The 57,671-nt window shown below is 47.9% G+C and carries 54 protein-coding genes (2 of these 54 running past the window's edge); 23 read left to right on the top strand and 31 right to left on the bottom strand.

The features are described 5' to 3' along the window. Positions 1 to 898, top strand: partial view of a lysophospholipid acyltransferase family protein gene (locus BCT27_RS04050; protein ID WP_102395103.1) — the 3' portion only. Its footprint begins 890 nt before the window's first position; 898 of the gene's 1,788 nt are visible here — the last part of the coding sequence; its start codon lies off the left edge, out of view; it ends in the stop codon at positions 896 to 898. Between the two features lie 142 nt (positions 899 to 1,040). On the opposite strand, the gene BCT27_RS04055 is transcribed toward BCT27_RS04050, so the two are convergent. Further along, positions 1,041 to 1,556, bottom strand: coding sequence for a hypothetical protein (locus BCT27_RS04055; RefSeq protein ID WP_102395104.1), 516 nt, complete (start codon positions 1,554 to 1,556; stop codon positions 1,041 to 1,043). Positions 1,557 to 1,876: 320 nt separating this feature from the next. Next, positions 1,877 to 2,584 carry a DUF445 domain-containing protein gene (locus tag BCT27_RS04060; protein WP_102395105.1) on the bottom strand — a complete coding sequence of 236 codons (708 nt, stop codon included), beginning with the start codon at positions 2,582 to 2,584 and terminating at the stop codon, positions 1,877 to 1,879. A 279-nt stretch (positions 2,585 to 2,863) separates the two neighbouring features. Here BCT27_RS04060 and BCT27_RS04065 point away from each other — a divergent pair, with 279 nt between their 5' ends. The 4 genes from BCT27_RS04065 (at position 2,864) to BCT27_RS04080 (ending at position 6,460) form a co-directional block, all read left to right on the top strand. Continuing rightward, entirely contained in the window at positions 2,864 to 3,553 is a 690-nt protein-coding gene (locus BCT27_RS04065) for a hypothetical protein (RefSeq protein WP_102395106.1), read from the top strand. A gap of 958 nt (positions 3,554 to 4,511) precedes the next feature. Next, entirely contained in the window at positions 4,512 to 5,231 is a 720-nt protein-coding gene (locus BCT27_RS04070) for a hypothetical protein (RefSeq protein WP_102319225.1), read from the top strand. Between the two features lie 267 nt (positions 5,232 to 5,498). Further along, a complete protein-coding gene (gene msrB / locus BCT27_RS04075) occupies positions 5,499 to 5,939 on the top strand; it encodes a peptide-methionine (R)-S-oxide reductase MsrB (protein WP_102395107.1) in 441 nt (146 codons plus the stop codon). 41 nt (positions 5,940 to 5,980) lie between these two features. Beyond that, entirely contained in the window at positions 5,981 to 6,460 is a 480-nt protein-coding gene (locus BCT27_RS04080) for a carboxymuconolactone decarboxylase family protein (RefSeq protein ID WP_102319224.1), read from the top strand. 256 nt (positions 6,461 to 6,716) lie between these two features. On the opposite strand, the gene BCT27_RS04085 is transcribed toward BCT27_RS04080, so the two are convergent. Continuing rightward, the gene (locus BCT27_RS04085) at positions 6,717 to 7,658 is read right to left on the bottom strand and encodes a DMT family transporter (protein ID WP_198597511.1); all 942 of its coding nucleotides are present in this window, start codon (positions 7,656 to 7,658) and stop codon (positions 6,717 to 6,719) included. A gap of 236 nt (positions 7,659 to 7,894) precedes the next feature. Between BCT27_RS04085 and BCT27_RS04090 the strand changes: the two genes are divergently transcribed. Then, complete coding sequence (locus BCT27_RS04090; RefSeq protein ID WP_102319222.1) at positions 7,895 to 8,350, top strand: Lrp/AsnC family transcriptional regulator; 456 nt, start codon at positions 7,895 to 7,897, stop codon at positions 8,348 to 8,350. A gap of 282 nt (positions 8,351 to 8,632) precedes the next feature. On the opposite strand, the gene ykgO is transcribed toward BCT27_RS04090, so the two are convergent. The 5 genes from ykgO to rluF form a co-directional block, all read right to left on the bottom strand. Then, on the bottom strand, positions 8,633 to 8,776 hold the full coding sequence (gene ykgO / locus BCT27_RS04095; RefSeq protein WP_017012003.1) for a type B 50S ribosomal protein L36: 144 nt from the start codon (positions 8,774 to 8,776) through the stop codon (positions 8,633 to 8,635). After that, positions 8,776 to 9,036, bottom strand: a complete 261-nt coding sequence (locus BCT27_RS04100; protein ID WP_017012004.1) for a type B 50S ribosomal protein L31 — start codon at positions 9,034 to 9,036, stop codon at positions 8,776 to 8,778. The genes ykgO and BCT27_RS04100 overlap by 1 nt, the downstream gene beginning before the upstream one ends. Before the next feature lie 123 nt (positions 9,037 to 9,159). Next, positions 9,160 to 9,927: an isocitrate lyase/PEP mutase family protein gene (locus BCT27_RS04105; protein ID WP_102395109.1), complete on the bottom strand. Its 768-nt coding sequence runs from the start codon at positions 9,925 to 9,927 to the stop codon at positions 9,160 to 9,162. A 151-nt stretch (positions 9,928 to 10,078) separates the two neighbouring features. Then, positions 10,079 to 10,480, bottom strand: a complete 402-nt coding sequence (locus tag BCT27_RS04110) for a phosphate-starvation-inducible protein PsiE (protein WP_102395110.1) — start codon at positions 10,478 to 10,480, stop codon at positions 10,079 to 10,081. Between the two features lie 260 nt (positions 10,481 to 10,740). Next, positions 10,741 to 12,126 (bottom strand): 23S rRNA pseudouridine(2604) synthase RluF, encoded by a 1,386-nt coding sequence (rluF, locus tag BCT27_RS04115; RefSeq protein WP_102395111.1) that lies wholly within the window; start codon positions 12,124 to 12,126, stop codon positions 10,741 to 10,743. A 239-nt stretch (positions 12,127 to 12,365) separates the two neighbouring features. Between rluF and BCT27_RS04120 the strand changes: the two genes are divergently transcribed. Continuing rightward, positions 12,366 to 12,995: a hypothetical protein gene (locus BCT27_RS04120; protein ID WP_241908497.1), complete on the top strand. Its 630-nt coding sequence runs from the start codon at positions 12,366 to 12,368 to the stop codon at positions 12,993 to 12,995. Between the two features lie 30 nt (positions 12,996 to 13,025). On the opposite strand, the gene BCT27_RS04125 is transcribed toward BCT27_RS04120, so the two are convergent. The 5 genes from BCT27_RS04125 to BCT27_RS04145 form a co-directional block, all read right to left on the bottom strand. Then, on the bottom strand, positions 13,026 to 13,748 hold the full coding sequence (locus BCT27_RS04125; protein WP_102395113.1) for an SDR family oxidoreductase: 723 nt from the start codon (positions 13,746 to 13,748) through the stop codon (positions 13,026 to 13,028). A 218-nt stretch (positions 13,749 to 13,966) separates the two neighbouring features. Continuing rightward, a complete protein-coding gene (locus BCT27_RS04130; protein ID WP_102395114.1) occupies positions 13,967 to 17,062 on the bottom strand; it encodes a beta-galactosidase in 3,096 nt (1,031 codons plus the stop codon). A 55-nt stretch (positions 17,063 to 17,117) separates the two neighbouring features. Next, on the bottom strand, positions 17,118 to 19,262 hold the full coding sequence (locus BCT27_RS04135) for an alpha-galactosidase (RefSeq protein ID WP_102395115.1): 2,145 nt from the start codon (positions 19,260 to 19,262) through the stop codon (positions 17,118 to 17,120). Between the two features lie 34 nt (positions 19,263 to 19,296). Continuing rightward, positions 19,297 to 20,313 (bottom strand): substrate-binding domain-containing protein, encoded by a 1,017-nt coding sequence (locus tag BCT27_RS04140; protein WP_102390729.1) that lies wholly within the window; start codon positions 20,311 to 20,313, stop codon positions 19,297 to 19,299. Between the two features lie 63 nt (positions 20,314 to 20,376). Next, on the bottom strand, positions 20,377 to 21,507 hold the full coding sequence (locus BCT27_RS04145; RefSeq protein ID WP_102395116.1) for an ABC transporter ATP-binding protein: 1,131 nt from the start codon (positions 21,505 to 21,507) through the stop codon (positions 20,377 to 20,379). Between the two features lie 205 nt (positions 21,508 to 21,712). Here BCT27_RS04145 and BCT27_RS04150 point away from each other — a divergent pair, with 205 nt between their 5' ends. The 4 genes from BCT27_RS04150 (at position 21,713) to BCT27_RS04165 (ending at position 25,357) form a co-directional block, all read left to right on the top strand. Continuing rightward, positions 21,713 to 22,615, top strand: coding sequence for a carbohydrate ABC transporter permease (locus BCT27_RS04150; RefSeq protein WP_102395117.1), 903 nt, complete (start codon positions 21,713 to 21,715; stop codon positions 22,613 to 22,615). Beyond that, the gene (locus BCT27_RS04155) at positions 22,615 to 23,466 is read left to right on the top strand and encodes a carbohydrate ABC transporter permease (RefSeq protein WP_017008330.1); all 852 of its coding nucleotides are present in this window, start codon (positions 22,615 to 22,617) and stop codon (positions 23,464 to 23,466) included. Before BCT27_RS04150 ends, BCT27_RS04155 begins: the two co-directional genes overlap by 1 nt. 53 nt (positions 23,467 to 23,519) lie before the next feature. Next, complete coding sequence (locus tag BCT27_RS04160; protein WP_102395118.1) at positions 23,520 to 24,755, top strand: ABC transporter substrate-binding protein; 1,236 nt, start codon at positions 23,520 to 23,522, stop codon at positions 24,753 to 24,755. A gap of 254 nt (positions 24,756 to 25,009) precedes the next feature. After that, positions 25,010 to 25,357 (top strand): hypothetical protein, encoded by a 348-nt coding sequence (locus tag BCT27_RS04165; protein ID WP_102319212.1) that lies wholly within the window; start codon positions 25,010 to 25,012, stop codon positions 25,355 to 25,357. Positions 25,358 to 25,391: 34 nt separating this feature from the next. Here BCT27_RS04165 and BCT27_RS04170 read toward each other — a convergent pair whose 3' ends face one another. Further along, positions 25,392 to 26,306 carry a LysR substrate-binding domain-containing protein gene (locus tag BCT27_RS04170; RefSeq protein WP_102395119.1) on the bottom strand — a complete coding sequence of 305 codons (915 nt, stop codon included), beginning with the start codon at positions 26,304 to 26,306 and terminating at the stop codon, positions 25,392 to 25,394. Positions 26,307 to 26,447: 141 nt separating this feature from the next. Here BCT27_RS04170 and BCT27_RS04175 point away from each other — a divergent pair, with 141 nt between their 5' ends. Together BCT27_RS04175 and rhtB are read left to right on the top strand one after the other, a co-directional pair. Continuing rightward, on the top strand, positions 26,448 to 26,882 hold the full coding sequence (locus BCT27_RS04175) for a VOC family protein (RefSeq protein WP_017015162.1): 435 nt from the start codon (positions 26,448 to 26,450) through the stop codon (positions 26,880 to 26,882). 43 nt (positions 26,883 to 26,925) lie between these two features. Next, positions 26,926 to 27,549, top strand: coding sequence for a homoserine/homoserine lactone efflux protein (rhtB, locus tag BCT27_RS04180; protein ID WP_102395120.1), 624 nt, complete (start codon positions 26,926 to 26,928; stop codon positions 27,547 to 27,549). 30 nt (positions 27,550 to 27,579) lie between these two features. Here rhtB and BCT27_RS04185 read toward each other — a convergent pair whose 3' ends face one another. The 3 genes from BCT27_RS04185 to BCT27_RS04195 form a co-directional block, all read right to left on the bottom strand. Then, on the bottom strand, positions 27,580 to 27,945 hold the full coding sequence (locus tag BCT27_RS04185; RefSeq protein WP_102395121.1) for a cupin domain-containing protein: 366 nt from the start codon (positions 27,943 to 27,945) through the stop codon (positions 27,580 to 27,582). Positions 27,946 to 28,052: 107 nt separating this feature from the next. After that, the gene (locus BCT27_RS04190) at positions 28,053 to 28,427 is read right to left on the bottom strand and encodes a hypothetical protein (protein ID WP_102390723.1); all 375 of its coding nucleotides are present in this window, start codon (positions 28,425 to 28,427) and stop codon (positions 28,053 to 28,055) included. A 79-nt stretch (positions 28,428 to 28,506) separates the two neighbouring features. Further along, positions 28,507 to 29,052 (bottom strand): GNAT family N-acetyltransferase, encoded by a 546-nt coding sequence (locus BCT27_RS04195; protein ID WP_102395122.1) that lies wholly within the window; start codon positions 29,050 to 29,052, stop codon positions 28,507 to 28,509. 166 nt (positions 29,053 to 29,218) lie between these two features. On the opposite strand from BCT27_RS04195, the gene BCT27_RS25595 reads away from it, so the two are divergent. Then, a complete protein-coding gene (locus BCT27_RS25595) occupies positions 29,219 to 29,392 on the top strand; it encodes a hypothetical protein (RefSeq protein ID WP_198597506.1) in 174 nt (57 codons plus the stop codon). 24 nt (positions 29,393 to 29,416) lie between these two features. On the opposite strand, the gene BCT27_RS04205 is transcribed toward BCT27_RS25595, so the two are convergent. Continuing rightward, positions 29,417 to 30,334, bottom strand: coding sequence for a DMT family transporter (locus BCT27_RS04205; protein WP_102319205.1), 918 nt, complete (start codon positions 30,332 to 30,334; stop codon positions 29,417 to 29,419). Positions 30,335 to 30,655: 321 nt separating this feature from the next. On the opposite strand from BCT27_RS04205, the gene BCT27_RS04210 reads away from it, so the two are divergent. The 3 genes from BCT27_RS04210 (at position 30,656) to hppD (ending at position 33,405) form a co-directional block, all read left to right on the top strand. After that, positions 30,656 to 31,561, top strand: coding sequence for a helix-turn-helix domain-containing protein (locus BCT27_RS04210; protein ID WP_102390720.1), 906 nt, complete (start codon positions 30,656 to 30,658; stop codon positions 31,559 to 31,561). A gap of 131 nt (positions 31,562 to 31,692) precedes the next feature. Beyond that, the gene (locus BCT27_RS04215; protein WP_102390719.1) at positions 31,693 to 32,052 is read left to right on the top strand and encodes a DUF2750 domain-containing protein; all 360 of its coding nucleotides are present in this window, start codon (positions 31,693 to 31,695) and stop codon (positions 32,050 to 32,052) included. Between the two features lie 237 nt (positions 32,053 to 32,289). Continuing rightward, a complete protein-coding gene (gene hppD, locus BCT27_RS04220; RefSeq protein WP_017008342.1) occupies positions 32,290 to 33,405 on the top strand; it encodes a 4-hydroxyphenylpyruvate dioxygenase in 1,116 nt (371 codons plus the stop codon). 192 nt (positions 33,406 to 33,597) lie between these two features. On the opposite strand, the gene BCT27_RS04225 is transcribed toward hppD, so the two are convergent. Beyond that, positions 33,598 to 34,380: a substrate-binding periplasmic protein gene (locus tag BCT27_RS04225; RefSeq protein WP_241908498.1), complete on the bottom strand. Its 783-nt coding sequence runs from the start codon at positions 34,378 to 34,380 to the stop codon at positions 33,598 to 33,600. A gap of 82 nt (positions 34,381 to 34,462) precedes the next feature. Between BCT27_RS04225 and BCT27_RS04230 the strand changes: the two genes are divergently transcribed. Then, positions 34,463 to 36,769, top strand: coding sequence for a response regulator (locus BCT27_RS04230; RefSeq protein WP_102395125.1), 2,307 nt, complete (start codon positions 34,463 to 34,465; stop codon positions 36,767 to 36,769). A 39-nt stretch (positions 36,770 to 36,808) separates the two neighbouring features. Here the strand turns inward: BCT27_RS04230 and BCT27_RS04235 are convergent, their stop codons facing one another. The 7 genes from BCT27_RS04235 to BCT27_RS04265 form a co-directional block, all read right to left on the bottom strand. Further along, positions 36,809 to 37,294 carry a hypothetical protein gene (locus BCT27_RS04235; RefSeq protein ID WP_102395126.1) on the bottom strand — a complete coding sequence of 162 codons (486 nt, stop codon included), beginning with the start codon at positions 37,292 to 37,294 and terminating at the stop codon, positions 36,809 to 36,811. Between the two features lie 287 nt (positions 37,295 to 37,581). Continuing rightward, positions 37,582 to 39,321, bottom strand: a complete 1,740-nt coding sequence (locus BCT27_RS04240; protein WP_102395127.1) for an ABC transporter substrate-binding protein — start codon at positions 39,319 to 39,321, stop codon at positions 37,582 to 37,584. 27 nt (positions 39,322 to 39,348) lie between these two features. Further along, entirely contained in the window at positions 39,349 to 39,621 is a 273-nt protein-coding gene (locus tag BCT27_RS04245) for a DUF2160 domain-containing protein (protein WP_102319198.1), read from the bottom strand. 10 nt (positions 39,622 to 39,631) lie between these two features. Beyond that, positions 39,632 to 40,429: a carbohydrate ABC transporter permease gene (locus BCT27_RS04250; RefSeq protein ID WP_017007712.1), complete on the bottom strand. Its 798-nt coding sequence runs from the start codon at positions 40,427 to 40,429 to the stop codon at positions 39,632 to 39,634. A 3-nt stretch (positions 40,430 to 40,432) separates the two neighbouring features. Then, positions 40,433 to 41,302 (bottom strand): carbohydrate ABC transporter permease, encoded by an 870-nt coding sequence (locus BCT27_RS04255; protein ID WP_102395128.1) that lies wholly within the window; start codon positions 41,300 to 41,302, stop codon positions 40,433 to 40,435. Beyond that, positions 41,292 to 42,434, bottom strand: a complete 1,143-nt coding sequence (locus BCT27_RS04260; protein WP_102395129.1) for an ABC transporter ATP-binding protein — start codon at positions 42,432 to 42,434, stop codon at positions 41,292 to 41,294. The genes BCT27_RS04255 and BCT27_RS04260 overlap by 11 nt, the downstream gene beginning before the upstream one ends. Positions 42,435 to 42,443: 9 nt before the next feature. After that, positions 42,444 to 43,523, bottom strand: a complete 1,080-nt coding sequence (locus tag BCT27_RS04265; protein WP_102319196.1) for an ABC transporter ATP-binding protein — start codon at positions 43,521 to 43,523, stop codon at positions 42,444 to 42,446. 346 nt (positions 43,524 to 43,869) lie between these two features. Here BCT27_RS04265 and BCT27_RS04270 point away from each other — a divergent pair, with 346 nt between their 5' ends. Continuing rightward, complete coding sequence (locus BCT27_RS04270) at positions 43,870 to 45,858, top strand: sigma-54-dependent Fis family transcriptional regulator (RefSeq protein WP_241908499.1); 1,989 nt, start codon at positions 43,870 to 43,872, stop codon at positions 45,856 to 45,858. 419 nt (positions 45,859 to 46,277) lie between these two features. Then, on the top strand, positions 46,278 to 47,306 hold the full coding sequence (locus tag BCT27_RS04275; protein WP_102395131.1) for a porin: 1,029 nt from the start codon (positions 46,278 to 46,280) through the stop codon (positions 47,304 to 47,306). A gap of 180 nt (positions 47,307 to 47,486) precedes the next feature. Here BCT27_RS04275 and BCT27_RS04280 read toward each other — a convergent pair whose 3' ends face one another. Beyond that, on the bottom strand, positions 47,487 to 47,792 hold the full coding sequence (locus tag BCT27_RS04280; protein ID WP_017007718.1) for a DUF496 family protein: 306 nt from the start codon (positions 47,790 to 47,792) through the stop codon (positions 47,487 to 47,489). A gap of 224 nt (positions 47,793 to 48,016) precedes the next feature. After that, complete coding sequence (locus tag BCT27_RS04285) at positions 48,017 to 48,940, bottom strand: chemotaxis protein (protein WP_102319194.1); 924 nt, start codon at positions 48,938 to 48,940, stop codon at positions 48,017 to 48,019. 359 nt (positions 48,941 to 49,299) lie between these two features. On the opposite strand from BCT27_RS04285, the gene BCT27_RS04290 reads away from it, so the two are divergent. Together BCT27_RS04290 and BCT27_RS04295 are read left to right on the top strand one after the other, a co-directional pair. After that, a complete protein-coding gene (locus tag BCT27_RS04290; protein WP_102319193.1) occupies positions 49,300 to 50,247 on the top strand; it encodes a chemotaxis protein CheV in 948 nt (315 codons plus the stop codon). 442 nt (positions 50,248 to 50,689) lie between these two features. Continuing rightward, positions 50,690 to 52,048, top strand: a complete 1,359-nt coding sequence (locus BCT27_RS04295) for a hypothetical protein (protein WP_102395132.1) — start codon at positions 50,690 to 50,692, stop codon at positions 52,046 to 52,048. Positions 52,049 to 52,327: 279 nt separating this feature from the next. On the opposite strand, the gene BCT27_RS04300 is transcribed toward BCT27_RS04295, so the two are convergent. Together BCT27_RS04300 and BCT27_RS04305 are read right to left on the bottom strand one after the other, a co-directional pair. After that, on the bottom strand, positions 52,328 to 52,957 hold the full coding sequence (locus tag BCT27_RS04300; RefSeq protein WP_102395133.1) for an HNH endonuclease: 630 nt from the start codon (positions 52,955 to 52,957) through the stop codon (positions 52,328 to 52,330). Then, positions 52,954 to 54,387 (bottom strand): ATP-binding protein, encoded by a 1,434-nt coding sequence (locus BCT27_RS04305; protein WP_102395134.1) that lies wholly within the window; start codon positions 54,385 to 54,387, stop codon positions 52,954 to 52,956. The genes BCT27_RS04300 and BCT27_RS04305 overlap by 4 nt, the downstream gene beginning before the upstream one ends. A 478-nt stretch (positions 54,388 to 54,865) precedes the next feature. Here BCT27_RS04305 and BCT27_RS04315 point away from each other — a divergent pair, with 478 nt between their 5' ends. Continuing rightward, the gene (locus BCT27_RS04315; RefSeq protein WP_102395136.1) at positions 54,866 to 55,831 is read left to right on the top strand and encodes a transposase; all 966 of its coding nucleotides are present in this window, start codon (positions 54,866 to 54,868) and stop codon (positions 55,829 to 55,831) included. 439 nt (positions 55,832 to 56,270) lie between these two features. On the opposite strand, the gene BCT27_RS04320 is transcribed toward BCT27_RS04315, so the two are convergent. Then, positions 56,271 to 57,671 carry the 3' portion of a hypothetical protein gene (locus tag BCT27_RS04320; protein WP_102395137.1) on the bottom strand. The gene runs 1,179 nt beyond the window's last position, so the window shows 1,401 of its 2,580 coding nt (coding positions 1,180-2,580); its start codon lies beyond the right edge, outside the window; the stop codon is at positions 56,271 to 56,273.

Genomic DNA, 57,671 nt, shown 5'->3' on the forward strand with positions numbered 1-57,671 from the left:
CACGTCGGCGCATCTACTTTCTTCCGGCGAGTTCGATGTGTTGTGTTGTGAAAGCACACAGATCCCCAATGTGTTGCAAGACATTGGTCGTATCCGAGAAGTGAATTTCCGCGCTGTTGGCGAAGGGACGGGTCTTGCTTGCGATTTAGATGACTACGATAACGATTACAAGCACCTGTTTATTTGGGATCGCGACGCAAAGCAATTGGTGGGTGCTTACCGTATCGGTCGTGTTGATGACATTATTTCACGACGTGGTCTCGACGGTTTGTATTCTCGCAGCTTGTTCCAATATGACGAACGCCTCATTCAAAGCATGGGAAATGCGTTGGAAATGGGCCGCTCTGTGATTGATGTGAAATATCAACGCAGCTTGAGTGCCTTGCTGCTGCTTTGGAAAGGCATTGCCACCTATGTGAGCCGTGATCCTGACATCACGACGCTGTTTGGTCCTGTCAGCATCAGTAACGACTACCCGCTACAAGCGCGTCGTTTGCTCGCTGAAAGCCTGAGCATTCACCATTACGACGAAGGCATGGCGAAGTTGGTACAACCGACCACGCCACTTGAAAGCGCGTCCCCTGTTCCTTGGCACACGTCGATGCTTTCAGGGTTAGGCGACATGCAGCTTTTGTCCAAAGTCATTGGGCGCATGAGTGAAGGGCTGGGTGTGCCAGTGCTGTTAAGGCAATACCTCGGCTTAAATGGCAAGCTGGTGTGCTTTAACGTTGATCCTGCCTTTAATGATGCTCTTGATGGTTTGATTGTGGTGGATCTTCGTAACGTACCCGTGAGAACGTTAGGGCGTTATATGGGGAAAGAAGAAGCCCACCGTTATCTTGCATTCCATGCTGACGCAACGGCATTGGAAACCGAAGAAAAGACGGCTGAAAAGTAAGTGGCTTCGTTTCATGAGGTTCACTCGGATGAGCCTCAGCGTAAACCTTAACCTGAGCCATAACATAAGTTTTAATAACAAAAAAAGCGCCGATAAGGCGCTTTTTTGATCGTGTTTTTGGGTTCGCTGCGCTGAGTAGCTGTTAGAAGTTCAGCTTCGCACCCACAGAGACGGTGCTGGTTTCAGCGCTGCCGCGATCTTGATAACCAAGCTCCAATGCCAAGCCTGGGCCAATTGCAGGCGCAAGGCTAATGCCCACAGCGGCGAGTACGCCCCATCCATCTTCTGTTTCAGTTGCGTAGGTGTTTTCGTAGTAGTTACCACCACCACGCACATATACATCACCCAGCACAATGGGCAGGTTCACTTGCAGCGCAAGTGGAATGGAGGTGGACTTAAAATCTTGGTCAACACCGCTGTCATCGGGAATATCAGCCGTTGTTTCGCCGTAACCTGAATATACGCTGGTGAAATCGTTGATGCGCAAGGTGCCGTTAATCGCCCAAAAATAGCCAGTCGCACTATTTCCTTTGTATTTAACGTCTGTGATACCTGCATCCGCACCGATTTGAAGAGGAAGCACCATGGCAGTAGAAGACGATGCAAAAAGTAACGCACCGAGTGCAGGAAGGGCTGTAATGATCCGTTTGATGGCCATGTATTCACCTCATGTGATGGTCAGAAAGCAGTTATGGTCGTCACAATTGTGCGACGAGTGTCTGGCTAATATTGTAGGAGCGAATGCCTAAAGGCGTGTTGAGGCGTACTAAAAATTGGCAACCAGATCAGATATTTGTGAACTGCCCCCCAAGGAATGTGACGTAGTAAACGGTTTCTACCGGGGAAAGGTTTCATGAGCGAAAGGTCGAGATGAAAAAAAACGGCACGCAATAGGTGCCGTTTTTCAATGTCGGTATACCAGGACTTGAGCGCGAGTTCGTGTTTTCCGTCGCGTTTAAGCGATTGTCTTTATGATACTTATGCCGTTACAAGCGCAGATACCACACCAATCAAACCACCGAACACGCCGCCCCAAACCACAAGCCAGCCTAGGTGTTCACGGATCATCGTCTGAACAATGTCTTTCACCATGTCTGGCGTCAACTCATCCAAGCGTTGCTCAATCACGGTTTCAATGTTGCTGGTGATGTCGCCCATCATGTCAGGCTGTTCGATTTGGCTTTTCAACGCATCACGGAAGCCATCTTGCTGAGTGATGTCGACCACAGATTCACGCATCTTCTCGACAAAAGGTTCACGTAATGGCGTCAGGGCTTCTGAACCACCAAACATCATCAACATGCCGCCGAATTGGCTGTTGTTGATCACATCAACAAGGCCATCGAATGTTGGGTTGAAGTCGATTTTTTCGATGATCGGTGAAAGATTCAAGCTGGTGCCATCGGTCATTTCTTTATTGAGGAAGCGATCGATATTTTCCTTGGTGAAGAACTGATCCATCATCAAAGATTTAATGCCCAGTTTGAAGGCTTCAAAACGCGCCTGAATAACCCCAGAACCGTAAAGGCCCGGCACTTTTTCAAACAGCATATGAACGGCCAACAAGTTGGTCAATGAACCTGATAGTGCAAACAAACCGCCATAAAGGGCAATAGGTTGGTCAAGGTAGTAACCAGCAGCAAAAATAGCGGCTGCAATGAGGTTAGTCAGAAAGCTTTTATTCATTGTTATTGCTCTTTGAATTCAATGTGGAAAGCGGGGATTCTAATGGACGAAGCTGTGTAGAACAACGGCTATTGTCATGAATATATGGGCAGGGTGATTGCAGGATCTCACCATGATAGCCATCTATACCCACGTGATTTGAATCCTGCATCTTGAGGTTTCTTGGGGTGACTCCGTCTGCTTTGAGAGATCACGAGAAGTTCTGATAACGCGCCGCACTTGTCTGTGTGAAGTCGATTAATCTTGAAGGTATAGCATTCAGTAAAAGGATTACAAAGGATGGGCGTTCGTCATTGCTTGATAATGGTGTGTGTTTTTGTGCTGAGTGCATGCAGCAGCAATGGCCGTCCTTTTGATATTAAAAACCTCGCCAAATCCGACATGGACTTGATCACGGATATCCATATTGCGGAAGCCCGAACCTTAACGCAAAGCCTAATGGTCAAACTGTACAAGCGTAACCCCAGAGAACTCGCCAAAGTCCCCAACCAAACCGTGACCTCTCGTCTTGAATCTGTCATGACGATTGAACGGCCTGTTTATGGCTACCCAGAACTTGGGTATGTAGACGGTGTGGATGCACTTCATTTGGCATTTTCAGCGCGGTTTGAGGGCGATAGGGTGTTCGCGTTAATGGTGGGCGTCACGGGGATGTTGAGCAGTAGCTATAACCATCAACGTGAGTTTTTCATTCTCGATGATATCGACCAACAAAAGCTCTATAACAGCGCGCGCAATCTCGAAACCGTCGCGTGGTTACTCAATACTCGAAAAAGCCCAGAAGGCGAACCATTACTGCTCGGGAATGGGCTCACAATAGACGGTACGCCGAATTACAGCTTTGAGCGTACCCTTGGGCAAATGATTATCATACAAGACATGATGGCTAAAATGGTCTCTGACAGCACCAACCGTGCGATCAACCAAGTGGTTCATGGTGTTGCCTCCATGACTTTCTTCCCTATCTAAGACAGCGTTTCTTTTTCGAACGCGGTTAACATATTCAAAACATTGCATTTATTCGGTGCTGTCCGTGATCTTGCTTCGGGCAACTTCTTGCGTTTACGAGCGAAATTTTGCTAGATATCGAGTCAAAAGTTGCCTGATTATCTATTCATTTACATAAGGTGTTGATTTATTTTGCCTAAATAGTTGGATCTGTTTGTGCATCTATTGATGTGATTGTTAGCTAACCGTTTTGGAGAGGGTGCGAGATGCCAACCTCACTGTACTCCTCTGACGAAGGCACATAGCGATAAGCATGACGTGCTTATCTGCTTTTTGTGTTTTGGGGCGTTGGCAATCAAATACGTGACTAGCAATAATTCACGTCTATGGCTAGAAACGGAAATTGGCGAGAGTGATCAGTAAGTTATTGGCTTTCTATTCTGGTGGGTGTGCGCCCTCAACGTGCATTCGTAGGTCTTTTGATTAGCGGCAATCGTTGCTAAACGGATGGCAAATGACCCTGGTGACTGGAGTCTCGCCAAACTTCGTGAATGTGGTTTTGATGTTCCCAAAGAGCGAGCCACAAATGAAAGATAGGTGTCTAGAAAAGTGAAACTGATCTAAGTGCAATCATATGCATTGTTTGTCTGAAAATGAGCACTCTTATGTGGTTTGTCTACATAAGAAGACATTCCAACGCTTGAAAAGATGGCAGAGTTAACGTCATAAAGTCGTTGGCATGTTTGTGTATTCGCTTGGTGTTTTGGCGAATGGTTGTCTTTCCTTCCTCGACGAGGTGCAGGACTGGAATAAGATGATGAAGTCTGTTTGCTCTCCCCCATACCGTTTCACGGATTGAGCGGAACATGCAATAGGGATCGTTGTTACTCCATGCTCCGAGTGTTTCATCGCACCGATGATGCAAATTGTGATCAACAGTTTGTGATTGCGTCAGAATTCATAATCCCGGAAGGTCTGTTTGTTTGATATTAATCGCAAAGGTTTTGCTTCTGTGGAAACACATGCTCAACCTATCGTCTCAACCGAGTTTGAATGCTTACCCTCGGTATTGCTGAATCAGTTTTACGCTAAACCCATTGAAGTATTACCTGTTTCCCATGATCAATTGTTGGCGGTGCTTTCGAACAACGCGCATTACAGAGAACGTTTTGGTTTGACGCAACTGCCTGTGCATTTTCCCGCGCTACCTCGTGCGTTTTCTCAGAGTTTATTTCCTAAGTTAGGTGTCGTGAGTTGGAAAGACGTGGTGGGCATGCAGACCATCCCAGATGCGTTACTCAATACCGCAGATTATTCGCCCGTGCTGGAATGTTGGCTGAATGCGATTTCTGACCGCATGGCGCTGACGTTGCACGCCTATCGCTGTTCTTCGAACACGCCAAAACTGTATTTGTTTCCCAATCAAGATTTTCGTGAACGTTCGGAATATCGACTGTCTGTATCGCACGGAGAGATTCAAGGGGTGAACTGCTATTGCAGCCGTCGTGATTACCATGAGGAGTATTTGGAAGAGATTAAAACGTGGTGGTCATCGCTCGAACCGTTTGAGACGTCACCTAATCTCGCCCATATTTTTGTCGACATTGCATGGTGTAAGGCGCGTCGCGCTTACGTCATCATCGATGTGAACCCCAATCTTTACCTGCTTGATCAAGAAGTCGAAAGGCGCTGCGTCTAACAGCATACTTCACGCATTATCGCGTGAAAAAGAGAAGAGCCACGCAGTCTCATGTTCATTTTCACCTCACACTTATCCCTTGTATTTACTAAGGTTAGCTTTAAGGAAACCTTCGTAAATACAAGGTAAGCATTCCCCAATGTTCAAATAGAAAACATCACGGCGCAAAACCATTTCACGTATCAGTAGTGGTACATCGTCGTGTCAGTTTTTCTGTTTTGATGACAGTTGTCAGGATGTCGACATAACAAAAAAGAGGGCGAACAGATGACCTACTCAAAGTCGCAAGATGCCATTAAAAAACTCACCCCTGAACAATATCGAATCACGCAAGAAAGTGGCACAGAGCGACCATTTACTGGGGAATACGATAAACACTTCGAACCTGGTATTTACGTAGATATTGTTTCTGGTGAGCCTTTGTTTGCTTCATCGGCAAAATACAATTCAGGATGCGGCTGGCCTGCATTCTCTAAGCCGATTGAAAAGATCAATGTGACGGAGCTTTTTGATGAAAGCCACGGTATGCGTCGAACGGAAGTGCGCTCTAAACATGGCGATAGTCATCTAGGGCATGTGTTTACGGATGGCCCAGCAGATCAAGGCGGGTTGAGATATTGCATTAACTCTGCATCGCTGCGTTTTGTACCAAAAGACCAAATGGACGCCGAAGGATACGGTGAGTATCGCGACCAAGCGGGCGAATAGCGCCTGTCAATGGCGAGAGAAAACAGCGTTAAGGGAATAAAATGGAAATAGCATTCGTAAATACACGCTTTGACCCAGATCTGATTGAGTTTCACGATGTGGCAAAGCAGATGGCCAAAAGCGTTGGGTACACCGCCGCTCTCAAGGTAGAAAAACAATTAGCGCAGTTGCTGCGTTTGCGTGTCGCACAAATCAATCCGTGTTCGTACTGTTTGATTTTGCACACCAAGGCCGCGCACGATCAGGGGCTTCCTGCTGCTAAAATTGCCCACCTTGCGAGTTGGCGAGAGAGCAACATGTTCTCGAACGATGAGCGTGCTGCACTGGCTTATTGCGAAGCGTTGACGGAGTACGATTTGTCTGTGTTCCCGTCAACACACCTTGCACTTCAAAATTATTTTGATGAAAAAGAGATTGCTGAAATCGCGGCTATCGTCATCAACATGAATCTTTGGGTGCGCTTGAAGTTGGCCCAAGGTGCAACGCCCGAAGTGACACGGGAAAATAGCGAAAATCCATAGGGTTAACGTGATGTCAGGATCCGCTCACTGTCCATTGATAACCCAGTGAGCGGGTGTCTTGTGAGAAAAAGAACAAAAAACAGACGAAATAATGTTGCAATCTGCAAGTGCTTGACGCGATCGTTTGCTTCGGACTTACCCACAGAAACTGTGCATAAAAAATGACCAATCTGACATCCTGCCATTTCCGTCGGTCATAGTAATCAAACTACCCCTTCCTATTTAAAAATGCCTCAAAACGGGCGTTTCTGGTGCTTTACCGTTTTTCATAAACGGGGGGCTGATAGTGCATTGACGCGTCTTGCTTCAAGAAGATATTGCTCGCCACCACACTCCCTAAACACACAAACCCCAGTGCGAAACAGGTCACGAGGTCAGGTTGTTCTCCGAATACAGGGAAAGCGATTAGCGTCGCGATAACAGGCGTCGCGCTGCCAAAGGCTGCGCTTCGCTCTGCGCCTAGCTGCTTCACGGCGTAGAGAAAGGTGCAGGTTGACACTATCCCTGCGCCCACGCCTTGCAGCATGGTGTGACTGAGTACATCACGCCAAGGCCATGCGGCGAATTCAGTGGTATGCAAGGTGCTGGGCAGGAGGTTAAACGCAATCGCGATAAACAACATGAGGCTTGAACATATCGCGAGCAAGCCTGAGCACGCCAATGCATTGAGGTTGGCGACGCGCGCGCATATCGTGAACGTTGCCCACATTAAGCTGCCCATCAAAAACAACATATGGCCTTGAGATTGTGCCCAGTTGTAACTGCCTTGCAGGCTAGTTAGAACGAACAGACCCGTGCCAATGACAATAGCGATTAGCCCGATAACACGGTGATGGCTGATGGGTTGGCGGAAAACGATCACGGCTATGGCGGTGACGAACAAGGGCAAGGTGCCGGGAACCAACGCGCTGCCGTGGGAAACGGGCACGTATTGCATGGCGGTGCTAGCAACCAATAAATAAGGCAAGCCACTGCCAATGAACATGCCGAGCAGATACCGTTTCGGTATCACCGCAATCTGTTTACGCGACTGATAAACGAAAGGGGCGAGCAAGATGGCGGGCACGAGAAAGCGGGTGATCGCGATGTCAGCGGGGAGCAGTGTGGAATTTGCGCCGCCTTTGAGTGAGAGGAAAAAGCCTGCCCACAATAATAGGGTAACGAGCATGGCGAGGTAGCCTGTCGCTTTGGTCGACATGAATGCGTGTAACCTCCTCGTTCTTGTTTTTTCGCGTATGCCTGCATCTCTGGCGATCTCGGTGCTTTCTGCGATCCTTTGTGCCATCTTTTTTACCTTCCCTGTGAGCGATGCGAAAACACCATTATCAATCAGGGTCATTGGTGTAGGGTGGCAAACTGAGACCTAAATTGGGTGTTTGTTGATGGTTTAAGCTAATATTTTATTAAATGTTGATGATAAAAAGCGCAAGAGTGATGGATCGTATTGATAAGCAGCTATTGGAATGGATGCAAAAAGACGCAAGGCTGACTACCGCAGAGCTGGCTGACTTGGTAGGGCTTTCCCCTTCACCGTGTGCAAGGCGAATAAAGCGACTAGAAAAAGACAATATTGTCGCGGGGTATCACGCTTCTTTGTCGCGCGACAAGGTCGGTATCGCCATGACGATGTTTGTTGAAGTGAGCTTGAATAACCATCAGGTCACGTCAGTGGATGAGTTTGAGCAAGCGATCAGTGATATGCAGGAGGTCGTGAGTTGTCATGTGGTGTCGGGTGCATACGATTATTTGCTGGAGGTGGTGGCGAAAGATCTGATGGGGTATGAGCAGTTCACCCGCAAGCTTCAATGTCTACAAAACGTGAAAGACATACACACGCAACTTGCTATCCGAAAGGTAAAGGATCGCGGCATTCTGCCTGTGTATGTCTAGGGTCAACAGACCCTATACCCAAACAACCTGAAGATGCTCGATTTCAGAGGCCATCAGTGCGTTCAGTTCAAGGCAAATTCTTGTAAGAATAGTCATTCTATTTCACAGGAATTTAACGATGAAGTGGACGCACTGAGGGCCTCCCTTCGGGCGAGTTTACTGACGCCATGCTCGGTGTTATCCCTTTTTGATGGAGATCACTACATCGGCAAAGGGACGCCTAGATCATAACGTCAGTAAACCTCGCTGAATCCTGCATCTTCAGGTTGTTTGGGTATATCATCATGCTTTCTTCTTCGTTTTTCCCTGTACCGCTTTAAATCGAGGGTTGGATTTACAAATCACGTAAATCCGCCCGCGACGTTTAACGATTTGGCAATCCTTGCTGCGTTTCTTTGCACTTTTCAACGAGCTAAGTACTTGCATTATTTGGTCGCCTTCTTGCTCAGTGCGCCGAATTGCTTGTTAAAGCGCGCAACACGTCCATCTTGGTTTACCACTTTCTGTTTGCCGGTGTAAAACGGATGAGAGTGTGAAGACACATCAAGCGTGACATACGGATAAGTCTGACCATCAACCTCAACGGTTCTTGACGTTTGCACGGTTGAACCTACCAGAATGTATTTGTCGGCACCTGTATCGTGGAATGCGACGGTACGGTATTCAGGGTGAATGCCTGGTTTCATTGTTTAATCCTCATTGTACTGTCAGCCTGAATTGACTGTTGCGCAATGTTATAACATAACAATTTATATATTCAAAGCGTAGTGAGAATTATTATCAATAGTGGTTTTTTCGGCGATGGTTGCTTATGTAGGCATAAACAACGAAGAAAACGACCCATCATCAAGCACGGTTTTCAGCGATGCGTGTAGCTCTCGTTGCAGCTTTTCATAGGCGAAATCCCCCATGCTGATGCGCTTGACGCCGCAGCTCGCAAGGGTCGAAAAATCTGGTAATTCTGGTACACAAAGTACATTCACAGGCAACGCGGTATGCGCGACGACTGCTGCGATGTCTTCTGTTGAACGAAGGTAGGGAACGAAGAGGCCACTTGCACCCGCGGCTTCATAACGCGCCGCGCGATCTAAGGTTTGTGCGAGGGCATCGTCGGTTTTCATGATGAAAGCATCTGCTCGCGCATTAATGAACATGTCGATGTTCGCATGATTAAGTGCTGAGCGGATGCTTGAAAGCGTGAGGGCAAAGTCGGCAGCATCTCGCAGGGTACGCTTCCCATCGATAATTTTACTGTCTTCAAGGTTGATGCCCACCACGCCGAGCTTGGCGAGTTGTAGGATGTTCGCCGCGATGTCGTCGGCAGTCTCTCCATACCCTGCTTCGAGATCGACCGTGAGCGGCACACACACCACACGTGAAATGCGTTCGACCATAAACAGCAATTCACTAAACGGCATGTTTTCACCGTCTTCATAGCCTAAGGTATAGGCGATGGCGGCGCTGGATGTACCCACCGCGCTAAAGCCTAACCGCGACACGATGTTCGCACTGCTCGCATCCCAAACATTACCAATCAACAACGGGGTGTCCTGTTGGTGCAATTCCAAAAACGTCATCGTCATTTCTCCCTGTAATCACTGAATCCTCATGGGGTAAATCCATGCGTCACCACTATAACGAGACAAAAAAAACGAGGCTCGCCAGAAACGGCACTGAACACCTTTTGGTCGTGGTTTTGTGTTAAATCAGCGAGTGACTAAGTTGCCTTTACTCTTTGACGCTGGTGTTCTTCGGGTAAGGGAATTTGAGTTGCCCAATGCGGATCACCAATACAGTGATGGCGATAGTAAGCCCCGACAGGGACACAACCATGATCCGCCAATCGTCCATGTTTTTCATGTCGAGGATGAGGTAACGGGCGAGGGCGACTATGCCGATATAAAGCGGCATTCGAACGGGCACTTTGCCGGACTCGAAGAAGATGCGCACCATGGCCAGCACTTCGAGGTAGATGAAGAGAAGCAGTAAGTCGCCCACCGTCACGGTGCTGTTGACGATCACGAGATAAATTTCTTCGCCGATGGCATAGATTGTTGCAATGACAATCAAGCTGAGCACGAAATGCTCCAGTGCGTGGATGAATTTTATCGTGGACGTTTGATTCAACATATTGGCTCGCCTCTTAGTGAATACCTATTCTAGCGAGAGGTGATGCCCTTACTTCGTTTCAATCATGAGAGTTTTTTCAGGCATGCTTGCACCGTTGGAGAGCTACCTTTGCAGTGTTGAAGGGTGTTTTTTTGCGGTAAAACGTTGCAATTCATATGTGCTTGAAGATATCGATTGCGCAAATGTTACCCACAGAAATTGTGCATAAAAAAAGGAGTGATCGAGTCACTCCTTTTCGTTTTTAGTCCTCGCCAAGAGCCTTAAGGACGGCGATCTTTGGGCTTACGGTTATTCGGTGCACCACTGTTGCGTGGACCTTCGCGACGTGCGTTATTGTCGCTGCGGTTTCCGTCTTTATTGCCACCTTCACGGCGTTTGTCGCCGGGGCGTCCTTGACTTGGGCGGCCACCTGAACGATTTGCGTTCGGGCGATCGCTCTTAGGGCGATCGCTCTTAGGGCGATCAGAACGTGGCTGATTGGAATTTGGACGATCACTGCCAGAACGGTCGCTGTTTGGGCGACGGTTGTCTGAGCGTCCACCTTCGGCTCGGTGACGATCAGAACGGTTGTTCTCGTTGCGTCCACGATCACTGCGGTTGCGATCTCTGTCTGCGCGATGTTCAGGACGACCATTTTCATTGCGGTCGTTGTCAGAGCGCGAACGGTCAGAACGTTGGCTACCTTGGCGGTTGCCGTCTTTACTCACACCGTCACGACGCGCGCCATCTCGTGCAGGGCGATCTTTCGAGAAACCACGCTTGCCGCCATGACCGGAGCGTTGACCAAGCTTGGCTTTCGGTTTAGCGAAAGAAATCTTGCCTGATTTTAGGTTCTCTTGTGCGGCATTGCTGCTGCCTGTTTTCACATCGCCAGAAGCGATGTCGTTGTATTCGTAGTCTGCGTCTGGCTCGAAGGTACTTCTTGAATGAGCAACGGCATTGTTGATTTCATCCATTTCTTTTTCGGTCAGTTCACGCCACTCGCCCAGTTTCAGGGTGCCGAGCTTCACGTTCATGATGCGGATACGTTTCAGCTTGGTCACTTCAAAACCTAAGTACTCGCACATACGGCGAATTTGACGGTTCAAACCCTGTGTCAGAATGATTTTGAACACAAATTTGCTTTGGCGTTCAACGAAACATGGCTTGGTCACTGTGTCGAGAATTGGGATGCCATTAGACATCAATTCAACGAACTTCGGCGTGATAGGCATATCAACGGTAACGATATATTCTTTTTCGTGGTTGTTACCCGCACGAAGAATTTTATTCACGATGTCGCCATCGCTGGTAAGGAAGATCAAGCCTTCAGAAGGTTTGTCTAAGCGACCAATCGGGAAAATACGTTTCGGGTGACGGATAGCATCAACAATGTTGCCACTCACATTACGCGCCGTGGTGCAGGTAATGCCGATAGGCTTGTTGTAAGCAATGTAAACGCGGTCAGATTTGTTCTCTGGCACGGTATCAATGCGTTGATTGTTTACAAGCACTTCATCGCCCGGCATCACTTTTGTGCCAAGCTCAGGCACGATACCGTTGATGGTGACTTTCCGCTGCTCAATGAATTTGTCTGCTTCGCGACGCGAGCAAAAACCAGAATCACTGATGAATTTATTTAGACGTATTCCGCTATTTGTGTTCACAAACGTTTCTTATCTCAAATTGTACTGATCGCGTTTAGCTGAGAACCTCGGCGCTAGCTGATTGTCGAAATGAATGACATGCCGTGGTGATCAAGCTTCTTGTTGCCGCAAAGGGTGAGTTTTTCACCGCTATCTGGGCTTCTTTCTCGATGTAATCAGCGATTATACTTGAAACCGAACGCCCCAAGATAGCGGCATGGGCGGTTTTTTGTTAGTTGATGATGGGGAGTCATGACGGCGTGTTTCGACGTATCTTTGGTGTAATTAATGTTTTTGTCATTCTCGGGCTCATTAGTCTCAACATACTGACCTTAACCAGCGCAGTTGTTCACGATGCCATGTTCAAGCTGGTCAACGCCTTGCCCATTTCGCAATTCACTGCACAAAGTCCGTCCTCTCGGCTGACTAACGCCAATCGAGAACTGGCCGCAACTAAGAAAGCCAATAAGGCACTAAAGGTGCAAACTCGCACGGTCACCAAGCGCATCGCGAAACGCACAGCAACCGCCGCTGCCAGAAACGTGGGTGCTTCTTTGATGGAAGCCGTTCCTTACATCGGTGCAGCCGCCGTTGTCGGATCGCTGAGTTATGACATTTACGACGCCTGCGAAACCCTTTCAGACATCGAAACTTTACAAACCGATTTAGGGATTGAAAGCGAAGACGTGACAGCAGAAACCGACAAAGTCTGTGGTTACGATGTCCCTACTGCCGACGAACTTAGCGCGAAAGCCAAAGCCTCTTTCGATGATGCACAGCGTAAATCCGCCGAACTCGGCAATAGTTTCTATGACACGCTGAAAGAAAAGTCAGATCAATACAGCGCAGACATGATGGAAACATGGCGTGGGTATACGGGCTCAGAATAAGCGTGATGCTTGCTCGCATTTACCGTGTCTCTACCAAGGCAAAACCTGCCCATCGTAGTTTAAGAATTTTCCGCTATCTTCTTGTTTCAAAGCCGCTAAGACATCAAACAAACCTTGTGCGCTTTCTTGTGAAGAAATTAACGCATTTGGCCCGCCCATCTCGGTTTTTACCCATCCTGGGTGTAGGGCGACGGCGATAATGCCTTGCGGGGCGAGATCGATGGAGAGGCTTTTTACCACGGCATTCAGCGCTGCTTTTGATGAACGGTAGATGTATCCGCCGCCAGAGGTGTTGTCTGTCATGCTGCCAACTTTGGATGATAAAGCAGCGTAGACACCGGGTTTTCCAGCGAGCAACTGCCCGTGAAATGCTTCGGCGATTTTGAGCGGCGCGAGGGTGTTAATGTCTAGCACCTTGCGCCACTCGTCCATGTCTGTGCTGCCAAATTGATAGCCTTTCGGGCCGTAATACCCAGCATTGTTGATGATGAGATCGAATGCCTGCGAGGCGAGTTTGGTAGAGAGGGCATCAATGGCGGCGTGGTCGGTGACGTCGAGTTCATGAATCTGCAGGGAATCGAAAGTGGACGCTAAGGCGTTGAGCTCATCGGCCGACTCTGGATCACGACAACACGCGTCGACTTGCCATCCCGCATTTAAATACAGCGTGGTTAATGCCAGACCAATGCCTCGGTTTGCGCCCGTGATCAGAAGGTGGTTGTTGGTGTGTGAATCAGAAGTTGCCTTGTTCATGTACGTGCCTTTCTTTGAATAGATGGGCGTTCTTTGTCTTTTTTACCACAATTGTTTCCGGGATTCTCTCGACGCGAACGAGCATGTTGAGGGGATTGGGATGTGCAGGTTTTACAAGCGCGTGATTGGCTCATAGAGGCATGGCCTCACACTGCTACGCAAAGCGCGTAACAGCGTGAGACGATAGGTTGGAAAGGTTTATAGCTTGCTGACGCGCACTAACCCTGTTTCGGACTCAGTGTCAGTGAATATTGATAGCTGCGCTCGGACAACAAGAATTCAGGGTGCACACTCGGGCTCCAAGAATCATCGCCGCCGACGCCCATGTGGTAGCCATCAATTCTTAGGTACAGATGATCATCTGCCACCAACTCATGATCGTGTTTCGCCTCCGTGAGCGTTTCTTGGCTGTATCGGCTGACGGAGAAATGGAACAGGCCATTCACTCGAATGTTATCGATATCCAGCGTTCTCACATCGCTGCGCAGCCCATTTTCTGATGGGAAAACATACGGTGTGTGCATGTCATCAATGTGTGCAAGGTAACGGCTCACCATGGCGGCAGAGCGACGGTCGGGGTAATTCTCAAACGGTCCACGACCAAACCAACTGACTGAATCCGTCAATGGCAGGGCAAACTCAAGCCCGACACGCGGCAATGACGGCATGTCCGGTGCAACGTTCACATCGACATGCAGATCGATAGTGCCAGACACGCTGACCTCATAGCGCCAGAAGGTGCTGATGACCATGTCATCACCCACGAAATACCCGTGATGTGCGCGCACTTGAACCACATCACTCAGGATATCGACGGTGTTAAACAGGTTCTCATGACGAAGTTCGAACAGCCCTGCGTGCACCCATTTTCCAAGCCATGCGCTTGGGTCTGGTTTGCCTGCTTCGCTAGCACCGATGTCATTATCAATCGGTGGGCGAATGAAGTTATCTTTCGGCGCATCTAAGATCTGTTCTTCACCGTCAATCAGCCATTGCACCATGTGGCCACTTTGCTTATCGAAACGAAGTTCAAATTCGTCGCCACAAATCGTCCAGTGGTCGGAATGTTCTTTTACCTCGGGCAAGGTGTCTGGTGACACGGTTGGCACAGGTAAAGCACGGCTTACGGGCAACGCAAGTTGCGACCAACCGATGACACTGCCCGCGCTCGCCCAAGGCTCTGCGGCAGACAATACCACGTCAAGGTTGAGGAAATACTCACGTCCTGGCTTGGCGGGTGGCAAAGCATCAAGCAGTTTGTAGTCCATGGCAACGCCCGCACGAAGATACAGCGCTTCTTCTCCGCCCACGATTTGTTTGCCGTTTTCTTGTAACGACCAACGGAGCACTAAATTCTCTGGCGGGTGGAACACATACTCATTCGAGAGCGTGACCATGAGCGGAGAGGTGCTCACGAGGTGATAGCCAAAGTATTGCTGGTGGAATTTTGCTTCGAAAACACTGGGGTGCGGTGTGCGATCAGGGAACACTAACCCATTGATACAGAACTGACGATCATTGGGTGTGTCGCCAAAGTCGCCGCCGTATGCCCAGTGTTTATTTCCTTGATCATCTTTCCGTGTTAAGCCTTGATCGGCCCAATCCCAAATGAAGCCGCCTTGTAAGCGAGGATGGCTTCGGAATGCTTTCCAATATTTATCAAAACTGCCCAGGCTATTGCCCATGGCGTGTGCGTATTCACAAAGGATAAGCGGTCGGGTTTCTTCAGGAAAACCAATCCATTTTGGAATCGCCCATTTCGGTAAGCCCCATTGCAGTTGGTCTTCTTCGACGCGTGCGTACATCGGGCAAATGATGTCGGTTGCGCGGGTGTCAGCGCCGCCGCCTTCATATTGAACGGGACGACTCGGATCGCGTTGTGTTAACCATTGGTACATGGCGTGATGGTTTGAACCGATGCCAGATTCATTGCCGAGTGACCAGATGATCACGCACGGGTGGTTTTTATCACGCTCGACCATGCGCGTGACACGTTCCATGTAGGCGTTGAGCCATTCTGTGTTGTCAGAAAGGCCGCACATCGGTGTCATGCCGTGGGTTTCAATGTTGGCTTCATCAACCACATACAGGCCGTATTTATCGCACAAGGCGTAAAACGCGGGGTGATTTGGATAATGCGCGGTACGAATGGCGTTGAAGTTATGTTGTTTGATGAGCTTAATGTCTTGTTCAATGTCATCAACGGTTTGGACATAGCCTTTTTCGGGGTGACATTCGTGTCGGTTCACGCCGCGGATCAGCACGGGTTCATCATTGACGCGCAAGATGCCATTCGTGATATCGACTTGGCGAAAGCCGACGTTGCAGGCTTCGATGTCGAGCGGTTCGTCGTTGTCATCCAACAGTGACACCACCAAGCGGTATAAGTGCGGATCGTCGTCACTCCAAAGACGCGGGCAGGAAATGGCAAAGCTGTGTTCACAGCGATCTGCCCATGCGCCTTTTTCATCAATCACACGTTGACCGCAATCTGCGATCACGGGGCCAGATATATCAGCGCCTTCGTCAAACAGTTGGATCGCGACGCGGGTGTAACTGCCGCGCACTTTGGTGTTGACCGTGAGCACACCAGTTTGATGTGTCGGATCCATGGTGGTGTTCACGGAAAAATCCATGATCGCGTTGCGCGGTTTTTTGCGCAGGGTGACATCACGGAAAATGCCGCTTAGCCACCACATGTCTTGGTCTTCTAAATAACTGCCATCGCACCAGCGAAGCACGATGACGGTGAGTTGGTTTTCGCCCACATATGCTGCGTTTGATAGGTCGAATTCGGCAGGTAATCGGCTGTCTTGGCTGTAACCAACAAACTCGCCGTTACACCACACATAAAACGCCGCACTTACCCCTTCAAAACAAATCAGGGTTTGGGACGTTGACCACGCTTCATTCAGCGTGAAATGGGTGCGATACACCGCGGTAGGGTTGTCCACGGGCACGATGGGTGGCTTGGTTTCAAACGGGTATTGCACGTTAGTGTAAATCGGGATGTCTTCGGTGCCTTGCAGTTGCCAGTTTGACGGTACAGGCATGTTTCGCCATGCATCGTCATCGAATTCCGGGCACACTGACAGCGCGGGCACGGATTCCGGCGACACAAACAACGAAAATTTCCAATCGCCATTGAGGCTGATTCGGCTGTTTGAACAGGGAATGATGTTGTCAGCATCATCCACCGCCAGATCGACATTGGGATAGGAAGAAAGTGGGCAATGCGCAGGCAGACGATGGATCTGCGTCACGGCGGGATTCTCCCAATGACGTTGTTGGATGAGTTCTGCGTATCGAGTCATTCTTGCTCCAGAGTGAGTCTATATCTCTAAAAATGCGGGGCGTTTTGCTTGATACTTACTCAAGCGTAAACGACAGTAACATGGCACTTTCAGGGTCCATTATTGGCAAGCTTAGCCCAATTTGAATGAGCTGATCGCCTTGAATTGAAAGTGGTTTCGCCATCCATGAAGGTTGCTGTTTCATGGTGGAAGAGAAGGCTGCGGGTGAATCGAGTACTTCGACACAGTAACGTTTGTCACCGTCAAGCACGGGTAAGCGCAAACGGCCCGCGAGGGCGTATTGCGGCATGGCGATTTGCACCACGGCCAAGAGCACCACGTCATCATTCATTACGCCGTAAATTCGTCGGCCCGGATCGTCTGACGGGATATTGAAGCATTTGCCGCTGTGTAGCAGCTCACGATAGTGCTTGTGCAAGTCGATGTAGCGCGCGAAAGCCGCGAGTTCAACATCCGGTAACCCGACAGGATCGAGTTCCGCCCCCATGTGACCGAACAAGGCGGTAAGCCCCCGCAACGACATATCGTGTACACGACGCGTGGTGTGGCTGCGATAAGGGCCGATATGGCTGCCCATGACTTCAGGCGGGAAGAACATCAACATGCCGTGCTGAATGCTTTGGCGCTCCATGGCGTCGTTACAATCGGATGTCCAGAAACGATGGGTGCGCTTTAACACTTCGTAATCCACACGACCGCCGCCCGAGGCGCACGATTCGATTTCCACGAATGGATGGCGTGCACGCAGGGTGTCGATCATGGTGTACAACGCGAGAGTTTGACCGTGATATGCAGGCAAACCATTGTGCGCTGCTTGCACCAGTTCACGGTTCATGTCCCATTTGAGGTAGGTGATATTGTATTCCGTCAGCAAGCTATCAAGTGCCGCCAAGAGGTAGTTGTAAGCATCAGGGTTTTGCAGATCCATCACGTATTGATAGCGACCCGAAGGCTGATGATAGCCTAGGTCATCGAGCCCCAGCATCCAGTCTGGATGGGCGCGAAATACGTCGGAATCTTTGCTCACCATTTCCGGTTCAACCCACAAACCAAACTCCATCCCGAGTTGATTCACATGATCAACCAGCGGCGAGAGCCCTTGCGGGTATTTCTTCGGATCGACAATCCAATCGCCCAATGCTCGGGTTTCGCCATCGCGGTTTAAGAACCACCCATCATCAAGAATAAAACGCTCTACCCCCAAAAGGGCAACTGCATCTGCCATTGCCATGATGCGTTGTGGCTCGTGGTCAAAGTAAATCCCTTCCCACGTGTTGAAGTGAACGGGGCGAGGCTTGGCGTCGGGAAAGTTGATCACTTGATTGCGCACGTAATGGTGGAAGCCTTGCTTCATGCCATTTAGCCCTTGGTTTGAGAACAAGGCATACATGGTTGGCGTTTCGAACGCGCCATTGGGTGGCAAGATCACTTCGCCCGAAGACAACAGCGGCTCGGCTTGTAAATAGCGTCGACCATCACTTTTTACTTGTGCGCGAAGACGGTGGTTCCCGCTCCAGCCAAAATGCATCCCGATGACATTGCCATGCACATCATCAGTTTCAGGTTGAAGCGCAATGATGCCGGGAAAAGATTCGTGCGACGTTCGGCCACGGCGGTTTTCTTGAATGAAACCACCGTGCGTGAGAGGAATGCGCTGCATTTGAAATTCGTGTGACCAACGGCCGTGGTAGGTGATCAGTTCGTTAAGGTTTTCTGACAGCGGCAAGGTCAGCGCAAGACGATCCACGGTGTAATCAGAATTGCCAATATTCACGACGCGATGGCGCAGTGTCATCACGTTGCTTTCTGGATCAAGCGCGAGGTAAATCGTCAGTTCCAGCCCCGAGTGTGGGTCGCTCAAGGTCATGGTGGCAGCCGTGTCTGTGTGTTCAACCGCGGTAAGATTAAAAACGGGCGCCCAATCGTGGCCTTGACGGTGGCCTTCAAAGCCCGGGCTACCAAAATCGCCACGCCCGTGCTCGGGGCACAGTGCTAACACCACATGTTGGTCGAGTCTTGCTTGGCCGACTGGAACATCAAAAAGCGCTGAAGGAATAGCATGTTCGCGGTCGATTTTATGTCCCCAGAAGATGATTGCGGGGATGGGATCAAGCAGCAGGATCAGGCTGTTATCGTTCGACTGCAAATGAAGAAAGCGCTCTGTCGGCGCGTTGTTAACGTGAGAAGTAGATGTCTTCACTGTGTATATCATCCCTAAAAATGGGCGCGAAAGCTCAAACCCGTTGGACCGATTGCCGTCTGACTAAGGTAGGTTTATAGCCGCCATTGGTTGCTAGGCTCTGTTTATTGTTGGACAGTGAGATGGCTAACTCCGCTGCTTGCGCGGCCATTTCTTCTATGGGGTAGCGAACCGTGGTGAGTTTGGGGTGCAAATAACGCGCGATGAGGCTGTCATCGAAGCCGACCACAGAAATGTCTTCAGGTACGCGATAGGCATTATCGGTAATGGCCGTCATTGCCCCTGCTGCCATGATGTCGTTATAGCAAAACACCGCAGTAATCTGTTTGCTGTCTTTCAGCAAGGTGAGCATGGCATCTTCCCCGCCTTGCTCATCTGGCCAGCCCGTTGCAATCCAACCTAGGGTTTCGCGTGAACAATCATGTTGACCTAGACCGTGCGCTTTCAGCGCATCCAAATAGCCACGTCGACGCTGTTGGCTATCTTCGATATCGTGATTGGAACTGATACAAGCAATGGCTTTATGACCTTGTTGAATAAGGTGCTCCGTTGCTAAATAGGCCCCTCGGTAGTTGTCGAGGTGAATGCAGCGATCTTCCAACCCTGGGATTAAGCGGTTGATAAATACCATGGCCTCGTTTTCGGCGGCATACGCCAGCAAGGTGTCGTCGTCCAGGGCTTTGCTGTGAATGATAAACGCACCGACTTGGTTTTGAATCAGCGACTCGATGGCCTGCTTTTCGCGTTCTTTCTTGTGATAACCATTGCCAATCAAAAGATGGTGGCCTTGTTGCAGCGCCATGGTATCCACGTGTTTTACGAGGGTGCCGAAAAAAGGGTCAGACACATCGGCCACGACCACACCAATCGCAAGACTCTTCTTGCTGACTAAGGTTCTTGCCGCCGCATTGGGGCGATAACCCAGTTCTTTCATGGCGCTTTTTACCGATTCAACGGTATCGGGACGTGTCTGTGGCGAAAAGTTGATCACCCGTGAGACCGTTGCGACGGAAACGCCAGCCCGCTTTGCGACATCTTTAATGGTGGCCATTGCGACACGTCCTCACTGATGGGTTGATCTCCACATTGAATCCCTCTCGACATCACGCCAAGGCTAGTTTTGCTCAAGCGATGTGACGGACACTTCTTCATTGGTTTGCTCGCGATAGGTGAGGGCTTGTTCGTTGCTGTCGAACACGTGGATATCGCTTGGTGAGCAGCGCAATGGAACGGTTTGGAACGCTTTCACTGCGTTGTCGCCTGGGATGTGAACTTTGAATCCATCAATGCCAGCATATTGCCCAAACAGGTAAGTACCGTTGCCCAAACGCTCAACCACTTCGCTGTGAAATTCAAAGTTGAAACCTTCACCTTGGCCAATCTGGATGTGCTCAGGGCGGATACCTACGGTCACTTCCGCACCGTCACTGACAGGTTTCGCCAGTGTGACGGTCAGTGTTTGTCCGTCTGGCATGGTAATTGTGGCGTCTAAGCCACTCACGGCAGAAACTCGGCCTGCAATGAAATTCATTCTTGGTGAGCCGATGAAACCGGCAACAAAAAGATTGTCTGGGTTGTGGTAAAGCGCCAATGGAGAACCGACTTGTTCAACGGCACCTGCGCGCAAGACAACAATTTTGTCAGCCAATGTCATGGCTTCGATTTGGTCATGCGTTACGTAGATCATGGTGTTTTTCAGTTCTTGGTGCAGCTTGGCGATTTGCAGGCGCATTTCAACGCGAAGCTCTGCATCCAAGTTCGACAAAGGTTCGTCAAACAAGAAGACTTTTGGATCACGCACGATAGCGCGACCAATCGCCACACGCTGACGTTGACCACCAGACAAGGCTTTAGGCTTTCGGTCCAACAGTGGTTCGAGTTGCAGTGTTTTCGCTGCACGATCGACGTGACGCTTAATTTCAGCAGGATCAACGCCATTCATCTTCAAACCGAATCCCATGTTTTCGCGCACTGACATGTGCGGATACAGTGCATAGGATTGGAACACCATCGCCACACCGCGATCCGCAGGGTCGACGTTATTCACTTCTGTGCCATCGATGCTAATGACACCATCACTGATGGTTTCTAATCCCGCGACCAAGCGAAGCAAGGTTGACTTACCACAACCTGAAGGTCCGACGAAAACAACGAACTCTCCTCCAGTGATGTCTAAATCGATGCCATGAATGGTCTCAACTTTGCCAAAGCGTTTGATAACGTTTCTTAACGTGATATTTGCCATTACGCATGTCCTATGCCGTGCTGTTATCGACACCGCTCATTTTTATGCTCGGGTCGTCCTTTTTTAAAAATAGTGTGTTTTTTGCTTTATGGAAACGTTTACATTCATAATTTTGTGAACTAGTTTTAAATAAAGCCAACTTTACCGTAACAGCATCGTCACATGTTCACGGGTAGAACATAGCAAATTAAGGACAGGACGTAATATGACTAGGCTTTCTTCAACAGCAACGTCGGGCAGCTCCCCAAGCAGAAGCCGTCTGACTTTGGCCCCTTGGTTATTCCTTGCGCCGGCTATTGCTATTTTTTCGCTTTATGTGATGTATCCCATCTTACAAAGTGTTTGGTTAAGTTTTTTCGAATGGGATGGTCTTGGGGAGAAAACCTGGGTCGGCTTTGATAACTATGTCGAACTGTTTGATTCAGATACGTTTTACACCTCACTGTTTAACAACTTCCTCTGGATGGTGCTCTTCATGTTAGCGCCACCGATTGGCTTGATGATTGCGCTCTTTCTGAATCAGAAAGTCGCGGGTATTCGCCTGATTAAAGCCCTATTTTTCTTCCCTTTTGTTATTTCTCAGGTTGTTGTTGGTTTGGTGTTTGCTTGGTTTTATGACCCGTCATTTGGCCTGTTAACGCAAATCATGGTGGGCATGGGCTTTGACCCTGTGTCCATTCTTGCCGACGAAGATTTGGTGACATACGGCATTATCGCCGCGGGGCTTTGGCCGCAAGTCGCCTATTGCATGATTTTGTATCTCACAGGTTTGAATAACCTCGACCCTGAGCAGCTTGAAGCTGCGCGATTAGACGGCGCACGGAGTTGGAAAATGATGTGGTACGTGGTGGTGCCACAGCTCAAACCTGCCACCTTTATTGCGGTGGTAGTGACTGTCATCGGCGCATTGAGGTCTTTCGACTTGGTAGCAACCATGACGGCGGGTGGTCCATGGGGCAGCTCAACGGTCCTTGCGTACATGATGTATGAAGAATCTATCTTCAACTATCGCATGGGTTATGGCGCAGCGGTGGCTGTGGTGCTGTTCCTCATTATGGATATCTATATCGCCTACTTCTTGTGGCGCATGCTGAAAGGAGAGCGCTAATGTTTCCTAGACCGATTGAACACCAAGGCAAATTTATCAATGTCGGCTATCGCGTCGCGCTCTACATTGCTGTCATCCTTTGGCTGATTCCGCTTGCTGCGGTATTGATGACCTCGATCCGTTCCATTGCAGATATCAATGCGGGTAACTATTGGGGCTGGCCTGATGAATTGCAGTTCATTGAGAACTACACGCAGGTTTTCATCGCAACGCCGATGGCGCGCTACTTATTGAATAGCTTGTTGATCAGCTTACCTGCTGTTGCGGGTGCTGTGGCACTTTCTACGTTGGCGGGGTTTGCGCTGGCGAAATACAAATTCAAAGGCAACGTGTTGCTTTTCGCCATGTTCATCGGCGGTAACTTCGTGCCTTTCCAAATTTTAATGATCCCTGTGCGAGATTTGACCATTGATCTCGGGTTGTACGACACGCACTGGGCACTGATTTTCTTCCATGTGGCGTTCCAAGCAGGTTTTTGTACCTTGTTTATGCGCAACTTTATGATAGGAATTCCGGACGCGTTGATTGAAGCGGCACGGGTTGAAGGTGTGAGCGAATGGCGAATCTTCTGGTATGTGGTGCTTCCTTTAGTGAGGCCTGCACTGGCGGCATTGTCTGTTTTGGTCTTTACCTTTATTTGGAATGATTTTTTCTGGGCGTTAGTGCTGGTGCAAAGCGATGAAGTTCGTCCTGTTACGGCGGGTCTGAATGCATTGCAAGGCCAGTGGTTGGCGTCTTGGCAATACATGTCAGCGGGGGCGGTGATTGCCGCACTGCCACCTGTGGCACTGTTCTTTACGATGCAACGACACTTTATTGCTGGTTTAACCCTGGGTGCGACAAAAGGGTAACGCTGGTTTTACTGAATGACGGATATTTTCGAACAACAGAAAGGATGAAGAGAATGAGAACGCTTGCAAAAAAAAGCTTTGGCGTACTGTGCAGTCTGTTTCTTCTGCTAAGTGGCTCAGTCAACGCAGGGGAGTTGGTGATCAACTCAGATGCTTCAGACCCAGCACCGAAAAAAGCATGGGCTGAAGTGATTGCGAAATTCGAAGAAGCAAACCCAGACATCACGGTGAAATACAATCTGTATGACCATGAAGCATATAAAACGACGATCCGTAACTGGCTAGTTACGTCTCCACCAGATGTCGTGTTTTGGTATGCGGGTAACCGTATGAAAACCTTCGTTGACCGTGGTTTGTTCGAAGATGTCAGTGATATTTGGTCAGCAAACAACATGGCGGAAGATTTCTCCAGTGCCATGCCTGCAATGACCTCTGCCGGTAAGCAATATGGTGTTCCATACACCTATTACCAGTGGGGCATGTATTACCGTAAAGACCTCTTTGCGAAATACGACATCGCCGTACCGAAAACATGGGATGAATTTGTCGCTGCATCAAAAACGTTGAAAGAGAATGGCGTAACGCCCTTCACCATCGGTACCAAGTACCTTTGGACGGCAGCAGGTTGGTTTGATTACATGAACTTACGTGTAAATGGTTTGGATTTTCACATCGACTTGATGGACGGCAAAGTGCCATACACCGATCCGCGTGTGAAAGCCGTATTTGCGAAGTGGGATGAATTGGTGAAGCCGGGTTATTACTTGGATAACCATGCATCATACTCTTGGCAGGAAGCACAACCATTCTTGTACAACGGCGAAGCGGCGATGTATTTGATGGGTAACTTCTTGGCGGCAAACTTTACCGATGAAGTGCGTCCTAACATGGGCTTCTTCCAGTTCCCTGTGATCGACCCGTCCGTGCCGAAGGCGGAAGATGCGCCAATGGATACGCTCCATATCCCGTCTAAAGCGAAGAACAAAGAAGATGCGCGTAAGTTCCTTGCGTTCGTGGCTCAGCCTGACATTCAAACCATGATCAATGAGTCTTTGTTGCAAATCCCAACGAACAACAAAGCGACACCAAAAGATGATGAGTATCTGAATGCGGGTGTTGTGATGCTGAACGAAGCAGCGGGTACTGCGCAGTTCTATGACCGCGATACTGATCCTTCTATGGCGAAAGAAGGCATGAAGGGTTTCCAACAATACATGGTTCACCCTGATCGTATCGACAAGATACTGAAAAAATTAGAGAAAACGCGTCAGCGTACGTTTAAAGAATAAAGATAAGATACATGGCTAGCATTTGCGGAGGCCCCTCGAAGGCCTCCGCTTTTTTATTTCCGCGCCGTAAATCGCTACACCCCTCAGTTTCTCTCCGATCGACACAATTTTCGCCCGCTAAATCGCGCCGAGATCCCTGATTGTTGACGCGATATCTGTCACAAAATGGTTTTTGGTGTACTAGTGTTAATGGACTGGTTTCATAACTTCAGTGGGTTGTTTCAACGCGCTGCGTACTTTTTTCGGATGGTGTCATGCCTAACCTGATTAACGACAGCTACATGAATTCGACGTACATGAACTCTCGTTCTAAAGAGCGGGATGATTTGGCTGCGGGCAGTGTCAACAACACCAATTTGTCAGCGTCTGAACGTGCAGAGTTACTGAGGAAAGAGCGCGAAGAGAAGAAACAAGCAGAAGCGGCACAAGAAGAAGCGCCACAAAAGCGCGATTTTCGTGGCTTAATTGATCGCGTCGCTGAGCAAGAAGCGCAAAAATCCAAGTTGTCTGCGTACACGACGCAACAACAAGAACTCCTGAAACAGGTAGAAAACACCATCACTCCGCAAAGCAACGAACGCAGTGTCGATTTTAAAATCTAGGGCGGTCCACCACGGTAACGGATTTACCGCGCCATTAGGCCGAGCGTACTTCTTCCTGTAACCACTGACAAAACGCCTCAATATTGTGTGAGGAGGCATTTTGCTCCTTTCGATATACCACGTAATAGCCACTGCTTGAAGTCATTGAGGTATCACCGATTTGGATCAAAGCGCCAGAAGCGAGTTCTTTTTGAATGAAAATATCGGGCAGGAGTGCGATGCCCAATGAAGAAATGGCGGCTTGTTTGAGCATGTAAAAATGTTCAAAAGATGGCCCAGAAGGTGAAAGCAAAGGGTCTTGAACATGCGCGGCCCAATCCACCCATGTTTGCGGACGTGTCGAGTGTTGAAGCAAGGGAGCGTGGTGGAAGGGGTTTGTGTGTCCATATCGTGCTAACAACGCCGGGCTTGCGACGGCTACGGTGTTCTCGTCTAACAATTTTTGCGCTTCTAAGTTTTGCCAATGCCCATCCCCGTAGAAAATTCCCACGTCTATTAACCCACCTTCGAGATCCGGTGCGCGTTCTGCAGAGACGAAGTTCAACTCCAAGGTCACCATATTGATTTCAATGTGTGGGTGCTTTTCGATAAATGCCGACAGTTTTGGAATGAGCCAATACGTCGCGATGGTGGGCAATACACCCAGCTTTATCTTCCCGCCGCTGCCACCGTAGGTGAGCAAATCAAGTGTGGCAGATTCCATGCGATCAAATGACTCTTTCAACGGCGCTAAATAGCTTTCTCCCGCAGGGGTGAGAAGTAGACGCTGTTTGACGCGTTCGAACAGCGCCAAGCCAAGGCGACTTTCCAGAGACGAGACTTGCTGGCTGATGGCGCCTGGTGTCACGGCTAACTCGTCCGCAGCTTTGGCAAAACTTTGGTGTCTGGCAGAGGCTTCAAATGCACGAAGTGCATTGAGTGGCGGCGTGAGGCGTCGGGGTTTAGTCATTAGTTTAGCTATTCATCTAATGAGAAATGATGACTTTAACCTAGTTGAGTGAATAGATATTGTAAATGTGTTCCCCAAAAAACTAAAACAATGTCAGCTAGGTAAATAAAAGCGCGCCAAATGTTGGCGCAAGGAGTGAGTATGTCGTTAACCCCCTTTCATGTTGCCATTCCTGTTCGACACCTCGAAGAATCGCGCGCGTTTTACCGCGATGTGTTGAATTGTGGTGAAGGTCGCAGCAGTGATTGTTGGGTTGACTTCAATCTCTATGGCCATCAGTTGGTGATTCACCACGACCCTGCGATTGGCGAAGAAGGGAAAGTTCGGCTTCATCACAATTCAGTGGATAGCCATTCTGTGCCTGTTCCGCACATTGGAGTGGTGCTTGAAATGGCGGATTGGGAAGCGCTGGCGGCGCGGCTCAAAGAAAAAAGTGTGGCCTTTGTTATCGAGCCGTATGTGCGTTTTAAAGGGCAACCCGGTGAGCAAGCAACGATGTTTTTCTACGATCCAACGGGTAATGCGTTGGAATTTAAATCATTTCATGACATCGACAAGCAGCTATTCGAAACATGAACATGCGTTGAACCATCGTATCGAGTAAAGGCAGGACGGCGAGATGAATATTGAGATATGGATAACCTTCGTGATGGCGTGTTTCGTGCTCGCTATCTCTCCCGGTGCAGGTGCAGTGAATACCATGGCGATCACCATGAAGCATGGGATCCGTCGAAGTGCTGTGGCTATTGCCGGCTTACAGGTGGGTAATGCGAACAATATCGTGCTGGTGGGTGCAGGCTTAGGGGCGCTGCTAGCCCAGTCTGACGTGGCCTTTTCGGTTGTAAAATGGGTGGGTGTGGCCTACCTGATTTATTTGGGTATTCAAAAATGTCGAGAAACGGGTGATGGTTCCTTCTCTGCGGAGAAAAGCGAGCCTATCGGTGCCCGTAAGCTCTTTTTCCAATCGGTGATTGTGAATGTGACGAACCCAAAAGGCGTCGTATTTTTAGTTGCTTTACTGCCGCAGTTTATCTCCCCCAATGGATCCTACTTGCATCAAATGTTGATTCTAGGCGGGACACTATTGGTGATCGATACCATTGTCATGGTGGGATATGCCTTGTTGGCGACGAAAGTGGCACACCTTGTTCAAAATGCGCATCACATGAAGGTAATGAATCGACTGTTCGGCGGTTTGTTTATTGGAGCAGGCTCGTTGCTTGCAGCGACAAGCCGTTCGTGACGCGGGAAAAAGAAGTGACGGGTGGTGTCATCAAATCCATGTTTGATCGTCGGTGTTCACTGTCACGCCTGTGACGTCTGAACCTGTGTGCTGAGTGGATGCGGGTTCAATCATCATAAAGTGAGTATCGGGTGTTGCCACAGGACAATGCTCCACGCCTTTTGGCACCACATACATTTCACCAGGGTTAAGCACAATCTCCTTGTCCCGGAGTTTCAGAGTAAGTCGTCCCTTCCACACCAGAAACAATTCGTCCTCGTTTTCATGACTGTGCCATACCAATTCACCACTGCCTTTCGCTATCTTCACTAACTGCCCATTGGATTCGGCGAGAATTTTCGGTGTCCATTCTTCATCAAAAAGTGAAAACTTCTCCGTGAGTGAAATCTTATCCATTGTAAATTCCTTTTACTGAGGTGAGAGGTGAGAGGCCAAAACATCGACAGTGTGATGCAATCCGCCTCTAATAATGTCGAACACTGAACGTGTTTCTAGGTACAGGACTATGCATTTATCCCTATCAAGGTGCAGGCGAAAATAGCGAAAAAGACAACCCATGAAAGGTGCTTGCCTTGAGAGGCGACAAGCGACAACAAACCATGAAGGAAAAACGTGGTCGCAATGACTGTTGCGAGCGTCTTGGCGCTGAATTGTGGCTGTGCGATAACCACTAACAGTGCCGCAAAACCACACCACGCGATGGACGTAATATGCCAAGCAAAGCGTAACGTTTTTTTGGTGAAGGCTTCGCTGCCGAACAATTTGGGTAGGTTGTTGCGTTTAAACAAGCGAATCAGAATGTAGCGTTCACCCAAGTAAGAGTGTGCAAACGAGATGATCACAAGCAATATCGCAGCGACATAGAGCAGGGTATCCATATTGCGCTCCTTATGAGATTTCGGCTCTGACAGTGCCCACTCAGAATAACACGTACTTTTCGTGCCAGTGGGGTTTACGCTAATAAACCTGACCGTTGAATTCAATCAAGGTATATGGCTCGATGGGTAAGCCGTTTTCTTTCCCAAAAGACTTCACCATACCGCCGCGATAGACAAAGGATGCCCATTGATTTGATGGCGTATCGAAAAAATGTATCGGTGCGTGAAGCATTTGATAGCCAACAGCGTGGTAGACCCGTGGTTCGTAAGCAAACAGAAAACTGTGTTCAACGTTTGCCTGAATTTGTGCGAATTCCAACTGTGCCATTAGGTGGGAACAGAACCCTTTCCCTCTGTAATCAGGGTGAATTGCAATACCGCCGACGATACCTGCGTTAAACGTACGCGTTCCTTGTTGCATTGTGCGGGCATACACCACACCAAAACCCACGACCTGATTCGTTTTTGTTTTGGCGGTATCGTTATCAATCACTAACCCATAAGTCAGAAGCTCGTCGTTGGGTGTGAGATCGATATTGGCGTTTGGAAACACTGCCCTAAGTAGTGCTGACACATCATCAAGGTACTGATCTAATTGTCGGGTGGTTAACACACTGATTGTCATGGTTTATTAATGAAAGAATTCCGTGTTTTCACTATCGCACAGCCTGTTGAAAACCTCGCCATCATTTCGCCATTGTTGTTCATCAAATTTCCATTTTTCCTCCACGGTGTTGACATGTAAAGCGTGTGTAATAGCCATCAACAACCAAAGAAACAGGGGAATGACGATGAGTAAATTCACAGAAACTGGCCGTTATGTTCGTCGAAATGGCGGTACAGATTGGCGTGAGCGTCCTGAACAAGAACAAGGTTTTTGGCGACAGTTTTCCTTTGGTATTCCGACATGGTTATGGCCGCTGTTGATTTGTTTAGTGTGGTTGATTCAACTTGCGGCGCATTGAATGGTTTCTTGATTGTGCGTTCGGTTATGGGCTTGAAGAGGCGCGTTGCCAGCGCTTGATAGAACGTTTAATCGGCTCTGGCAGCCCGAACACGCGAAGGTTGCCTGCTAACACCAGCACGACACCCAGTGCGGATAACCATGTCCATTCATACCCTTCAAACACAGTCGACAGTGACAAGGCAACCAGCGGGAACAGCACGGTGCAGTAGGCGGCTTTTGCTGCGCCTATGTTGCCTACCAATGCGAGGTAGGTGTTAAAGCCAATGACTGAGCCAACAATGGCGAGATACACCAATGCAGAGAGGTACAGCGGCGTGGTTGGCACATCCAATGGCACGCCCATGAAGAGGGCGATGATGAATAGGTAGATTGCACCGTAGCCCATCGCCCAGGCCGTTGTTGGCAGCAATGGCATGTCTTTCTTCTGTGCGTTAGCAGACACCATGTTACCCATTGAGAAGAAATAGGTGCCGACCAACGAAAGGGCGAGCCCTAGCAAGATGCTGGTGTCCATTTCTGCGCTGAGAAATTGGGAAGCAAAGAGTAAAACAACCCCAGAGAACCCCATGAGTGCGCCTTGAATAAAGGTACCCGCAGGACGACGTTTTTCCAAAATCCACAGGTTAAATGCATTTAAAATGGGTGCAAGAGAGAACACGACGGCATTGAGTCCGCTCGGCAGATACTGCGTCGCTGCATAGAAACAAAGGAAGTTGTTTGAGAATAGGCACAGTGCGAGCAATGCGGCCATTTTGTGATTTTCTGCGGAGAGGCGTGGTAACGCATTGCGAAACAGTAACACGGCAAACAGGGCTACCGAGGCCAACCCAAATCGCCAACCTACGGAAACCACCACGGAAGTGTCCCCGATTTGGTAAGCAATGGCGAGCCAGGTTGAGCCCCAAATAAACACGGTTGCTGCGTATAATATTCCGTTCATGCGCTACCACTCTCCGTTTAAATACCTAAGGTGTTCGATTAGCAGATCCGAATGCTCGATTAACAAATCTGGATGCTTACTTAGGTATCACGCCTAGCCAAAAGACGTTGTTTTTATGAAATGCACCGACTTCGAGTGTTGAGATTGAAGCCTGAAAACAGTAAAGACATCGGTTAAATGCCGCACCACGATATCGCGCCGGACGTCGTCGTTCTTTCATAGAATTGCTATTTTTATAGATTCTTGCGCTTTTCTTTTTTGCTTGGTGTTCATCGAGATAGGCAATCAGTATATTAAGGGAAGCATCATCAAGGAGTTGTGATGGGTAAAGATAAGTCTCAAGGGATTCAGAGACAGCGGGTTTATAATGTGTTGCAAAACAACACAGCGAAGCTGCACGACGAACTATGGCTGGAAAACGGCATGGGTTCGGCTGTGTGGAGCAACAGTCATGGTTGCGCGAGTTATGACAAGCCTGGCCATCACACGTTGAGTTTTTACCTCGAAGGGGGACACAACACCAAACGAAACCTGCAAACGGGCGATATGTTTGGCGGGGAAAACAAACTCAGCTTGATGCCTATCGACCACCGTTCAGACTGGTCTTTTGCCGATCCTTTCAGTTTCTATCATCTCTACTTTGAACAAGCGCATCTTCAACATTTTGCGGAGCAGGTGTTTGACAAAGAAGGACGTCATATCGAACTCAAAGAGCGCACCTTTGTTGATGATCCTTTCATCACACAGTTTGTGCGCGAAACCATGTTGAAATTGGATTGGTCAGATTCGACCGACGGGTTAATGGCATCTCATGCGCAGCAAATGGTGCTGCTCCACCTTATTCGTCAACACTGCCATCAGCCGCTATATAAAGCCTTGTCCGTCGGTGGTTTGTCACCCGCTAACCAACGTAAAGTGATGGATTATATAGAGGCCAACTTACCCTTCTCTTTCTCGTTAGGGGATCTGGCGACATTGGCCCAACTCAGCGAATTTCACTTTGCCAGAATGTTTAAAGTTAGCTTCAACTGCACGCCGCATCAGTATGTGCTAACGCGCCGTATTGAGCTTGCTAAGCGCTTACTCTTGGAGAGTCAGGAATCCTTGTCGAATATCTCAATAGCCAGTGGATTTTCGTCGCAACAACATCTCTCGCAGCAATTTAAACAGCGTGTTGGCGTAACGCCCGCCGTGTTTAGAAAGGTGCAGGGCAAGTTCCCGCGTTAAGCCCTCTCCGAATGCTTGGGTATAATCCTCATTTTTAATACACACAAAGTGGCTACGACTGCATAGATTGAAATATCGAAGAGCCACGTTGTGGCTTGCATCGCGCGTGAGTGTTGAAAAGGAGAAAGGGCATGACGACAAGCGATATCGAAAATCTCAGCGATTTCATCTCAGCATCGCGTTCAAAGGGCGAGATCTGGGGTTTACACTGTAAAGATGGCTGGGTTATTTGCGATTCTGCAATCTATGAAGACACGGACGTGATGCCCTTTTGGTCATCCCGTGACGCGGCCGCTGTTCATTGCGTGGACGAATGGGAAGACTTTGCACCTGTGTCGATTCCTTTGCAAACCTTCATCGAAGAATGGCTGGTTGATCTTGCAAGAGATGACGTCATGCTTGGCCCTGACTGGGGCAAAGAATTGAGCGGTGAAGAAGTGGACCCTGTGGATTTAGCGACAAAATATCAAGATCCAACGCTGTTAAACTGATTCTACCGTCACGATGGACAATGCCTTTTATATCCCCCTGATTTATATGTTCTAAATTTGTCGGCTGCCTACGACATGCGTTGCATGTTGTAGGGAGCTGTCAATTCATGTGTACATTTTCTGATTTACACCTTTTCCTCCAGCAACCCATGCGCGTTTCTGGCTGCGCCTTATACCGACTGCTATTCCTAACAGAGCAAGGCACTGTCGCTATTAGCGCGTATGGAGGATGCATCAATGGCAAAAGCAGCACATCAAGACAAGGCTCAGATGGACGCCCACACAGTAAAAACGATCAACCCAATGGGGACGGATGGTTTCGAATTTGTGGAATACACCGCCCCGAATGCAGAAGGCATCGATGCGTTGAAATCTCTGTTTTCATTGATGGGGTTTGCCGAAGTGGCAAAGCACAAACACAAAGACGTGTGGCTTTATCGTCAGGGTGAAGTGAACTTTATTGTGAATGGAGAGCACGATTCGCAAGCCGAAGGGTTCGCCCAACAACATGGCGCCAGTGTGAATGCGATGGCGTTTCGCGTAACAGATGCGCTTCATGCGATGAATTACGCCGTGAAGCAGGGTGCAACGGCGTGTGAGCCGCGTATCGGACCCATGGAACTCAACGTTCCTGCGGTACACGGCATTGGCGGCTCGTACCTGTATTTCGTTGACCGTTACGGTGACAATGACATTTACAGCATTGATTTCGATTACTACCCCGATTGGAAAGAGAAGGTCGCAGCGTCAGATGCTGGTCTTACGTTCATCGATCATCTCACCCACAATGTCGAAAAAGGCAATATGGACGTGTGGGCTGACTTTTATGATCGCATCGCAAACTTCAAAGAGATCCGCTATTTCGACATTGAGGGTAAGCTCACTGGGTTGAAATCGCGCGCTTTAACGGCGCCATGCGGGAAAATCCGTATTCCGATCAATGAATCGAGCGATGACAAATCTCAAATCGCAGAATATTTGAAAGAGTATAACGGCGAAGGTATACAGCATATTGCCTTGAGCACGGATGACATCTTCAAAACCGTAGAAACACTTCGTCAACGTGGTATGGCGTTCATGAACACGCCAGATACGTACTACGAGACCATTAATACCCGTGTGGAAGGCCATGACGAAAACGTGGAAACATTGCGGGATATGCGGGTGCTGATTGATGGCAGCGTCAGCTCAGGTATTTTGTTGCAAATTTTCACTGATACTGTGATTGGGCCAGTGTTCTTCGAAATTATTCAACGCAAAGGTAACCAAGGTTTTGGGGAAGGTAATTTCCAAGCCTTGTTTGAATCCATCGAGCTCGATCAAATTCGACGCGGTGTGTTAGATGCTGGGTAATGGTTCCAGGACGTCTTTAATAAAAAAACAGGTCGCTTATGCGACCTGTTTTTTATTGGCATTTTGAACATACGTAATATCTGGTTGTAACGCCTTTTTACTGTTCAGCAAAATACTTGAATGTGTATCTCGTCTACTTTTTTGGCTATTGGTATAAAAAGAAACGCCTTATGCGCCTATTTTTATAAGCCCTTACTGGTATTTAGCGATGATGGCTTCGATTTCGTTTTTCTTGACCATTTCTTGTAGACGATTATCAATGAATTCCTTAATTTCGTGATCGATGCCCGGAGAAAAGGCAATGTGGATGCCATAGTTTGGAATGACATTGCTGATGCTCTCGAGCTTATAGTCATTGTTTGTGAAGCCTAAACGCTTCAAATGGTATTGGAGACGAAGATCCATTTCGACAAAGCCGCCGATGTCTTTTAATCGGTTAACGACACGAAATGCAGATTGGTGATTTTTAACGCGAACTTCGCTTAATGCGCCGCTCTCAATCTCTCCATCAAGCCCCGGATAGTTGAATCCGAGCAATAACACTGCAACCTTACCATCGAGATCTTCGGGGTTTTTGTATGTAAACGTTGAATTCGTGCTGCTGAGTATGCTGTGTTCAACATCAAAGACAGGTTGCGTTGAGAGGTTTGCTGATTGCATGTCACCCCACAAAGGGCTGCCGTACGTGACCCAGTTTTTATCTTGATTTGAAGACATTTCTGCCATCATTCGATTAAACGGGTACGTATGGATATCAAGGGTATACTTAGACCCTTCAAGTGCTTTGTATAGAATGTCAGTAATGATACCGTGATGGTTGGTACCCTTATCTTGGATTTGAAAGGGTTCAGCTTGGTCTTGAACGACATAATAGTCGAGCACTTCGCTGGAAGCAGTGTGACTAAATAAAATCGCAGACACTGCAAATAATAAGGATGTTGCATTGAAATTAGTTTTATCAAACATACGAGTCATTTTATTCATCGTTGGTAATTGTCAGTTTGCAGCTATCCTTAAACAGGATGCTTTACTTTTAAGACACTAATAAGCCTAGTCTATGTTGAATAAAAAAGAGAAAGTTCGTCAGCCAGTTAGCATCGCAGCCCGATTAGTGGGCCGAATATTGCTTGTTTGTACCTTGCTGGCCTTTTTAGTGGCCGCATTTGCGCTCTATCTAGATTACAAGTCAAAATCTGAACAGGTACGTGAGCACGCACTATTAATCCAACAAACGGACCTAGCCAGCATTACGAATAGTGTCTGGCAAGAGGACACAAAGCAATTAAGTGTTATCGTTGAAGGCATATTGCGTGATCCAGATGTCTCTTATGTGAAAGTGTTTGATAATGAACGCGTCTTGGCAGAGCAAGGTAGCATTCCAAACACGCCTAAGCTTGCATATCAGTGGCCGTTGGTTCACGAGCAATTCGGAAAGAACTACAACCTCGGTTACATGCAGCTCGAAGTGGGTTTGCAGGGCATCTATAACTCTCTCACTGAGCGCTTTGTTATCCTCCTCTTGTTTTTAGGGGGGGCGACCTTGATCCTCGGTGGCTTGGTGTTTGCGATTGTGTATGCCGATGTGGTCAAACCGCTCACATGGATCGCTCACAGTGTGACCAAGTTCGACGCCGATCACCTGCCGAAACCGATCAAACAACCTCAACGCGCACTCGGTGAAGAGCTCGTGATTTTGTACGAACAGTACAATGACACCGTTGAAAAAATTCGCGTCTACAACACCGAGCTTAACGACGCAAAAGAACAGGCTGAAGTTGCCAACCAGAAGAAGAGTGAATTTCTTGCCAACATGAGCCATGAAATTCGAACTCCGATGAACGGCATCATTGGCATGGCGTCTTTGTTAAAAGGCACCAAGCTCGATGAAGAGCAGCGCGAATTTATAGAGATGCTTGAAACGTCTTCTTTGTCACTTCTTGACATCATCAACGACATTCTCGATTTCTCGAAAATCGAAGCGGGGAAACTCGACCTCGACATCCTTGAACTCAACCTGTTCGAGCTGAACAAAGATATCGAGCATTTGTTCAAACTTCGCACCAAAGAAAAAAGCATCGATTTCCGCTGCAATATCGACGAAGTGTTATCGCCGTTGTTGATGGGGGATGCCCCTCGTCTACGCCAAGTCATGATTAACTTGGTCGGAAACGCAGTGAAATTCACAGAGCGAGGCCGTATCGACGTCAATATCCGTTTGGTTGAAGAAGTGGGCGATCGCATCACTGTGCTGTTTGAGGTGTTGGATACCGGTATCGGTATCCCTGAACACAAACAATCCCAAGTCTTTGAGAAGTTCGAGCAAGCAGACGGCAGCATGAGCCGAAACTTTGGCGGAACAGGGCTTGGCCTTGCTATCTCTAGCCAGATTGTTGAACTCATGGGCGGCAGTCTGAAGCTTGAAAGTAAAGAGGGCGTGGGAAGCCGCTTTTTCTTCTCGACCACCTTTGACCGTGCAGAAGCCCCTGAAGCGACACCCATTGATGCACTCATGTTCTCTGATGCCGCGATGCTGCTGGTGGACGACAGTCGTTTAAACATGCGTATTACCAGCGCCCAATTGAGTAACTTAGGCTGTCAGGTGACGTGTTGTGTGCACCCAGAAGATGCGGAAGGAATGATTGCAGAACGGATTGAAACGTCCAAACCGTTCAAGATTGTCATCCTTGATAAACTGATGCCCGGCACAGACGGTTTCTCCGTTGCCTCTCAGCTGCAAAGCCGCTTCGGTAAGCGCTGTCCTAACATGATCATGATTACGGCAGCACCGGAAGTGCATGACACCGTGAAGCTCGACAGCTTCAACATTCAAGGATACTTATCGCGTCCGTACAAGTTTAACGATTTGAAAAACGTGTTAATACGCATCCTTCGCAGCCAACAGCCGCAGTTGGATGTGGTGCCACTGAAAGAAGCCAGCAATCGTCTGGGTTCAAACACCAACAACACCTATTCAGGCCGTATTTTGGTTGTTGAAGATACCTTGGTGAATCAGCGCGTCACCCAAGCCATGCTAACGCGATTAGGTGTAGACGTGGTGGTGGCTGAAAACGGGAAAATCGCCGTTGATTTGTGTGAAGCTGAAGCATTCGATCTGATCTTAATGGATTGCCAAATGCCGATCATGGATGGCTACCAAGCCTCTCGTTTGATTCGCGATCACGATCTCGCCCCGCAAACGCCGATTGTTGCCTTAACGGCAAACGCCACGGCACACGACAAAGAAGAATGCTTGAAATCCGGCATGGACGATTACATCGCCAAGCCAGTCAGCAAGGCCAACCTTGAGCGCGTGATTAAACTGCACATGCCAGGCGCCTCTGAAGAGCAAGCACAGACGATTTAATTTAAGTTATTGAAACTATTGTTTGGTGATTTATTGGAGTTACCCAGTAGTTTCTTTATTTTTGGTATCTTCAAACGAACCACACCATGTTTTGTACATGTCGTCGTGAAGCCTTTTTACTGGATTCACCTCAGGTAATTTGTAGTGTTGAAGTATTCGATCGATACGTTTCTCAAGAATCTTCAAACTAGCTGCTTGGTTTGCTACTTTTTCAGATGTTTTAAACCAATGATTTCTTTGATGCTCCCATAGGTCTGGACTGACTTCTTTTGTGTTGAGATAAAATTTTTGATCTGCACCGCTACCTAGAACTCGGAAAGGAAGAATATCTGCGCATTCGAGCCATGATTTATCTAAAGCGTGTTCGCAGATCAACTTTTGATTCCTTTTTCCAACTACTACTGCATTGATGAACCACCACAAAATAGAATCTCTACACACCATCAATATTGGAAAAATGATGTAAGTAAATAGGCCTAACGTCGTGATCTTTATTAGTGAACCCCAACTCAACTCGATTTCCACTCAAATACTCCATCGATAAAACGTAAATGCAGGTGACTAGGCAAATTGTCTCCAATTATATCATCGTGACTTATTGCGAAGGTTGTTCGTAATCAAATCAATTTGTTACAGAAAAAAGCTCTGAAGGTTAGAATGATCCGTAAAGAAAAAACGCCTGCATCTGCAGGCGTTTTACTTACGCAATATGGTTTCACTTTTTTACTGCATCCCGTCCGAGTTGAACGGCTTCATCCTCAGGGAAAAAAGCAGAAGCGCATGAATGCTTCTGCGAGTCCACTTAGTGCAACTTATTGAGGTGAATCTGTTTCCCAAGATTTCAGCAGCTCATTGTATGAGATGGTGACACCTTGAGGTTTCTCGTTGGCCAGTTTGGCTTTTGGTGCGCCAGGTTGTTCTAGCCAGTAAGATGCATCGCGTTTGTCGTTAAGCTCAGGGCCACATTCGCCTTGCACGTTGGCGCGCTCAAGACGCTGCAGAACGCGGTCTTGTGCTTTTGCCAAGCCATCAAGTGCTTCTTGTGGTGTGCTCTCGCCGTTTGCCGCTTCTGCAATGAATTGCCACCACAGTTGCGCCAGTTTCGGATAATCCGGCACGTTGGTGCCTGTCGGTGTCCACTGAACGCGCGCAGGACTGCGGTAGAATTCAACGAGGCCACCTAACTTGGGTGCAATATCTGTCATCGCTTGCGAGTTGATGTCAGATTCACGAATCGGCGTTAGGCCGACCAGCGTTTTCTTCAACGACACGGTTTTAGACACAGTAAATTGCGCATACAACCAAGCCGCGGCGCGACGTTTAGGGTCGGTGGCCTTCATCAACGTCCAAGAACCTGTGTCTTGATACCCCAATTTCATGCCTTCTTCCCAGTATGGGCCTTTAGGCGACGGTGCCATGCGCCATTTAGGTGTGCCGTCAGTGTTGACTACCGCTAAGTTTGGTTTTGTCATGTCGGCGGTGAAGGCGGTGTACCAGAAAATTTGTTGTGCAATAGAACCTTGTGCTGGGACAGGGCCAGCTTCTGAGAACGTCATGCCTTGTGCTTCTGGTGGCGCGTACTTGCGCAGCCAATCTACGTATTTGGTTGTTGCGTAAACCGCTGCTGGGCCGTTAGTGGCGCCCCCGCGTTCCACACTTGAACCAACAGGACGACAGCCTTCTACGCGAATACCCCACTCATCGACAGGTTTTCCGTTAGGAATACCTTTATCGCCTGCGCCTGCCATAGAGAACCATGCATCAGTAAAACGCCAGCCAAGTGAGGGATCTTTTTTCCCGTAATCCATATGGCCGTAGACGCGTTGACCGTCGATCTCTTTCACATGGACAGAGAAGAATTCTGCGATGTCTTCATAGGCAGACCAGTTCACTGGCACACCCAGCTCGTAGCCGTAAATGTCTTTGAATTGTTTTTTCAAATCATCACGTTCAAACCAGTCGGCACGGAACCAGTAAAGGTTGGCAAACTGCTGATCGGGCAGTTGATAAAGTTTTCCGTCTGGGCCTGTGGTGAACTCGGTGCCGATAAAGTCGCCGATGTCGAGAGTAGGCAAGGTAATGGTGCGGCCTTCTCCTTCCATGTAGTCACTAATAGGGAATACTTTACCGTAGCGGAAGTGCGTACCAATCAGATCTGAGTCATTGATGTAGGCGTCATAGATACTGCGGTTTGATTGCATTTCAGTTTGCAGTTTTTCTACCACGTCGCCTTCTTGAATCAAATCGTGGGTGACTTTAATGCCCGTGATTTCTTCAAAGGCTTTTGCGAGCACCTTGGACTCGTATTCATGGGTGGTGATGGTTTCTGAGACCACTTTGATTTCCATGCCACGAAACGCTTTTGAGGCATTGGTAAACCACGCCATTTCTTCGAGTTGACGTTTGCTGCTTAGGGTAGAAGGGGTGAATTCATCGTACACCCATTTCTGTGCAGCATCTTTGTATTGGTCTGCTAGCGCACTTGGCGCGAGCAGCATCCCGATTAGGAATCCGAGAGGCGTCCATTGCTTTGATGCAGGTAAGTGCTTCATAGTTTTTAGCTCCTTTAACGTATTTCCCTAACCCCAGCGTAGAACAATACCGAGCCAAACGATGGAAATCCCAAACGGATACCATATGGCGAGGTCTGTCATACCGATGAAGAAAAGGTGTATATAGGCACTGCTCAGTAGGCCTATAAAGAGTCGATCACCCCGTGTGGTTGTGATAGGCAGAAAGCCTTTGCGAGCAACGCACGGTCGGAGTACTTCGAAAGTGGTCATCACCAGCAAAATGCAGCCGATGGTGATAAAAAAAAGTGCACTGGGTTGAGTCCAAGCCATCCAATTCATTTGATTCTCCTTAAACGCGTCCCAACGCGAATCCTTTAGCAACGTGATTACGCACGAACCAAATCACCAGCAGCCCCGGTACGATGGTCAGCACACCAGCGGCGGCGAGTACGCCCCAATCAATACCTGACGCACTGACGGTTCGCGTCATGGTGGCAACAATGGGTTTGGCGTTAACGGAAGTCAGTGTTCTGGCAAGTAAGAGCTCAACCCAACTGAACATGAAACAGAAGAACGCGGTTACGCCGATGCCCGAACGGATCATGGGAATGAAAATACGACCGAAGAAACGTGGGAAACTGTAGCCATCGATATAGGCTGTTTCGTCGATCTCTTTGGGTACACCAGACATGAAACCTTCCAAAATCCACACCGCGAGCGGCACGTTAAACAGACAGTGGGCAAGCGCGACCGCGATATGGGTATCAAACAAGCCAACGGAGCTGTATAGCTGGAAGAAAGGCAACAGGAAGACGGCAGGTGGTGCCATTCTGTTGGTGAGTAACCAAAAGAACAGGTGCTTGTCGCCCACGAAGCGGTAGCGCGAAAACGCATACGCCGCAGGCAAGGCAACAGCCAGCGACAGTAGAGTATTGATGGTCACGTAGGTCAGTGAGTTCAAATACCCTGAATACCAGCTTGGGTCAGAGAAAATGATCGCGTAGTTCGCCAGCGTTGGCGATTGCGGCCAAAAGGTTAATCCGCCCAGAATTTCTTCATTGGTTTTAAAAGACATCATCAGCAACCAATAAATTGGCAGCATTAAGAAGATGATGTAGGCAATAAGGCCAAGCGTTTTTTTCTGCATCGTTTAGCTCCTATTGTCCATGCTGGTCATGGCGGTGTAGAACAACCAACTCACCAACAAGATGATCAAGAAATAGATGATTGAGAATGCTGCCGCGGGACCCAAATCGAATTGACCGACCGCCATTTTCGTGAGTGTTTGCGACAAAAAGGTGGTGGAGTTACCCGGGCCGCCGCCTGTTAAGACGAACGGTTCGGTGTAGATCATGAAACTGTCCATAAAGCGCAGTAACACACCGAGCAGCAACACGCTTTTTAGCTTGGGCAGTTGGATGTGTCGGAACACCGCCCAGTTAGACGCGCGGTCAATTTTTGCGGCTTGATAATACACATCAGGAATGGCGCGAAGGCCGGAGTAGCAAAGCAGGGCAACTAACGATGTCCAGTGCCATACATCCATCACCAACACGGTGACCCATGCATCAACAGGGTTAGAGGCATAGTTGTAGCTCACGCCGATGCTGTTCAAGAACCAGCCCAGCAAACCAATGTCGGCGCGGCCGAAGATTTGCCAAATAGTCCCGACCACGTTCCAAGGAATCAGCAGTGGCACGGCGAGCACGATGAGCACCAGTGAGGCTTTCAAACCACGCGCAGGCATAGTGAGTGCCACGGCGATCCCTAACGGAATTTCTATCGCGAGGACACAGAAGGAATAGATAAACTGTCGTACCAGCGAATCGTGTAGGCGTGGGTCATTCAGGATTTCTCGATACCACTCTGTGCCGACAAAATACGCCGTGTTTTGATCGAAGATATCTTGAATCGAATAGTTCACCACCGTCATCAGCGGGATGATGGCGGAGAAGGCAACCAGCAAGAACACGGGGAGCACAAGCCACCACGCGTGGTTGTTTTCGGTTTTAGTCTGCATGAGGCGCTCCTTGCTCTGCCGATACCGCGTCTGAGGAAGTGGGTTCTCCCGTGAGGTATTCGTCGATGTAGAGCTTTAGCCATTGGGCGGGAAAGCTTATCCATGTGTTTTCTTTCGGCACCGGCGTTTCTTCATCAATGCGCAATTTGAGTGGAATGCTGCCAAATTTCACGGTGATGATTTTATAGGTGCCGAGGTCTTCCACGTATTGCACAGGCACTTGCCACGCATCATCGCGGGCGTCTTGCCACAAATGCACAAACTCAGGGCGAATACCGACTTTGATGTTGTCGCTGGATGATGCGTCGAGCGCATGGGTTTGTTCATCCGTCAGCGGTATAAGCTTGCCTTCGAATTCCACGCCATTTTTGCTGCGGGTTACGGGCATCAAATTCATGCCTGGACTGCCGATGAAATAGCCAACAAACGTGTGATTCGGGGATTCGAAAAGCTCACGAGGTGACCCAAATTGCACGATCGCGCCGTCGTACATTACGGCGATTTCTTCCGCGAACGTGGCGGCCTCAAGCTGATCATGGGTGACATAGACCATGGTGATATGAAGTTGTTCATGGATTTGGCGAAGCTTACGGCGCAGTTTCCATTTGAGCTGCGGGTCGATCACCGTAAGGGGTTCATCGAACAAAATGGCCGATACATCTTCACGCACAAGGCCACGGCCCATGGACACTTTTTGTTTTTCATCGGCGGTCAGGTTACTGGCGCGTTTGTTCAACACTGGCGTGAGCTCAAGCAGTTCCGCGACTTCACTGACGCGTGAACGCACTTTGGCCTCTGGTGTTTTCATGTTACGCAACGGAAAAGCGAGGTTATCTGCCACTGTCATGGTGTCGTACACCACAGGGAACTGGAACACCTGGGCGATGTTGCGTTCTTGCGGAGCAAGGTGACTCACATCCTGCTTGTCGAACACCACTTTGCCTTCTGATGGGGTAAGCAAGCCTGAAATGATGTTTAGCATGGTGCTTTTGCCACATCCTGACGGGCCTAGCAGTGCATAGGCACCGCCATTTCGCCATGTGTGAGTCATCCTTCGGATTGCGTAATCATTCGCGCCGCTCGGTGAGGGCATGTACGAATGTGCGAGAGATTCTAAGACGATTTCAGCCATACATACTCCTTAGCGATAACGGGCGGATTGAATGAGGTTTTGTGTGCTGTCGAACACATACAACTTGTGTGTTGGCACATAGATGCTGATGCGCTGATCCACTTGATAGTCATGCACCCCCGGTAAATGAAGCACCATGCCAACGTCGCGGTTTCGTACATGAAGAAAGGTTTCGCTGCCGCTGATTTCTGCCAGTTCAACCTCGACAGAAAGCTCGAGATCGTCGTCATTGTGGGGAACAAGGCTGAGGTGATTGGGGCGAATGCCAAACTGATATTCCCCTTCCTCTAGCTCACTGAGAACGGTGTTTACAGGGAAGTGGATGTGTTCAGCAAAGGACACATTTCCATCAGCAATGTGGCCGTTGATCATGTTAATGGGCGGTTCACCGAACAACTCTGCGCTCGTAACAGAAGAAGGGTGGTGGTAAACCTCGGCGGTTGGGCCAGATTGAATCACCTTGCCTTCATGCATCAGCACCACATTGCCCCCAAGCGCGAGCGCTTCGTTGGGTTCTGTCGTGGCGTAGACGGCAATGGTATTTCTGGTCGCAAACAACTCGCGCATTTCTTGGCGAAGTTCTTCACGTAGCTTGTAGTCAAGGTTCACAAGCGGTTCATCAAACAAAATAAGGTCAGCATTTTTTACCAAGGCTCTCGCCATGGCGGTTCGTTGCTGTTGGCCCCCAGAGAGTTCAAGGGGAAGGCGGTGAAGAAACTGTTCGATGTGGAGCATCTCTGCGGTTTCTTGTACGCGTTCACGGATGACGGACTCTGGGTGTTTTTCTAAACGTAGCGGTGAGGCAATATTTTCGAATACGGACAGGTTGGGGTAGTTAATGAATTGCTGGTAAACCATGGACACATTGCGGTGGCGAACAGGCACACCTGTCATGTCTTGGCTGTTAAATAACACGCGCCCTGTGGTGGGCTTGTCTAGCCCCGCCATCAATCGCATTAAGCTGGTTTTACCTGCCAAGGTTCTTCCCAAAAGGACATTGAATGAGCCGGGTTCAAGAGTCAGATTGATCTCTTCAAGCCAGCTTTCGTTGTTACTGATCCTTGTGACGTTCTCTAGCGCTAAGGACATGAACACTCCCTGATCTGATCGTTGCCAATCGTTGGCATTGAGCCGTGCGGTGTCTCGTCAGTGAAAAAACAGCGGAATTTTTCCTTTTTCTTTCGTTTCTGTGTTTTTCGTGATGCTCGTTCTCTGACAGACGCCATACATTGGCTTTTAAAATATTCAACATGACATACGCCAGAAGTGTGCCAACAATTGATATCTTTTTATCTCATTGAAAATATTGAATTAAAAATAAATGTGAGCACTGTCACTGTGCATTTTGTGCGCAAGAAATTGTTGACTGTTAACACTATGTGAACAATGCTTAACGACCATGCAACGTTTTCGAACGCTCAAAAAAGAAGGGTGGATGAGCGATATGGCTCACACGCACGATGAAGTCATTCAGGCATCTTGGCACCGATGCCGGTCTTTCGGGCTGACACCAAAATCGTCTCCGGAAATCATTCAACTCAATCGCGGTGATTGGCAAGATGCCAAAGCGCGCGCCAATGATTTGATTGCGACCACGCAAGAACAAGTCTTGCCTTACTATGAAAATATTCTGGTTAACAGTAATAGTTTGGTGCTGTTGGCTGACCATGAAGGCACGCTGTTGAGTCAGTGGGGACGCCCCGGTTTTGTTGGGCAAATGGACAAGCATTTGTTCGAGAACGGCACCAGTTGGCAGGAAAAATACAACGGCACAAATGCGGTTGGCACGGCGATACAAACGGGCGAATCAGTGGTGGTGGGGCGAGATGAGCATTTTTTGATTGCGAACCGCTACATGACAGCGTCAGCTGCCCCTATTTATAACAGTGATCGCCGCTTGGTCGGTGTGCTCAATATTTCTTCCGACGCGTATCTGCCTACATCCCATGTTAACGGCATGGTAAAAGTGATGACGCAAGCCGTGGAGAATCAGCTCATCATTGCAACGTATCGTCAGCACAATCACATGCTGATCTTCAACACCAGCAGCGATAACTTGGACAGCCAGTGGGCGGGGATGCTGGTGTTCAATGACGAAGGCATGATCATTGCGGCAAACCGACGGGCGGATTTATTGGTAGGACAAGCCTTGCGAGGGCTATCTATTGATCTGGTGACGGGCATTTCGGCATTGCACTTGTCGGTGCATCCTGAAAACCAAACGCTCTCTTTTATCGGCTTACCTAAATACCGTTTGTTTGCGACGGTGAAACATCCTCAAGTGGCACATATTCCACGAGTGGCCACACCTGCTGCGTTTTCACACACCAAGTTGAATGTTGCCGCGTCATCGCCTGCGAGCAAAGCCCCCTCTTCTACATCAGCACGTATCCTGCCCATGCTTGATTTGGGCGATGGCAAAATGCACCGTGCGATCCGCCAAGCGCAAAGTGTGGTGAACAGCGACATTCCTTTGGTCATACAAGGGGAAACGGGTGTCGGTAAAGAAGTGTTTGCACAGGCTGTGCATGCCACCTCTGAGCGAGCATCAGAAAAGTTAGTCGCGGTTAACTGTGCGGCCATTCCCGCTGAGTTAGTTGAGTCTGAACTGTTTGGCTATGTGAAAGGTGCGTTTACGGGCGCAAGTGCCAAAGGCAGTTTAGGCTACATTCGTCAAGCTGACGGTGGCACCCTGTTTCTGGATGAAATTGGTGATATGCCGCTTCACGTGCAAGCGCGCTTATTGCGTGTGTTACAAGAGAAATCCGTCACCCCGTTGGGTAGCACAGACAGTTACCCTGTCGATTTTCGCATTGTGTGTGCAACACACCAATCCTTGCGAGATGCCGTCGCCAGTAAACAATTTCGAGACGATCTTTATTACCGTGTAAATGGGTTAACCCTGTTTTTACCTTCGCTTCGTGAACGCACAGATTTGCGAGAGCTTGTCGCAGAGTTGCTGATGTCACTGTCGGAGCAAGGTGCTTCTCCCATGATCAGCGATGATGTAATGTCTCTTTTCCAAGCGCACCCTTGGCCGGGCAACATTCGCCAATTGGTGAACGTACTTCGCGTAGCGCTGGCATTGTCTGATGGTGATGTGATCACTCGACATCATTTGTCGGATGACTTCTTTCTCGATTTACAATCGAACGAACGCACGTCCGCTGAAATCGCTACCATTGATAAGGCCGAGCAGAAAGCGGGGATTCATGCTGATGAATCTACCGACAGCCTCGGTAATGATGTTGTTAATCCACTTTCCTCTCAATACTCCCCGCAGCCCATTATTCCTTCACGTTGGCAAGACACGTTACCGGCGTTATTTCATTCAACAGAAGGGAATATTTCCAAAATTGCACAAATAACAGGTGTAAGTCGTAATACCGTTTATAAGCGGCTTAGACAGTTAGGGTTAAAATAGATTGTCTAGTATGTCATCAATTTGTGCCGATTAATTACGCGTGGCACAGTGTATTCCCGAAAAATAAGTGTGTTGTTTTTAATTTAATTGTGAGTCCACTCGCAATTAATGTTTAGTGCTGTATTTATAAAGTTGAACAGATATTAAACAGATTTACATCCTGCCTCATGGAATAAACAGGTCGGATAAGTGACTCCATATGAATAATCGTGAGTTTTTCGTCTCATTTTTGTGACTGTTTATGCGTTATCAGTGTTTCAATCATACTGCTACTATTTGTGCAAAAAGTGAACATATTGTTCGCTATCCTTTGTATTTTGTAAACATTTGTATCATTGCTCCTGTGTTTCACCGATGTTAATTTTTATTCCGCAACATCTTTGCAAACGGAATGAATAATAAATACAGGGACGTATTGTATGAATAAGAAAATTTTAGCAGTAGCAATTCCAGCAGTACTATTCGCAAGCAATGTAAGCGCGTATGAAGTATTTAGCAGCGACGAAGGTTCAGTAGAAGTATACGGTCAGCTCCGCGCGAAATTGACGAAAGACGAAGGCAAAGATATCAAATTAGACGATGGTAGCTCACGGGCTGGCGTTAATGCGACATATACAGTAAATGAATATTTTGATGTGCTAGGTGCCATTGAATATAGCTTGGCAGACGAATTTAAAAACCGTTATAGCTATATTGGTGCGAGCGGTGACTGGGGTAAAGTGACCCTTGGCAAACAATATCTCACTGCTGATGATCTGTGGGGTGTTGATAACTCATACTTCTACGGCGGTTCACACATCGTTGAAGGCACGATTTCTGGCGGTAAACACGATAGTTCAGTGCGTTACATTTTTGAAAACGATGACTTCTATGTGGATGCGAGCTATGCCTTTGCTGAAGACGATGCAAACCCTGAAGTGTTCGAGTTGTTTGGTCGTGTAAATGTCGCGGGCTTTGATGTCACTGCCGGAGTATCTCAAGCAACACAAGGGCACGCAGCATTTGACGGTGTGCCAGCGGGTGAACTTGAAGATTTCTTCCACACGCTATGGGTAGAGCGCACGTTTGGCGACTTAAGCGTTGGTGTTCAATATGCATCGAGCAAAATCGAGAGTGATGCGGTCAACATGGAACTGGATCGCACGGGTTACGGCCTAGCGCTAAGCTACGCTCTGAACGATAAAGCATCTGTTTATGGTGGCTATGAGTTCAGTGAGTACGATGTGAAAGACGCCGCTTCTTCCGTGCTTGAAAGCAACGATGCGACGCTGGTTTACCTTGGTGCAGTGCATAAATTCAATTCGTTCTTCCGGGTGTATGGTGAAGCAGCATATGCAGACGGTACAACCGCAGGTTTCACGAACAACAAAAACGATTGGACAGTAGCTGCAGGCGCAACGGCTGACAGCGAAATGAAGTATGCCATCGGTGCACGTGTTTACTGGTAATCCCTGCCATTAACACGCTTTAACTTCCCCTTGCCTTTCAAAGCCTGACGAGCGTCAGGCTTTTCTCGTTATATCACGGTGCTTTTTTCTACGAACACAATTCAGTGGAGAAACAGCAGGCAACAAAAAAGGAGGCTAAGCCTCCTTTTAGATATTCTTTACGTTGAAGAAAGCGGCGTCTTATTTGCCTTCTTTTTCCAAACGGGTCAGCTCTTTGATCTGACGGCTGATTTCACGACGTTCTTTTGAAATCTCAGCACTCTTGATGATGTGGTCATCAACGCGATCTTCATAGTCGGCTTTCATGTTTTTCACGATTTCAACGATTTCATCGTGTGTCATTTCTGGCTGAATGTAATCAAGCATGTTCTCAAGCAGGGTGACACGCTTTTGGTTATCGCGAATTTTTTTCTCGTTGTCCTGAATTTCCCGCTTCAGTTTGTTCTTGCGACGTGAGAATTTCACGATTTCGAATACGTTACTCATAGGTCTATAGCCTTCTATGTGTGATCCTGACGAAATTAAACCACATTGACAGGCTTGGAAACAGTCTTTTGATCAAGGAAAAGGCAGGAATTTGCTTTGCTGGTTTGGGTTTGTAGCACAGGTCTAATCAAAGTAAATAGAGATTGGCGAGGTTGATGATAAAGGTATCGATAAATTTACCCCTAAGCATACGGTTTACGTTTAGGGGTACAAATGAAAGTAAATTACTCCACCGTGCCTTCTAAGCGTACGGTGTCGCTTTCTGTTTTCAATCGTGCGCCGCGAAGCATGGCATTGACCAATTCCGTCGCATCAAACTTGGTTAAAGCTTCATGAGCGCCAACTTGGTGGGCTCGGTCAACACTGATCTCGCTCGATAGTGAGGTATGAAGGATCAAATAGGCTTCAGCTAACGGCTCATTGCTTCGAATTTCGAACGCCAATTCATACCCGTCGATTCCTGGCATTTCGATATCGCTCACCACAATGTCAAAAGGTCGGCCATGTGCTGCTGAGTCTTTCATCTTTTCTAGCGCATCGAGCCCATTTGAACTGACTTCATAGGGGATGTTGATACTGTCGAGTGCTTCGGAGAGTTGGCGTCTCGCCAAACTACTGTCATCAATCAAAATGATGTGCATAGGCTTGAGCTTTTCACGATCCACATCCGCAAGAACGGGGTGGAGCTTGTCGGCTGAGGTTGGGAAAATCTTCGACATCACCAATTCAACGTCGAGCAGCTGTACAATTTTTTTATCGACGTTCATCACACCGGTTAGGAATGCGCGTGACCCCAAAGATTCTGGGGGAGGGGTGATGTTTCGCCAATCACATTCACTGATCTTTTCAATGCCACGCACTAAAAATCCCACCACCCGACGTTGGCAATCGGTGATGATAATAAAGCAGTTTTTGTATTCGTCTTTTTCTATCGGCTGATACCCAATGGCTTTCGCCATATCTATAACGGGTGTCGTGATCCCTCTAATATTGGCGGTACCCACAACCGTATGGTGAGAGCCGGGTAATGCGGTAAGCGGACAAAAAGGGACGATTTCGCGCACTTTCAATGTACCGATTGCAAATGTCTGCGTTGCAGACAATCTAAAGAGCAACATTCCCTGAGATTCATTGGCTTTGCTTTTCATTTCAGCGCCTGTAGTCGACAGTTTAACCGTTCTAATACTTTTCTAATTGTAGCGCTAGATTGCGAGGATAACACCTCGGTTGTTTCTGTTTGTGGGCACAAACTTTCAGTGCAGAGGGTGGGAGCTCATGGGGTGAACAAGAAATGACCAAATTTGCTCTATGTTGCATATGGTGTGGCTTTGCGCATCAATGCTTCGCTTTATCCCGAGAGTTTTCCTACTATTATTGTTGAAATGATAAATAGCACGCTAATTGCGCCAAGACCTGATGCGACTGACAGATGAATATGTTTTACTGATTGAAACCAGAGGCATAGTTAACTGTCACCATTTGGTGAATGAAGACGGCGAAGAGTGCGATGACGAGTATTTTAGATTCTGTAGATTCACGAACCCGCTTAGTCGGGGAGAACAGGCTTGAGCTGCTTATTTTTCAGCTAGGAACCCGGCAGCTTTTTGCGATTAACGTATTCAAAGTTCGTGAAGTACTCAAAGTACCGCATCTAAATCAAATGCCGGGTGCCCATCCAAAAATCAGCGGTGTCGCGACCATTCGTGGAAACTCGATTCCAGTCATTGATATGCGTCAGTCCATTGGGTTTCGCCCTTTGGGCAAAGATCAGCGAGCAAACCTGATTGTGACGGAATACAACCGTTCGATTCAGGCCTTTCTGGTTGGCGAAGTGGTGTATATCAAGAACATGGGGTGGGATGAAATCATGGAGCCGCCGAGCACAGGGCACGGTAACTACCTCACGGCGATCAGCAAACTTGAGCATGAAGGCGAAGCTAGGCTGATTGAAATCATCGATGTTGAAAAAGTGCTGGCCGAAATTGTGTCTTACGACATTGGTATATCGGAAGATGTGCTGGACGGTGACTTGTCATCGCATTTGTCCGGTCAGAAAGTACTGATCGTTGATGATTCATCGACCGCGCGTACGCAAGTGAGAGAAACGCTGGCGCAGCTCGGCATTGAATGTATTGAAAAGAAAAACGGCGCTCAGGCGTTAGCCACGCTAAAAGCGTGGTGTGATGAAGGCAAGAACGTGACCGATGAGATTCTAATGATGATCACGGATGCAGAGATGCCGGAAATGGACGGCTACAAGCTGACTTCTGAAGTGCGTGCAGATGCACGAATGAGCCACTTATATGTGGCTTTGAACACCTCGCTCAGTGGCAGCTTTAACGAAGCCATGGTTGAGAAAGTAGGGTGTGATCGGTTTGTATCGAAATTCCAACCCGATCTCTTGGTTGATGTGGTGCAAACCCGTATGCGCCAAGCATTAGAAACGGGGAAATAACGCGCGTTTCCCGTCACTTTTCTACCCTGTTTTTGCCCTAGGCTAACAGCCTTAGGGCAACACCTTCGCCGTTGTTTACCATTCTACGATGAGATGTCTGTTTGTCGAACTTGCGCATCGTGCATTTTGCCAGCAATCAAGGCAATGAGCGTGCGCTTGAATCATCTCGACGTTACCAAAAACTTATTCACTTTTTCTGTGGATAACCCAGTTGATGTTGTGAGACTGTGTCCATCTCAAACTTGAGAATATGGGCGATGCAGCCGGATTATCAATGATTGGTCATAAATTGTTCAGTGCGCTTTCTGTCTGAAGATAATGACATTTTTTGTTTCTGATTTAATGGATAAATTCGTTACACTAAGCTGCCGCATAGGATGACAATAGCGAATAAATGCGGCTTGCACGCTTGTTGTGAGATGACGAATGTTTGGAGTACACATTGATCTCTGTAGAGAAATATGAGGGGTTAACCGCACGGATCGCGCTGATTAATGAAGAAGTAAAACGACAGGATGTCGAATTCTATCTTTTCGTGCCCGGAGAACTGAATTTCTCCAATAAAGTGTTAAGCGAGGACGCGTTTTACAACACTGTCCTTTCGAACACGCGTACCTATTTTACGTCTCAACACCACCTTCCTTTGGTGCATTCTCGCCTTGCTAGCCGGGACAAATTCCCATCGGACAAATACCGCGTAAGTTTGAGCTTGTATGCTTATCAATATGCGTTGTCGCTAGAAAAAACCACACACCGATTCTTTGATACGGTTGCCGATGTTGAAGAAGCTGAAGCGGTAGAGCAACTTGAATACATCACGGACATGGCGGTTGAGATTTTGCGTCGTTTGCGCCGTTATGTGCCAAAAGAAGACAGCCTGATTAAGTACTACAACAATATCGATAACTACCTGTCTTGGCTCACAGAGCAGCGCTTCTTGTCGTTGGTGGCGCACATGCCACGTAGCGCAGCATTTAAACCGATTCGAGAACAGTTAATTGCGTTTGTTGAGTCTGAGTCGGCGTACCGCATTCAACGTAACTACAACTCAGACAAAGCACAGGTTGATACCACGCGCATGGTGAACAAGATGCGCCTTGCTCGCCGTTTGATTGAATACCCCGTCACCATCCGTCAGAAAGACGTGGTACTCGGGCAAAACCTGAACAAATTAGCGAAAGGCGCAGCAGCGGGCCTCGTGATGATATTCGTCACCGTGGCGATCATTCGTATGCGCAGCTTCTTGGGTGAGATTACCTTGTCGTTCGCCCTCGCCATGGCCGGCTTGTATGCGCTCAGGGAGATCTTTAAAGACGATTTACGTGATGTGCTTTGGCGCTTCATTCGCCGAGGTCGCCCTAAATGGCGCAAGTTGTTCACTGACCCAACATCCGGTCAGCGTATCGGCAGCCAGTTAGAATGGTTGGATTACATCGCCTTCGATAAGATCCCTGACGACGTGCGCAAAATGCGTAAAGGCAAATTGCGCCAGCGTGAAGAATCCGTGGTTCGCATGAAGATGCTCACCAACATGTCCACCACCAAGTTCCTCAGTGGCTATGACATGACACGAGAAGTGTGGCGCATGGATTTCCGTCCTTTTTCACGCCTCATGGCGCGCGGTAAAGAACGTTACTACGCATTGAGCGACGGACAAGTCACGCGCGAATCGATCGATAAACGCCACCAGTTCAACCTGATCGCGAAACAGAAAAACCCAGACGGCACCATCACCCTACAACGCTGGAAAATAACAGTGAACCGTTCCAAAGTTGTCGATGTCGAAGAAGTGTTTGGTTAATACCGCCGAGAAGGCAGAGAAAAGACAAAACCACCGATAATGGTGGTTTTGTTGTTTTTGTCTCTTCATAGCAATTCAGCCGTAAGAGTGAGTGTGTGAAAACGAGTTTTGGGTGAAAAATTCGCCCAAACCCGTTTTAGGTCGATCGGTTCTGGCACGTTTATGCCCCATTCTGTGCTGGCGAAAGCAAACCCACTTACTTTCACATCGAGAGTTTTCCATAGCTTTTCTAATGCCAAAAAACTTATCGAAAACAATCAGCTAAGAGTACAACTCAAACTAACTTATCGCGTTGATTTTGCCTTGTAATACTTCGATTGCGAGCTTCAAGTTTTCTGGTGTCTGGTCATCAGCAGCCAAGCGCAATACAGCTTGGGTGATTGGGTCAACCTGTGTTCGGCCTCCCTCTTCGTGGTAGCGCAACAACCCACACACTTCGATGGTTTTCCATCCTTTACCATGTTTATTCCCCTTATGCCGATAGGTGACACCGGGCACCAATGCCATGATGTGGTCTTCATACCTATCGTAGTGCGCATGGATAATAATGTAACTCGATGACCGTGTTGGGAATTTGGTGTAAGAAGGGGATTTGGTTACTAACAAGGTACCTTTGTACCCATTACATTCTTTACAGGAAACACAGAGGTTCTCTGGGTGAAACATCCATGTATCGAAATCATTTTTGTGCATGATATGTTCTAAATCCCAGTCCCCACCATGCAGAGAGGGCTTGTGAACCTTACAGTAAGCACAACAGTAACCCTGTTGTTTAATATAATGTTTTTTCATTCTGGCTTTGAGTTCTGCCACCGCCGGATCGCCCCACTTTTCATTAGGGGATACGTTTTTTTTCAGCACGTCTTCGATGATCGCTTTATCATCATCGCTCAGGACAAAAGGCGTCATAGGTGCCCTCCTGCCAACAAGGTTGAGCGCATGATTCCCAGTAAAACCCTGACTTTGTCGTGTTCTTCCAATTTAAATTCAAAGCTTAAAAGCCAGTTTGCTGCTGCCAATGTTTCCTCAGGAGGATTTTCTGTCTTACAGACACAATCTAAGACCTCTATGATTTGAGTGATCAAATACTCATTGTTTTTGCCTGGGTTGTGAAAAAGCTTTGCCAGTTGATAGTCCGCGGACCTTTCACGGTGAGGGCTTGCATCAATGAGTTGACGATTTACCATGTCATATACACGACAATTGGTGGCCGAAATGTCAGAGACGATCAGTGGTGAATGAGTGGCAATAAGGAAATGACAACTGTGATAGTCGACGAAAGCGTGGTTCACAATATCGACAAACCGTTCCTGCCATTGAGGATGTAAGCTAATTTCCGGCTCATCAATGCAAATCAACGCATGGTCTTCGATAGCAGATATTAATCCCATGAAGAGTAAAAACAAACATTGCTCACCAGAGCTGCGTTTATAAAGGGGCCTAAATACAAGATCGTCAACGGGCTTTTTAAAACCATGATCCGGTGTTGTGGACACGGTACTGATATTTTTTAGCGAAATAAGTCCACAGCGTAGTAACGTAGCAACATCGCGTTTAGTGATATCAAACTCACCCATGTTAGTGTCAATAGATACCAACTCCATGTCTGTCGTCGTAATACGAAGAATCATTTCAGGCGTGTGTGCTACCAACTCACACAGGTTTAGGAGATAGACTAACTCCTGTATTTCATATTCTTCATGAAGTCTTTTGATGGCCATGCGTGTGGCCTCATCACGCCCAATATGTTCAAAATTTTCCGATTCTGCGATCCGTCTAATATCTTCTGAGGGGATCATTAAATCAAAATCTAAGCGTAAAAGGGGGCCAAACTGAAACTCCGTCAGAAAACAACTGAGAGCTTTGAGTCTTTTGGTGTCTGAGCGAATGTTCAGCAATTGCTCCACTGCTTTGGAGGCAATGCGCACTGACGGCGATAGTGAGGGTAAGTAAGGTTTAGATCCGATGTACGCATAAAATCCGTTAACGAGAAAGTCAGATGAATGTCGCCAATGGGCATCAAACTTCTCAAATTGGCTACTAGACGCAGCTATTAGCTTTCTAGGGAGAGAATGATTGATCTCCGTTTCGATCGCGGACCAATGTTTAATGTCTTCTTTGGCAAAATGCACAGCGGAAAATATATTTCTATTTTTGCTGGTGATGGTTTGCGCATACAGCTCAAGGTAGTAATTACAGGTATCTTTAAGCAATTCAGATTTGCCACACCCATTCGTACCAATGATAACCGTAAAAGCATTACTGTTATCACTCATCACTTCAGTTGCCTCTTCATCCCAAAGTGAATGACCGCTGACCTTTTTCGCCCGAAATCCCAAAATAACACCAATTAAACCAATTATTATTCGATGCTAACTTAATGATTTTTCGTGTGAAAAGCAATTTAGTCCGACCTTTTAGACTGAAGAAATATAGGGACACACACTTTAAGAAAACCATAACCTTATCAGTTGCATGCGTTAGTGCTTTCAGGCTCAAAGGTGCGTGGTAAAAGAGGAAATATAGGGACAGACACTCTAAGAAAACCATAACCTTATCAGTTGCATGTGTTAGTGCTTTCAGGCTCAAAGGTGTGTGACAAAGATGAATGGATGGTTTCATAACGATATGCTTTTTATATTGTTTAGTTTCCATCCATTTCAAGAAATATAGGGACACACACTTTAAGAAAACCATAACCTTATCAGTTGCATGCGTTAGTGCTTTCAGGCTCAAAGGTGCGTGGTAAAGATGAATGGATGGTTTCATAACGATATGCTTTTCATATTGTTCAGTTGCCATCCATTTTGAATCTCAATGACAAAAGCCCGATCCTCCCTCATCAGTATTGAAGCTACACCCTATTACCACTGCGTTTCCCGTTGTGTTCGTCGGTCATTTCTCTGTGGCTATGATGAGCAAGCGCAACAAAGTTACGAACATCGTCGAGAGTGGATTGAAAAACGACTACTTGCATTGGCAGGTGCGTTTTGTATCGATGTATGCGCGTACGCCATCATGAGTAATCACTATCATGTGGTTTTGCATATCAATGCTGAAAAGGCAAAAGCGCTGTCAAATTTAGAGGTGGTCGAACGTTGGCTCTCTTTTCATCATGGACCTGCGCTAATTCGACGCTTTATTCAGGGAGATAAACTGTCTGAGGCAGAAACTGAACGATGCAATGAGATTATTGAAGCATGGCGAGAGCGCCTTGTATCAATCAGTTGGTTTATGCGCTTGATCAATCAGCACATTGCCTCAGAGGCTAATAGAGAGGACAACTGCACCGGACATTTCTGGGAAGGGCGCTTTAAAAGCCAAGCATTGCTTGATGAGAAAGCCGTCGCCGCCGCCGCCATGGCCTATGTCGACTTGAACCCTGTACGCGCAGCAATTGCCGAGGCGCCAGAAACCTCGGATTATACGAGCGTGAAAGCGCGCATTGATGCGATAGAAAGTAACAAAGCCTCCCCACCGGGCTTGTTTCCTTTCGCGGGAAACCCACGAGAGAATATGCCAGACGGTATTCCTTTTCGGCTAATGGATTACCTCGCGTTGGTTGATTGGACGGGACGGCAAGTACGTGATGATAAACGTGGGCATATTGATAATACATCACCGCCACTGCTCGAAAGGCTAGGGTTTGACGCTAAAAGTTGGTTGGCCACATGTACGCTCATTGAGCAAGGCGGTATTGTCGGCACTGAAACCGCAATAAAGGCGGCGTTACCTCACTTGCAGCGGAAGCGATTTTCAGGCTTTCGGTTGCCAAACCGCTAACAAAATCTCTCCTTTAGAACACACGATGTCTCAGGCGCTAGCCTGAGGTTTTTGCTGCGTGTCATTCAGTCAAACTCTGTAATTTCTTCTCCGACTGAGAGTTATGATAGCTTTGATCTGAAGAATGAAGTGAACGACAGAGCAAACGCACCTTTCTAGAAGTTTAACTGGGATGAATTTTAAGCATGCCCGTCCTTATTTTGATGAACGCTCCTAGGTGCAATGCGTCGGCATCTCCCTCTAATTCACAAAATGAAGCGGGGTTCTCGGGCCACAGCACGCGATGGCGAATATCGATTGTCTGTTGCCATGTGATTTCCTTGATATCGATATGCCTGCTCTTTCTTTCACAATACAACGCACAAACAGCACTATGATAGACGAAAAAATCCCCGAAGATTCGGGGATTTCTCGGGATCTTACCTAGCGAGCTAAGTGCTTAATCATTCTGCAACTCAATCAAACCAATACCACCGATATAGTCACCACTCCCCAACTCGTAGTTATCGAAGTTTTCATCAATGTACGTTGTGGTACCCTCTGAGTTCGTCACCTTAATGTTATCCAAAATACTTAGATACTCAGCACCAAAACCATCATCTTCAAATATAAAGTTCATTGAATATTCTCTTCCAATATTCACAACTCTGCGCGTCACATCATAGGTGTTACCAAACTCATCTGAGATCTTTAAGCTAACAACAATGGTGTCACCCGTATCAACAATATCTGCGTCCAACCTAACAACAGAACCAGAAATTTGTGGGTACTCCCACGTCCAATCTCGATCATCGTAGGCATAGCCACTCGATTTCCTTATCGCCAATGAATCAATACTCGCAGCGTAAGCGAACTTTACATAGCCTTCCCATTCATTTGTAGAGGTATGGAAAGCCAGTTCCCAATCCTCATTGTGCGAAGTGACGAGTGAAACCTTATGGTCTAGCGTCGTTTCGCGATCAACAAGCGTTACATTCACATCCTTACCGAACACATTAATGGCTTGCCCAGTTGTAAAACCGAATTCATCGCTGTCAGCTCCAACTACGCTCAAACCTTCTCCGATTCTTGTGGACCAATCAAACGTTCGATCACTGTCGCTTTGAGCAAGCGATAATGGTACGCCGTCAATGTTGATCCCAGCTCCAGAAAAAGCAATTTGATAGTTCGTATTGAATTTCAAAGGTTGGTGCAAACTTTCACCAGAAACGCCTGAGATGTCATAAATCAAGTGAACGACCTTACCCAACCAAATCGGCATGATCTCAATATCATCTACATAGCCACCCGACGCATCACGCTCCGTGACGCTCAAGTTGCGCAAAACACTGTCGATATCCATGCGATGGTTAAACTCAATGGTACTCGCGTAAAGTTCTTCTTTTGGTTGAACATGGTTGATAATACTTGGTGACCCTACATTTACAGGTTCATCCACATCGACAAGAAGCTGCAGGTCTCGAATTACTAACCTGTCTACATCAACAGATGCAGTATCCGTTACTGTTAGGTACTCTGACGCAGGTCTACCTTGAGAGAATGCCTCAACATCAATTTCGCCAGTTATCATTGTCGCATTAGCTTTGTTTAAGCCCGTAAAATATAGAATATCCCGGCTTAATTCCCATGCTTCAATATCCAAACGAAGATCGCTGAGTGCATCATCGAATAGTGTTGTCTCTGGTTCTCCATTCAACGGCTGAATACCCACAATATCGTATTCGCCGAATGCAGGGTCAGTATGCTCTTCTATGTAGAAAGCCTTTTCTTTAACGACATAAATTAAAGGGTCCCAAAACTCAGTATCTGAGGTTGTTACCGAAAGCAGTTCTCCTGCAGC

Source organism: Enterovibrio norvegicus, assembly GCF_002876705.1.
Taxonomy (GTDB): Bacteria; Pseudomonadota; Gammaproteobacteria; order Enterobacterales; family Vibrionaceae; genus Enterovibrio; species Enterovibrio norvegicus_B.

Coding starts and splice junctions, on each gene's coding strand:
- BCT27_RS04215 (WP_102390719.1), top strand. CDS start 31,693: ATGACGACAAGCGATATCGAAAATCTCAGCGATTTCATCTCAGCATCG.
- BCT27_RS04250 (WP_017007712.1), bottom strand. CDS start 40,429: ATGCAGAAAAAAACGCTTGGCCTTATTGCCTACATCATCTTCTTAATG.
- BCT27_RS04265 (WP_102319196.1), bottom strand. CDS start 43,523: ATGTCCTTAGCGCTAGAGAACGTCACAAGGATCAGTAACAACGAAAGC.
- BCT27_RS04315 (WP_102395136.1), top strand. CDS start 54,866: ATGACAAAAGCCCGATCCTCCCTCATCAGTATTGAAGCTACACCCTAT.
- BCT27_RS04205 (WP_102319205.1), bottom strand. CDS start 30,334: ATGAACGGAATATTATACGCAGCAACCGTGTTTATTTGGGGCTCAACC.
- BCT27_RS04230 (WP_102395125.1), top strand. CDS start 34,463: ATGTTGAATAAAAAAGAGAAAGTTCGTCAGCCAGTTAGCATCGCAGCC.
- BCT27_RS04165 (WP_102319212.1), top strand. CDS start 25,010: ATGCCTAACCTGATTAACGACAGCTACATGAATTCGACGTACATGAAC.
- BCT27_RS04195 (WP_102395122.1), bottom strand. CDS start 29,052: ATGACAATCAGTGTGTTAACCACCCGACAATTAGATCAGTACCTTGAT.
- msrB (WP_102395107.1), top strand. CDS start 5,499: ATGACCTACTCAAAGTCGCAAGATGCCATTAAAAAACTCACCCCTGAA.
- BCT27_RS04085 (WP_198597511.1), bottom strand. CDS start 7,658: ATGTCGACCAAAGCGACAGGCTACCTCGCCATGCTCGTTACCCTATTA.
- hppD (WP_017008342.1), top strand. CDS start 32,290: ATGGCAAAAGCAGCACATCAAGACAAGGCTCAGATGGACGCCCACACA.
- BCT27_RS25595 (WP_198597506.1), top strand. CDS start 29,219: ATGAGTAAATTCACAGAAACTGGCCGTTATGTTCGTCGAAATGGCGGT.
- BCT27_RS04255 (WP_102395128.1), bottom strand. CDS start 41,302: ATGCAGACTAAAACCGAAAACAACCACGCGTGGTGGCTTGTGCTCCCC.
- ykgO (WP_017012003.1), bottom strand. CDS start 8,776: ATGCAAGTACTTAGCTCGTTGAAAAGTGCAAAGAAACGCAGCAAGGAT.
- BCT27_RS04155 (WP_017008330.1), top strand. CDS start 22,615: ATGTTTCCTAGACCGATTGAACACCAAGGCAAATTTATCAATGTCGGC.
- BCT27_RS04105 (WP_102395109.1), bottom strand. CDS start 9,927: ATGACGTTTTTGGAATTGCACCAACAGGACACCCCGTTGTTGATTGGT.
- BCT27_RS04110 (WP_102395110.1), bottom strand. CDS start 10,480: ATGTTGAATCAAACGTCCACGATAAAATTCATCCACGCACTGGAGCAT.
- BCT27_RS04270 (WP_241908499.1), top strand. CDS start 43,870: ATGAGCGATATGGCTCACACGCACGATGAAGTCATTCAGGCATCTTGG.
- BCT27_RS04185 (WP_102395121.1), bottom strand. CDS start 27,945: ATGGATAAGATTTCACTCACGGAGAAGTTTTCACTTTTTGATGAAGAA.
- BCT27_RS04055 (WP_102395104.1), bottom strand. CDS start 1,556: ATGGCCATCAAACGGATCATTACAGCCCTTCCTGCACTCGGTGCGTTA.
- BCT27_RS04300 (WP_102395133.1), bottom strand. CDS start 52,957: ATGACGCCTTTTGTCCTGAGCGATGATGATAAAGCGATCATCGAAGAC.
- BCT27_RS04210 (WP_102390720.1), top strand. CDS start 30,656: ATGGGTAAAGATAAGTCTCAAGGGATTCAGAGACAGCGGGTTTATAAT.
- BCT27_RS04080 (WP_102319224.1), top strand. CDS start 5,981: ATGGAAATAGCATTCGTAAATACACGCTTTGACCCAGATCTGATTGAG.
- BCT27_RS04150 (WP_102395117.1), top strand. CDS start 21,713: ATGACTAGGCTTTCTTCAACAGCAACGTCGGGCAGCTCCCCAAGCAGA.
- BCT27_RS04290 (WP_102319193.1), top strand. CDS start 49,300: ATGACGAGTATTTTAGATTCTGTAGATTCACGAACCCGCTTAGTCGGG.
- BCT27_RS04090 (WP_102319222.1), top strand. CDS start 7,895: ATGGATCGTATTGATAAGCAGCTATTGGAATGGATGCAAAAAGACGCA.
- BCT27_RS04100 (WP_017012004.1), bottom strand. CDS start 9,036: ATGAAACCAGGCATTCACCCTGAATACCGTACCGTCGCATTCCACGAT.
- BCT27_RS04145 (WP_102395116.1), bottom strand. CDS start 21,507: ATGGCAAATATCACGTTAAGAAACGTTATCAAACGCTTTGGCAAAGTT.
- BCT27_RS04175 (WP_017015162.1), top strand. CDS start 26,448: ATGTCGTTAACCCCCTTTCATGTTGCCATTCCTGTTCGACACCTCGAA.
- BCT27_RS04285 (WP_102319194.1), bottom strand. CDS start 48,940: ATGAAAAGCAAAGCCAATGAATCTCAGGGAATGTTGCTCTTTAGATTG.
- BCT27_RS04125 (WP_102395113.1), bottom strand. CDS start 13,748: ATGAACAAGGCAACTTCTGATTCACACACCAACAACCACCTTCTGATC.
- BCT27_RS04060 (WP_102395105.1), bottom strand. CDS start 2,584: ATGAATAAAAGCTTTCTGACTAACCTCATTGCAGCCGCTATTTTTGCT.
- BCT27_RS04065 (WP_102395106.1), top strand. CDS start 2,864: ATGGGCGTTCGTCATTGCTTGATAATGGTGTGTGTTTTTGTGCTGAGT.
- BCT27_RS04260 (WP_102395129.1), bottom strand. CDS start 42,434: ATGGCTGAAATCGTCTTAGAATCTCTCGCACATTCGTACATGCCCTCA.
- BCT27_RS04170 (WP_102395119.1), bottom strand. CDS start 26,306: ATGACTAAACCCCGACGCCTCACGCCGCCACTCAATGCACTTCGTGCA.
- rhtB (WP_102395120.1), top strand. CDS start 26,926: ATGAATATTGAGATATGGATAACCTTCGTGATGGCGTGTTTCGTGCTC.
- BCT27_RS04140 (WP_102390729.1), bottom strand. CDS start 20,313: ATGGCCACCATTAAAGATGTCGCAAAGCGGGCTGGCGTTTCCGTCGCA.
- BCT27_RS04240 (WP_102395127.1), bottom strand. CDS start 39,321: ATGAAGCACTTACCTGCATCAAAGCAATGGACGCCTCTCGGATTCCTA.
- BCT27_RS04280 (WP_017007718.1), bottom strand. CDS start 47,792: ATGAGTAACGTATTCGAAATCGTGAAATTCTCACGTCGCAAGAACAAA.
- BCT27_RS04245 (WP_102319198.1), bottom strand. CDS start 39,621: ATGAATTGGATGGCTTGGACTCAACCCAGTGCACTTTTTTTTATCACC.
- BCT27_RS04225 (WP_241908498.1), bottom strand. CDS start 34,380: ATGACTCGTATGTTTGATAAAACTAATTTCAATGCAACATCCTTATTA.
- BCT27_RS04275 (WP_102395131.1), top strand. CDS start 46,278: ATGAATAAGAAAATTTTAGCAGTAGCAATTCCAGCAGTACTATTCGCA.
- BCT27_RS04190 (WP_102390723.1), bottom strand. CDS start 28,427: ATGGATACCCTGCTCTATGTCGCTGCGATATTGCTTGTGATCATCTCG.
- BCT27_RS04130 (WP_102395114.1), bottom strand. CDS start 17,062: ATGACTCGATACGCAGAACTCATCCAACAACGTCATTGGGAGAATCCC.
- BCT27_RS04160 (WP_102395118.1), top strand. CDS start 23,520: ATGAGAACGCTTGCAAAAAAAAGCTTTGGCGTACTGTGCAGTCTGTTT.